General features: G+C 64.2%; 57 protein-coding genes (1 of these 57 only partly in view). 39 read left to right on the top strand and 18 right to left on the bottom strand.

The features are described from left to right. On the top strand, nt 1–283 hold the 3' end of the coding sequence (locus tag AAFN55_RS00285; RefSeq protein ID WP_347796890.1) for a ParA family protein. 515 nt of this gene lie to the left of the window's left edge; the window shows 283 of its 798 coding nt (coding positions 516–798); its start codon lies off the left edge, out of view; it ends in the stop codon at nt 281–283. Nucleotides 284–317: 34 nt separating this feature from the next. Next, nucleotides 318–1,205 (top strand): ParB/RepB/Spo0J family partition protein, encoded by an 888-nt coding sequence (locus tag AAFN55_RS00280; RefSeq protein ID WP_347796889.1) that lies wholly within the window; start codon nt 318–320, stop codon nt 1,203–1,205. 102 nt (nt 1,206–1,307) lie between these two features. Here AAFN55_RS00280 and holA read toward each other — a convergent pair whose 3' ends face one another. Further along, nucleotides 1,308–2,348 carry a DNA polymerase III subunit delta gene (holA, locus tag AAFN55_RS00275; protein WP_347796888.1) on the bottom strand — a complete coding sequence of 347 codons (1,041 nt, stop codon included), beginning with the start codon at nt 2,346–2,348 and terminating at the stop codon, nt 1,308–1,310. Nucleotides 2,349–2,573: 225 nt separating this feature from the next. On the opposite strand from holA, the gene AAFN55_RS00270 reads away from it, so the two are divergent. Beyond that, nucleotides 2,574–2,948, top strand: a complete 375-nt coding sequence (locus AAFN55_RS00270; RefSeq protein ID WP_347796887.1) for a hypothetical protein — start codon at nt 2,574–2,576, stop codon at nt 2,946–2,948. 75 nt (nt 2,949–3,023) lie between these two features. On the opposite strand, the gene AAFN55_RS00265 is transcribed toward AAFN55_RS00270, so the two are convergent. Together AAFN55_RS00265 and AAFN55_RS00260 are read right to left on the bottom strand one after the other, a co-directional pair. Then, the gene (locus AAFN55_RS00265; protein ID WP_347796886.1) at nt 3,024–4,094 is read right to left on the bottom strand and encodes a TraB/GumN family protein; all 1,071 of its coding nucleotides are present in this window, start codon (nt 4,092–4,094) and stop codon (nt 3,024–3,026) included. Nucleotides 4,095–4,163: 69 nt separating this feature from the next. Next, nucleotides 4,164–5,102, bottom strand: a complete 939-nt coding sequence (locus AAFN55_RS00260; RefSeq protein ID WP_347796885.1) for a tyrosine recombinase XerC — start codon at nt 5,100–5,102, stop codon at nt 4,164–4,166. Nucleotides 5,103–5,228: 126 nt separating this feature from the next. Between AAFN55_RS00260 and rimM the strand changes: the two genes are divergently transcribed. The 13 genes from rimM to AAFN55_RS00195 all read left to right on the top strand — a co-directional run bounded on the left by rimM (nt 5,229) and on the right by AAFN55_RS00195 (nt 17,637). Next, on the top strand, nt 5,229–5,825 hold the full coding sequence (gene rimM, locus AAFN55_RS00255; RefSeq protein ID WP_347796884.1) for a ribosome maturation factor RimM: 597 nt from the start codon (nt 5,229–5,231) through the stop codon (nt 5,823–5,825). Beyond that, the gene (trmD, locus tag AAFN55_RS00250) at nt 5,822–6,547 is read left to right on the top strand and encodes a tRNA (guanosine(37)-N1)-methyltransferase TrmD (RefSeq protein ID WP_347796883.1); all 726 of its coding nucleotides are present in this window, start codon (nt 5,822–5,824) and stop codon (nt 6,545–6,547) included. Before rimM ends, trmD begins: the two co-directional genes overlap by 4 nt. A 186-nt stretch (nt 6,548–6,733) precedes the next feature. Then, nucleotides 6,734–7,267, top strand: coding sequence for a 50S ribosomal protein L19 (rplS, locus tag AAFN55_RS00245; protein WP_347796882.1), 534 nt, complete (start codon nt 6,734–6,736; stop codon nt 7,265–7,267). A 96-nt stretch (nt 7,268–7,363) separates the two neighbouring features. Next, nucleotides 7,364–8,182, top strand: a complete 819-nt coding sequence (locus AAFN55_RS00240) for a class I SAM-dependent methyltransferase (RefSeq protein ID WP_347796881.1) — start codon at nt 7,364–7,366, stop codon at nt 8,180–8,182. A gap of 2 nt (nt 8,183–8,184) precedes the next feature. Further along, entirely contained in the window at nt 8,185–8,706 is a 522-nt protein-coding gene (locus tag AAFN55_RS00235; RefSeq protein ID WP_347796880.1) for a GNAT family N-acetyltransferase, read from the top strand. Nucleotides 8,707–8,850: 144 nt separating this feature from the next. Next, on the top strand, nt 8,851–10,215 hold the full coding sequence (locus AAFN55_RS00230; RefSeq protein ID WP_347796879.1) for a dicarboxylate/amino acid:cation symporter: 1,365 nt from the start codon (nt 8,851–8,853) through the stop codon (nt 10,213–10,215). A 92-nt stretch (nt 10,216–10,307) separates the two neighbouring features. Continuing rightward, complete coding sequence (locus AAFN55_RS00225; RefSeq protein WP_347796878.1) at nt 10,308–11,099, top strand: transporter substrate-binding domain-containing protein; 792 nt, start codon at nt 10,308–10,310, stop codon at nt 11,097–11,099. After that, on the top strand, nt 11,096–11,908 hold the full coding sequence (locus AAFN55_RS00220; RefSeq protein ID WP_347796877.1) for an amino acid ABC transporter permease: 813 nt from the start codon (nt 11,096–11,098) through the stop codon (nt 11,906–11,908). Before AAFN55_RS00225 ends, AAFN55_RS00220 begins: the two co-directional genes overlap by 4 nt. Further along, nucleotides 11,901–12,104 carry a hypothetical protein gene (locus AAFN55_RS00215; RefSeq protein ID WP_347796876.1) on the top strand — a complete coding sequence of 68 codons (204 nt, stop codon included), beginning with the start codon at nt 11,901–11,903 and terminating at the stop codon, nt 12,102–12,104. The genes AAFN55_RS00220 and AAFN55_RS00215 overlap by 8 nt, the downstream gene beginning before the upstream one ends. 761 nt (nt 12,105–12,865) lie before the next feature. Continuing rightward, the gene (locus AAFN55_RS00210; RefSeq protein ID WP_347796875.1) at nt 12,866–13,390 is read left to right on the top strand and encodes an MgtC/SapB family protein; all 525 of its coding nucleotides are present in this window, start codon (nt 12,866–12,868) and stop codon (nt 13,388–13,390) included. Between the two features lie 235 nt (nt 13,391–13,625). Continuing rightward, nucleotides 13,626–15,035, top strand: a complete 1,410-nt coding sequence (gene leuC / locus AAFN55_RS00205; RefSeq protein WP_347796874.1) for a 3-isopropylmalate dehydratase large subunit — start codon at nt 13,626–13,628, stop codon at nt 15,033–15,035. 110 nt (nt 15,036–15,145) lie between these two features. Beyond that, nucleotides 15,146–16,354, top strand: coding sequence for a GGDEF domain-containing protein (locus AAFN55_RS00200; RefSeq protein ID WP_347796873.1), 1,209 nt, complete (start codon nt 15,146–15,148; stop codon nt 16,352–16,354). Between the two features lie 89 nt (nt 16,355–16,443). After that, nucleotides 16,444–17,637 carry a GGDEF domain-containing protein gene (locus AAFN55_RS00195; protein ID WP_347796872.1) on the top strand — a complete coding sequence of 398 codons (1,194 nt, stop codon included), beginning with the start codon at nt 16,444–16,446 and terminating at the stop codon, nt 17,635–17,637. Between the two features lie 2 nt (nt 17,638–17,639). Here AAFN55_RS00195 and AAFN55_RS00190 read toward each other — a convergent pair whose 3' ends face one another. The 3 genes from AAFN55_RS00190 to AAFN55_RS00180 form a co-directional block, all read right to left on the bottom strand. After that, the gene (locus AAFN55_RS00190) at nt 17,640–18,470 is read right to left on the bottom strand and encodes a hypothetical protein (RefSeq protein ID WP_347796871.1); all 831 of its coding nucleotides are present in this window, start codon (nt 18,468–18,470) and stop codon (nt 17,640–17,642) included. Then, complete coding sequence (locus AAFN55_RS00185) at nt 18,467–19,807, bottom strand: hypothetical protein (protein WP_347796870.1); 1,341 nt, start codon at nt 19,805–19,807, stop codon at nt 18,467–18,469. The genes AAFN55_RS00190 and AAFN55_RS00185 overlap by 4 nt, the downstream gene beginning before the upstream one ends. Before the next feature lie 97 nt (nt 19,808–19,904). Beyond that, nucleotides 19,905–20,255, bottom strand: a complete 351-nt coding sequence (locus tag AAFN55_RS00180) for a hypothetical protein (protein ID WP_347796869.1) — start codon at nt 20,253–20,255, stop codon at nt 19,905–19,907. 199 nt (nt 20,256–20,454) lie between these two features. Between AAFN55_RS00180 and AAFN55_RS00175 the strand changes: the two genes are divergently transcribed. The 7 genes from AAFN55_RS00175 (at nt 20,455) to AAFN55_RS00145 (ending at nt 26,108) form a co-directional block, all read left to right on the top strand. After that, a complete protein-coding gene (locus AAFN55_RS00175) occupies nt 20,455–20,916 on the top strand; it encodes a GNAT family N-acetyltransferase (RefSeq protein ID WP_347796868.1) in 462 nt (153 codons plus the stop codon). 78 nt (nt 20,917–20,994) lie between these two features. Next, nucleotides 20,995–21,357, top strand: a complete 363-nt coding sequence (locus tag AAFN55_RS00170; RefSeq protein WP_347796867.1) for a hypothetical protein — start codon at nt 20,995–20,997, stop codon at nt 21,355–21,357. Nucleotides 21,358–21,616: 259 nt separating this feature from the next. Beyond that, nucleotides 21,617–22,021 carry a succinate dehydrogenase, cytochrome b556 subunit gene (gene sdhC, locus AAFN55_RS00165; RefSeq protein WP_347796866.1) on the top strand — a complete coding sequence of 135 codons (405 nt, stop codon included), beginning with the start codon at nt 21,617–21,619 and terminating at the stop codon, nt 22,019–22,021. Between the two features lie 2 nt (nt 22,022–22,023). Beyond that, entirely contained in the window at nt 22,024–22,407 is a 384-nt protein-coding gene (sdhD, locus tag AAFN55_RS00160; protein ID WP_347796865.1) for a succinate dehydrogenase, hydrophobic membrane anchor protein, read from the top strand. 3 nt (nt 22,408–22,410) lie between these two features. Next, nucleotides 22,411–24,255 (top strand): succinate dehydrogenase flavoprotein subunit, encoded by a 1,845-nt coding sequence (gene sdhA / locus AAFN55_RS00155; RefSeq protein ID WP_347796864.1) that lies wholly within the window; start codon nt 22,411–22,413, stop codon nt 24,253–24,255. A gap of 15 nt (nt 24,256–24,270) precedes the next feature. Beyond that, nucleotides 24,271–25,050: a succinate dehydrogenase iron-sulfur subunit gene (locus AAFN55_RS00150; RefSeq protein ID WP_347796863.1), complete on the top strand. Its 780-nt coding sequence runs from the start codon at nt 24,271–24,273 to the stop codon at nt 25,048–25,050. An 11-nt stretch (nt 25,051–25,061) separates the two neighbouring features. Next, nucleotides 25,062–26,108 carry a DUF2332 family protein gene (locus AAFN55_RS00145; RefSeq protein WP_347796862.1) on the top strand — a complete coding sequence of 349 codons (1,047 nt, stop codon included), beginning with the start codon at nt 25,062–25,064 and terminating at the stop codon, nt 26,106–26,108. 27 nt (nt 26,109–26,135) lie between these two features. Here the strand turns inward: AAFN55_RS00145 and AAFN55_RS00140 are convergent, their stop codons facing one another. Continuing rightward, entirely contained in the window at nt 26,136–27,152 is a 1,017-nt protein-coding gene (locus tag AAFN55_RS00140; RefSeq protein ID WP_347796861.1) for a Gfo/Idh/MocA family oxidoreductase, read from the bottom strand. Continuing rightward, a complete protein-coding gene (locus tag AAFN55_RS00135) occupies nt 27,149–28,186 on the bottom strand; it encodes a Gfo/Idh/MocA family oxidoreductase (RefSeq protein ID WP_347796860.1) in 1,038 nt (345 codons plus the stop codon). The genes AAFN55_RS00140 and AAFN55_RS00135 overlap by 4 nt, the downstream gene beginning before the upstream one ends. 145 nt (nt 28,187–28,331) lie before the next feature. Between AAFN55_RS00135 and uxuA the strand changes: the two genes are divergently transcribed. Then, a complete protein-coding gene (uxuA, locus tag AAFN55_RS00130; RefSeq protein ID WP_347796859.1) occupies nt 28,332–29,525 on the top strand; it encodes a mannonate dehydratase in 1,194 nt (397 codons plus the stop codon). A gap of 20 nt (nt 29,526–29,545) precedes the next feature. Here the strand turns inward: uxuA and AAFN55_RS00125 are convergent, their stop codons facing one another. From AAFN55_RS00125 to AAFN55_RS00115, 3 genes are all read right to left on the bottom strand, one after another. Next, nucleotides 29,546–31,078 carry a tripartite tricarboxylate transporter permease gene (locus tag AAFN55_RS00125; protein ID WP_347796858.1) on the bottom strand — a complete coding sequence of 511 codons (1,533 nt, stop codon included), beginning with the start codon at nt 31,076–31,078 and terminating at the stop codon, nt 29,546–29,548. A 9-nt stretch (nt 31,079–31,087) separates the two neighbouring features. Continuing rightward, nucleotides 31,088–31,609: a tripartite tricarboxylate transporter TctB family protein gene (locus AAFN55_RS00120; protein WP_347796857.1), complete on the bottom strand. Its 522-nt coding sequence runs from the start codon at nt 31,607–31,609 to the stop codon at nt 31,088–31,090. A gap of 76 nt (nt 31,610–31,685) precedes the next feature. Next, nucleotides 31,686–32,723, bottom strand: a complete 1,038-nt coding sequence (locus tag AAFN55_RS00115; protein WP_347796856.1) for a tripartite tricarboxylate transporter substrate binding protein — start codon at nt 32,721–32,723, stop codon at nt 31,686–31,688. A gap of 210 nt (nt 32,724–32,933) precedes the next feature. On the opposite strand from AAFN55_RS00115, the gene AAFN55_RS00110 reads away from it, so the two are divergent. The 3 genes from AAFN55_RS00110 to AAFN55_RS00100 all read left to right on the top strand — a co-directional run bounded on the left by AAFN55_RS00110 (nt 32,934) and on the right by AAFN55_RS00100 (nt 34,999). Continuing rightward, entirely contained in the window at nt 32,934–33,662 is a 729-nt protein-coding gene (locus AAFN55_RS00110; RefSeq protein WP_347796855.1) for a GntR family transcriptional regulator, read from the top strand. A 270-nt stretch (nt 33,663–33,932) separates the two neighbouring features. Beyond that, a complete protein-coding gene (locus AAFN55_RS00105; protein WP_347796854.1) occupies nt 33,933–34,106 on the top strand; it encodes a hypothetical protein in 174 nt (57 codons plus the stop codon). Beyond that, the gene (locus AAFN55_RS00100; protein ID WP_347796853.1) at nt 34,103–34,999 is read left to right on the top strand and encodes a bifunctional 5,10-methylenetetrahydrofolate dehydrogenase/5,10-methenyltetrahydrofolate cyclohydrolase; all 897 of its coding nucleotides are present in this window, start codon (nt 34,103–34,105) and stop codon (nt 34,997–34,999) included. The genes AAFN55_RS00105 and AAFN55_RS00100 overlap by 4 nt, the downstream gene beginning before the upstream one ends. Before the next feature lie 92 nt (nt 35,000–35,091). Here the strand turns inward: AAFN55_RS00100 and AAFN55_RS00095 are convergent, their stop codons facing one another. Then, nucleotides 35,092–35,769 (bottom strand): GntR family transcriptional regulator, encoded by a 678-nt coding sequence (locus tag AAFN55_RS00095; RefSeq protein ID WP_347796852.1) that lies wholly within the window; start codon nt 35,767–35,769, stop codon nt 35,092–35,094. Nucleotides 35,770–35,961: 192 nt separating this feature from the next. Between AAFN55_RS00095 and AAFN55_RS00090 the strand changes: the two genes are divergently transcribed. From AAFN55_RS00090 to AAFN55_RS00055, 8 genes are all read left to right on the top strand, one after another. Then, a complete protein-coding gene (locus tag AAFN55_RS00090; RefSeq protein WP_347796851.1) occupies nt 35,962–37,215 on the top strand; it encodes an aminotransferase class III-fold pyridoxal phosphate-dependent enzyme in 1,254 nt (417 codons plus the stop codon). 45 nt (nt 37,216–37,260) lie between these two features. Beyond that, the gene (locus tag AAFN55_RS00085; protein ID WP_347796850.1) at nt 37,261–38,136 is read left to right on the top strand and encodes a transketolase; all 876 of its coding nucleotides are present in this window, start codon (nt 37,261–37,263) and stop codon (nt 38,134–38,136) included. Further along, nucleotides 38,133–39,176, top strand: a complete 1,044-nt coding sequence (locus AAFN55_RS00080; RefSeq protein ID WP_347796849.1) for a transketolase C-terminal domain-containing protein — start codon at nt 38,133–38,135, stop codon at nt 39,174–39,176. Before AAFN55_RS00085 ends, AAFN55_RS00080 begins: the two co-directional genes overlap by 4 nt. Before the next feature lie 135 nt (nt 39,177–39,311). Then, nucleotides 39,312–40,907 carry an ABC transporter substrate-binding protein gene (locus AAFN55_RS00075; protein ID WP_347796848.1) on the top strand — a complete coding sequence of 532 codons (1,596 nt, stop codon included), beginning with the start codon at nt 39,312–39,314 and terminating at the stop codon, nt 40,905–40,907. A gap of 34 nt (nt 40,908–40,941) precedes the next feature. Beyond that, nucleotides 40,942–41,970 (top strand): ABC transporter permease, encoded by a 1,029-nt coding sequence (locus tag AAFN55_RS00070; protein WP_347796847.1) that lies wholly within the window; start codon nt 40,942–40,944, stop codon nt 41,968–41,970. Further along, complete coding sequence (locus tag AAFN55_RS00065; protein WP_347796846.1) at nt 41,967–42,809, top strand: ABC transporter permease; 843 nt, start codon at nt 41,967–41,969, stop codon at nt 42,807–42,809. The genes AAFN55_RS00070 and AAFN55_RS00065 overlap by 4 nt, the downstream gene beginning before the upstream one ends. After that, on the top strand, nt 42,806–43,825 hold the full coding sequence (locus AAFN55_RS00060) for an ABC transporter ATP-binding protein (protein WP_347796845.1): 1,020 nt from the start codon (nt 42,806–42,808) through the stop codon (nt 43,823–43,825). Before AAFN55_RS00065 ends, AAFN55_RS00060 begins: the two co-directional genes overlap by 4 nt. Continuing rightward, nucleotides 43,812–44,846 (top strand): ABC transporter ATP-binding protein, encoded by a 1,035-nt coding sequence (locus tag AAFN55_RS00055; protein ID WP_347796844.1) that lies wholly within the window; start codon nt 43,812–43,814, stop codon nt 44,844–44,846. The genes AAFN55_RS00060 and AAFN55_RS00055 overlap by 14 nt, the downstream gene beginning before the upstream one ends. 18 nt (nt 44,847–44,864) lie before the next feature. On the opposite strand, the gene AAFN55_RS00050 is transcribed toward AAFN55_RS00055, so the two are convergent. Further along, nucleotides 44,865–45,587, bottom strand: a complete 723-nt coding sequence (locus AAFN55_RS00050) for a TetR/AcrR family transcriptional regulator (protein WP_347796843.1) — start codon at nt 45,585–45,587, stop codon at nt 44,865–44,867. Nucleotides 45,588–45,641: 54 nt separating this feature from the next. Next, a complete protein-coding gene (locus AAFN55_RS00045; RefSeq protein ID WP_347796842.1) occupies nt 45,642–46,898 on the bottom strand; it encodes a four-carbon acid sugar kinase family protein in 1,257 nt (418 codons plus the stop codon). A gap of 144 nt (nt 46,899–47,042) precedes the next feature. Here AAFN55_RS00045 and AAFN55_RS00040 point away from each other — a divergent pair, with 144 nt between their 5' ends. Beyond that, nucleotides 47,043–47,690 (top strand): class II aldolase/adducin family protein, encoded by a 648-nt coding sequence (locus tag AAFN55_RS00040; RefSeq protein WP_347796841.1) that lies wholly within the window; start codon nt 47,043–47,045, stop codon nt 47,688–47,690. Between the two features lie 3 nt (nt 47,691–47,693). Then, nucleotides 47,694–48,506 carry a shikimate dehydrogenase gene (locus AAFN55_RS00035; RefSeq protein ID WP_347796840.1) on the top strand — a complete coding sequence of 271 codons (813 nt, stop codon included), beginning with the start codon at nt 47,694–47,696 and terminating at the stop codon, nt 48,504–48,506. 70 nt (nt 48,507–48,576) lie between these two features. Here the strand turns inward: AAFN55_RS00035 and AAFN55_RS00030 are convergent, their stop codons facing one another. From AAFN55_RS00030 to AAFN55_RS00015, 4 genes are read right to left on the bottom strand one after another with little or no spacing between them, the layout of a single operon-like run. Continuing rightward, a complete protein-coding gene (locus AAFN55_RS00030; RefSeq protein ID WP_347796839.1) occupies nt 48,577–49,626 on the bottom strand; it encodes an extracellular solute-binding protein in 1,050 nt (349 codons plus the stop codon). Between the two features lie 36 nt (nt 49,627–49,662). Beyond that, on the bottom strand, nt 49,663–50,466 hold the full coding sequence (locus AAFN55_RS00025) for an ABC transporter permease (protein WP_347796838.1): 804 nt from the start codon (nt 50,464–50,466) through the stop codon (nt 49,663–49,665). Further along, nucleotides 50,463–51,332 (bottom strand): ABC transporter permease, encoded by an 870-nt coding sequence (locus AAFN55_RS00020; protein WP_347796837.1) that lies wholly within the window; start codon nt 51,330–51,332, stop codon nt 50,463–50,465. Before AAFN55_RS00020 ends, AAFN55_RS00025 begins: the two co-directional genes overlap by 4 nt. Continuing rightward, nucleotides 51,329–52,408: an ABC transporter ATP-binding protein gene (locus AAFN55_RS00015; protein WP_347796836.1), complete on the bottom strand. Its 1,080-nt coding sequence runs from the start codon at nt 52,406–52,408 to the stop codon at nt 51,329–51,331. Before AAFN55_RS00015 ends, AAFN55_RS00020 begins: the two co-directional genes overlap by 4 nt. 350 nt (nt 52,409–52,758) lie before the next feature. On the opposite strand from AAFN55_RS00015, the gene AAFN55_RS00010 reads away from it, so the two are divergent. Beyond that, on the top strand, nt 52,759–53,499 hold the full coding sequence (locus tag AAFN55_RS00010; protein ID WP_347796835.1) for a GntR family transcriptional regulator: 741 nt from the start codon (nt 52,759–52,761) through the stop codon (nt 53,497–53,499). Nucleotides 53,500–53,515: 16 nt separating this feature from the next. Then, nucleotides 53,516–55,180: a N,N-dimethylformamidase beta subunit family domain-containing protein gene (locus AAFN55_RS00005; RefSeq protein WP_347796834.1), complete on the top strand. Its 1,665-nt coding sequence runs from the start codon at nt 53,516–53,518 to the stop codon at nt 55,178–55,180. The last annotated feature ends 389 nt before the right edge of the window (nt 55,181–55,569 follow it).

Genomic DNA, 55,569 nt, shown 5'->3' with positions numbered 1-55,569 from the left:
ACAGATCCGGAATTCGATCAATCCGGAACTGACGATCCAGGGCATCGTGCTGACGATGTTCGATGGTCGTAACAATCTTGCCAATCAGGTGGTCGAGGACGTGCGCGCCCATATGGGCGACAAGGTCTATGAAACCGTGATCCCGCGCAATGTCCGGGTTTCCGAAGCGCCGTCCTACGGCAAGCCGGCCATCCTCTACGATTTGAAATGCAGCGGCAGCCAGGCCTATTTGCAGCTTGCTTCGGAAGTCATTCGACGCGAGCGCAGGCTGCGTGCTGCCTGATCCTCTGTCCGATGCTGAACGATACGGTTTCGATATGAACGACGATCCTTCCCGCAAACGCCTCGGCCGGGGCCTCGCGGCTCTCATTGGCGAGATGGACAAGCCCGTGCAGCCGGCCGCCGCCGTTCCGGCAAGCGTGGGGGCGGATGGTCGCGTGCCGATCGAATTCGTGTCCCCGAACCCGCGCAACCCGCGACGTACGTTTGGCGAGATGGAGCTGACCGACCTCGCGCAGTCCATCCGTGAGCATGGCATCGTGCAACCGGTGGTGGTGCGCCCCTCCCCGCATTCCGCCGATCGATATGAGATCATTGCGGGCGAGCGGCGCTGGCGGGCGGCGCAGCGCGCCGGACTGAATGAGTTGCCGGTTATCATCCGCGATGTCGACGACCGGGTAGCGCTCGAACTTGCCATTATCGAGAATGTGCAGCGCGCCGATCTCAATCCGGTCGAGGAAGCGCTCGGCTACCAGCAGTTGATCGACGACCACAATTATACGCAAGCCGATCTCGGCCAGGTCATCGGCAAGAGCCGCAGCCATGTAGCGAACACGCTGCGGTTGCTGAAACTCCCGGATGTCATTCGTGAGATGCTCGTCGCTGGAGAGTTGTCCGCCGGCCACGCGCGGACATTGGTCACCTCGGACGACCCGGCCGGGCTGGCTCATCGCATCGTGGATGAAGGCCTTTCGGTTCGTCAGGCCGAAGCGCTGGCGCAACAGCCGACTCAGCCAACACCTGCCGCGCGCACGCCTTCCACGCCGGTCGAAAAGGATGCCGATACGCTTGCGCTCGAAAAGGCCCTTTCGGACGTGACGGGGCTCAAGGTCACCGTCGCGCACGGCAAAAAGGGCGGCGAACTCAAGATCGCCTACAAGACGCTCGAGCAGTTGGACGAACTCTGCCGTAAACTCCAGGGCTGATGGGCAGTCGCGCCTTCGCGCCGCTGTCTTACAATCTAGATCGCCCTCGGTTTGAGCATCGGAATCATCCGAAAACCGGATTCCACTTTTCGGTCCGATGCTCTAACGGCGGGCGCGCGCGGATTCGACCAGCAGCGCGATGAGCGCCTGTCGCGCGGTCGCGGTTGCGAGGTCAGGCCTCTGGCGGGTCAGCAGGATCGCGGCCTGGAGCCGTTCAAGTGCCCGCCCTAAAGCCGGCGCCTGCCATCGCTGAAGTGCTCCTTCAACCAGTTTCTTGCGCGCGAAGAAAACCGGAGGCCGCGCCGAAGCCACGACGGCTCCGGCGGGCTTGCCGGCTCCGTCCATTTCCCCGCGCATCAGGTTGAGTAGCTGGAACTGCCGAAGCGCGGCAGCCAGAAGCAGGAACGGATTCGTGCCCGAGGACACGAGGCGGGTGAAGGCGGTGTCGAACTCTACCGGTTGCCCGGTGAGCACGGCATCGATCGCGTCATCGACGCCGGAGCCCGACACGTCGCCGACGGTGGCGCGAACGTCGGCCAGCGTGATCTCGCCTGTGCCGAGGCAATAGAGCGCAAGCTTGTCGATCTCGCTGCGGGTCGCCAGCCGGTCGCCGCCGAGATTGGCGCGCAAGGCATGACGCGCATCGAGCGCGATCGTCAGATTTTCGCGCGCGAGAACCTCGTCTATGACGCCGTCGATGGTCCGACCCTCGTCGGCATAGCAGGGCAGCGCCATCGCGCCGAACGCCGCCTCGATGGCGCTGCGCAGAGCCGCGCCCTTCTTCAGATCACCGGCCTCGATCACGATCAGCGCATCCGGCGGCGGGGCGGCGGCGAGCGCCTTGACCTCGTCGGCAAGCTGCTTCTGGGCACCTGCGCCCCGTACCCAGACAAGACGTCGCGCCGCAAACATCGGCATCGTGCCGGCCTCGTCGGTCAGCCTGCCAGGTGAGGCTTCGACCTCGGACGCATCGAGACGAACCGAGGAAAACGGATCGTCCGCATCGAGACCCGACTGCTTGACCAAGGCTTTCGCGCGTTCGGAAACAAGGCCGCGATCCGGTCCATAAAAGAGCACCACGCGGATCGCCGGATCGGGACGCCGCAACCAGGATTCGACCTCATGAGCCTTCTTCTGAGCCATTGGGACTGGCTATCACAGTCGCGGACGAAGGGAAGGGGAATTCTGGGTACAAAAGCCTGCGCATTTCTCAACTATTTGATTATCTTAAGTTTTCCGGCGTTTTGTGGGATGTTCGCGTCGTCGGGCCGCGCCCTGGTCTTCATGGCAAAAGCCGGCTTTGGAACTCTGGGAGGGCGATCACGTTGATAGGCACTGACCGAGCAACACAAAATGTGGAGAATGATCATGGCCGACCCTAGAATTCCTGATCCGCACCATACCGATCCCGCAGCGCCTCGTTCGCCTTACAGCGATCCGGCCGCTGATCCCCGGATCGCGAACCAGACTGTCGTTCAGCCGAGTGGCGGACGCGGTGGACTTATCGCTGCCGGCGTCATTGCGGCACTTCTGGTGATCGCGCTGATTGCATTCAGCACCGGCCCATCGACTGATCCGGGTACGACGGCTGTCATTCCCGAGCAGACGACGCCTGAGCCCGCTGCACCGTCGGCTGCGCCTCCGGTCGATACGGCCCCGGCTCCGGACGCTACCGCGCCGGCCCCGACGGAGCAGGCTCCGACCACGCCTCCGGCTGGTGATGCGCCTGCGGCCAACCAGTAAGCTGGACTTGGCATGCCGAACAAAAAGGGCGAGCCGCGTGGCTCGCCCTTTTTGTTCGAGACTATGCGTCGGTGGTCAGCGCTCAGGCGTGAGGCGATAGCCGTCGGCGCGCAGGAGAGCGACGAGCCCGTCATCGCCGGGAAGGTGCAAGGCGCCCACCGCGACGAAGGCGCCGCCCTCGTTCAGGATCGGCTCGGCACGTTCAGCCATCGTCTTGTTTCGCGCGGTGATCATCGCTTCCTCGAAGGCAGCGAAGCCCTCCTCGGTGTTGCCGTCAGACGGCAGGGCGGCGCGAAAGAACGGCCAGAACGTGCCGGTTTCTCCCTCCAGATAGAGCACGATCATCGTTTCGATGACGTCATCCATGCGGTCGCCGAGTTTCAGCGTGTCGACCAGCCCCTGAATGTGAAACTCCATGGGAAGAGACGCCATCGCGCCGAGCTGGTCCGTCACGGTCTCCAGCCCCTTCAGCGCTTTCCCTGCGTCCTTTGCATCGGCTGCCAGCTTGGTGTCGAGCACGGGTGCGCCGGCGGCCTTACGGGCGAGTTCGCAGGCCGGCAGCGACACCATGGCCCCCAGCATCCAGGGCTTCATCTTGGCGACGCTCGCCGGCGGAATGCCGCGCTTCGAAAGCGCATCTTCCACGGTCTCACGGTCGTCTTGGGAGAACAGAGACATGAGCGTCGTGTCGTCCGTGAACATCATGAGTTCCGGCTGGGCCATCATCGCGGCCATCATTTTCGATTGATCGAGAACGTCGGTCGTCTCGATCACCACCGTGCTCGACGCGTCGAACGCGGCCTGGGCGCCTGCGCCGAGCGTGAGGACGCGCGGATCTGACATGTGCATCGTGCCGAACAGCCACGAGGCGGCGATGCCATCCTTTTCGACTTTCCAGAGCACCGCTTCGCCGTTCAGAATGTTCGATGCCTCGGCCCTGATGAGGGCCAGACGATCCGGATCGTCCCGCTCCATTTCCGCCAGCATGTCGCTGCCGGTACACTGGACGGTATCCTGCGCGTACGCCTGTCCGCTGCCAAACATCAGCGTCGCCATAAAGGCTAATAAAAACAATATGTTGATCGCTGCGAGCACCCCCAGGGCAAGGCTGGAGGCGCGATCCGCCATGGTGGATTGCTGTGTCATGGCAACTTTTCTAGCGTCGATTGGCAGCAAAACGGTTAAACCGGTCGTGAAAAGTCGCGGCACGCGCGATCAGGCCCTCGGGTGCGCGGCATCGTAGACTTCCAGCAAGCGCGCGGTGTCCACCCCGGTATAGACCTGTGTCGTCGAGAGGCTGGCGTGGCCCAGCAATTCCTGGATCGTGCGCAAATCCCCGCCCTTGGCCAGCAGATGGGTGGCGAAGGAGTGGCGCAGCGCGTGCGGCGTCGCGGTGTCGGGCAAATTGAGCGCCGATCGCAGCTTCTGCATCTCGCGCTGGATGATCGCCGGCTGAAGCGGCCCGCCACGCGCGCCGCGAAAGAATGGCGATCCGTCCGCGAGGTGGTAGGGACACAGCCGCCGGTACTCGGCGGCAGCGGACACGACGATGGGCAGAACGGGAACGATGCGCGTCTTGTCGCCCTTTCCGGTGATGCGCAAAGCGGATTGCGAGGCGTCCTTCAGCGCTTCGCCCGTCAGGCCCAGCGCTTCGGAAATGCGCAGTCCCGAGCCGTACAGCAGCGTCAGCACGGCCGCGTTGCGGGCAGCGATCCACGGTTCCTCGGAAAGTTGCTCGCCAGCGGCGACGACGCGCCGGGCATCGGCGGCCGTCAGCGGCTTGGGCAGCGATTTCGGCTGACGGGGCGCGCGCATTGCCGCCGCGCCTGCGGAGTTGGCGAGGCCGCGCTTTTCGAGAAAGCGCAGCAGCGAGCGGATTCCGGCCAGACCTCGTCCGAGCGATCGCGGGCCGGCCCCGCCGGTCCGCCGGTGTGACAGGAAGGCGCGAAGATCGATCGGCTTCAGGTCGGCGATGTCTGCAAGGCCGGGCGCGCCACCGCCATGCGCCGTGAGAAACTGCAGGAACTGGCGCGTGTCGCGCTCATAGGCTTCGACCGTTAGCGCAGACAGGCGCCGCTCGCGCGACAGCGAGCCGAGCCATTCGGTGCGTGCCGCGTGCAGGTCCGGCCGTGCGGAGATCAGAAATTCGTCCATCTGGGCATCACTTCGCTGACGTTGGAGGCATCCTGCGGGGTTTGGGTTAGCGACAGATGAAGGCAACGCAATTGAAACCGCGCCCGCGCGGGGCTAAAGCGCGTAGATCAAGCTTGAGAGACAAGAATGGCAAAGCCGCAAAATCCAGTCCTGATGGCCATCATCGGCGCGCCGCATGGCATCAAGGGCGAGGTCAGGGTCAAGACCTTCACCGGAGACCCGATGGCGCTCGGCGACTACGGCCCGCTCTACGCCGCCGATGGGCGGAAACTCACGCTCGGCCAGTTGCGCCCGGCGAAGACCGTCGTCGTCGCGCGCTTCAAGGAGATTGCCGATCGCAACGCGGCGGAGGCTGCGACCGGGCTCGAGCTCTTCGTGGATCGCGCCGCCCTGCCCGACGACCTCGATGACGACGAATTCTACCAGACCGATCTCGTCGGCCTGTCGGTTCGCGACGAAAACGACCAGCCGATCGGCACGGTCAATGCCGTGCACAATTTCGGCGGCGGCGACATCGTCGAGGTAACGCTCGGAGGCAGGCGCTCGGTGCTGATCCCGTTCACCCTTGCCGCCATCCCCAAAGTGTCGATCGCCGATGGGCTGATCCAGATCGACAGCGCGGCTGCCGGTCTGCTGGATGACGACGACGAGGACGCAGACGCCGGCGAGGGCGCGCCCGACGATCGCCCGCGCGGCCCGACATCGGCGGGAGGCAACCGGTGACGTTTCGCGCCACCGTGCTGACGCTTTATCCCGAGATGTTTCCAGGCGCGCTCGGCGTGTCGCTCGCGGGCCGCGCGCTGGAGGCCGGCACATGGTCGCTCGATGCCGTGCAGATCCGCGACTTTGCCTCGGACAAGCATCGGACGGTGGACGACACGCCGGCGGGCGGCGGCGCGGGCATGGTGATGCGCGCGGACATCGTCGCCAAGGCGGTGGATGCCGCCTCGCCCGCTGACGACGATCGCCCGCGCCTGTTGATGAGCCCGCGCGGCAAGCCGCTGACCCAGGCGCGCGTGCGCGATCTGGCGGCCGGTCCCGGCGTCGTGATCCTGTGCGGCCGCTTCGAAGGCGTCGACCAGCGCGTGATCGATGCGCGCGGTCTCGAGGAGGTCTCGATCGGCGACTATATCCTGTCGGGCGGCGAGCCGGCAGCGCTCGTTCTGCTCGATGCGGTCGTGCGGCTGCTGCCCGGCGTCATGGGCAACGAAGCATCCGGGACCGAGGAGAGTTTCGAGGGCGGGCTGCTGGAGCACCCGCATTACACACGCCCGCAGGATTTTGAGGGCCGCGCGATCCCTGAGGTGCTTCTATCGGGCAACCACAGGAAGATCGCCGAGTGGCGCCGTGCGCAGGCTGAGGGTCTGACGATGGAGCGCCGGCCGGATTTGGCGAGCGCGTGTCTTGAACCGCCACCTACCAAAAAACGCAGTGGAGACGCGTGACAAGCGGCTTGAAACGCTGTATTAGCCCGCCACCGATCCGGGATGGTCCCGGCCCGTCAACAATTACGGTGAATTCGCTCCTGTCGTTCGGCCTTTGTGGTCGGGAGACATAGCCAGGCGGCCAAAGCTGCTGCATGGCGAGGGTCGAGCGCTCTGGCTGTTCGAAGAACAAGAAGAGGTAAGGCGATGGACATCATCCGTCAGCTCGAGGCCGAACAGGCCGCGAAGATCGAAGAAAAGCGCAAGCTCCCCGAATTCCAGCCCGGCGATACGATCCGCGTTCAGGTGCGCGTCACCGAAGGCACGCGTACGCGTGTGCAGGCCTATGAAGGCGTGTGCATCGCGCGTTCGGGCGCGGGCTTCCAGGAAAGCTTCACGGTTCGCAAGATTTCCTACGGCGAAGGCGTCGAGCGCGTATTCCCCGTCTATTCCCCGATGGTCGAGGCCGTCGAGATGGTTCGCCGCGGCAAGGTTCGTCGCGCCAAGCTCTATTATCTGCGCGATCGTCGCGGCAAGTCGGCTCGTATCGTCGAGAACACCGGCGTTCGCGCCCGCAAGCTCAACGATGGCGAGCGCGATGCGCTGAACGCCGAGAAGGCCCGCATCGAAGCCGAGAAGGTTGCCGCCGCGCAGGCTCTGGCAGCCGAGAAGGCTGCAGCGGAAGCCGCCGAGAAGGCCGCATCTGCCGAGGCGGAAAAGGAAGCCGCTGCTTCGGAATAGTCTTCCGCACAGATCGGTTTCGAACATGGCGGCCGTTGGCCGCCATTTTCATATGTGCCGCTGCGACCGACGGCACCAACGGGAGGAGAGCGACGGATGGATCATTTCACGGAAGCGAACCTGGCGAACTGGAACGACCGCGCCGACCTGCATGCGACCGACACGACCGGGCTCTACCGGATCGCCAGCGTCCTCGAAGGTGGCTCCGCGCTGCACGACCTCGAGGCGGGCGAGATCGGAGACCTGTCCGGCAAAAACATCGTGCATCTGCAATGCCACATCGGTCTCGACACGCTGAGCCTGAAGCATCTCGGCGCGGCAAGCGTGACGGGTCTCGACTTTTCGCCGCGCGCCATTGCTGCTGCCCGCGATTTCGCCAGACAGGCCGGCACCGAGGCGCGCTTCGTCGAGGCTTCGATCTACGATGCGCCCAAGGCGCTCGGCGCGACCTACGACATGGCATTCGTCACCTGGGGCGCGATCAACTGGCTTTCGGATATCCGGGCCTGGGCGCAGGTGGTGGCGGACGTGTTGAAGCCGGGCGGCACGCTTTATCTGCTCGAAGGCCATCCGCAGCTCTATCAATACGAACTGCGCGACGGGAAACTCGAACTGACGGCCGACTGGCGCACGCCATCCGCCAAGCCGCTGACCTATGACGATACGCAGACTTACACCGGCGACGAGCGGCCGCTGACCAACACGCGCAATTACGAATGGATTCATCCGATCAGCGACGTCATCGGCGCGCTGATCGGGGCCGGATTGGCGATCGATTTCCTGCGCGAGCACGAAATCATCGTCTGGCGCGCCTTTCCGGGGATGATCGAGACCGGTTTGGATCAGTTCGAATTGCCGCCAGGCCTGCCGCGCATTCCGATGTCGTATTCGATCGGCGCGACCAAGAAAGGCTGAGTATGACAGGTTCCGCAAAGCGCAGCGTGTCCATCCGCGCCCTCTCGCTCACCGATCTCGACGCCTATCGGGCGTTGCGGCTGACCGCGCTTCGCTCGAACCCCGACGCCTTCGGCGCGAGCGAGCAGGAAGATGCGCTGATGTCGGACGCGGAGATGGCGCGCCGCGTGGTGCCCGAGACGCCCGAACTCAGCCTTGGCGCCTTCGCCAGCGATACGCTCGTCGGCATGGCCGCCTATGTGCCCAATCCGCGCCTGAAGATGCGCCACAAGGCGATGATGGTCGCCGTCTTCGTAGCGCCGGAAATGCGCGGTGCCCGTGTCGGGCGTGCGCTGGTCGAGGCTATCATCGCCCATGCACGTATGCAGAGGGTCATCCTCCAGTGCACCGTGGCCGCGCATAACGAGGCCGCCCGAATGCTTTACCACGCACTCGGCTTCGAGCCGTACGGGCTGGAGAAGAATGCACTCCAAGTGGATGGACATTTCATCGACGAAGAGCTTCTGGCGATCGATCTGCGGTGATTCCGCCGCTAGAAATTTCTGCCAAATCGCCGGCCGCTGGAATTTCATTTCTCCCTGCTCGGCGTTTTCAGGCCTATATGGAAACAAAATGCGGCCTCCACCGTTGATGGTCGGTTGCCGTTCCCTGTTTCAAGGCTAACTGCGATGCCCCTTTCTTCCCAGACCACCGCGGCCGCTCCCCGGCCGTTCTACTATTCGTTCGGATTCCAGGTGCTTGCGGCCATGGTGATCGGCCTCGCCCTCGGTTTCGTCGCCCGGTCGATGGGACCCGACGCGGCCGGTGATCCCAACTGGCTGGCCACCACGCTCTCCACCGTCGGCTCGATCTTCGTCCAGCTCCTGCGCGCGCTGGTGCCGCCGCTGATCTTCACGGCGATCGTCGCGTCGATCGGCAATCTGAAGGACCTGTCCAACGCGGCTGCGCTGGTCTGGCAGACGCTCCTGTGGTTCGCGATCACGGCGCTGATCGCCGTCATGATCGGCATCGCGCTCGGCCTGATCATCCAGCCGGGCGTCCACACGCAGGTTCTGGCGGACGCCGCCCGCGAGCCCTCGACCACCGGCTCCTGGCTCGACTTCCTCAAGGGGCTGATCCCGGCCAATATCCTCGGTTTGCAGGCCTCGACCCGGCTCGCCGATGAAGGAGCCACCACGGCGCTCAACTTCAATGTGCTGCAGATCCTGGTGATCTCGATCGTCATCGGCGCGTCGGCGCTGCGCGTCGGGGCGGCGGCCGAGCCGTTCCTGGAGTTCAACCGTTCGCTGCTGGCGATCGTGCGCAAGGTGCTGTGGTGGGTGATCCGGCTGACGCCGATCGGCACGATCGGCCTGCTCGGAAACGCCGTGGCGCAATATGGCTGGAATACGCTCGCGCAGCTCGGCTGGTACGCGATCGCGATCTATATCGGCCTCGCCCTCGTCGTCTTCGGCGTCTATCCGATCCTGCTCATCCTGCACGGCCTCAATCCCGTGCGCTTCTTCGCGGGTGCCTGGCCGGCGATCCAGCTCGGTTTCGTGTCGCGCTCATCGGTGGGCACGATGCCGGTGACGGAAGCGGTCACGGAACGGGCGCTTGGCGTGCCGCGCGAATACGCGGCATTCGCCGTGCCGCTCGGCGCGACCACCAAGATGGATGGTTGCGCGGCGATCTATCCGGCGATTTCCGCGATCTTCGTCGCCCAGTTCTTCCAGCTTCAGCTCGGCATCGAAGACTATATCCTGATCGTCTTCGTCTCGGTCATCGGCTCGGCGGCGACGGCCGGCCTCACCGGGGCGACCGTGATGCTGACGCTGACGCTGTCGACGCTCGGCCTGCCGCTCGCCGGCGTGGGCCTGCTGCTCGCCATCGACCCGATCCTCGATATGGGCCGTACCGCGGTCAACGTCGCGGGGCAGGCACTGGTGCCGACGATCGTCGCCAAGCGCCAGGGCATCCTCGACCAGGACCGCTACGACGGCGCGGGTACGATCGACATTCTCGACGTCGGCGCGCAGCCGAGCGCTGCCTGAACTGTCCGGCAAGAACCGACCCGCCCGACGGTGCTTGGCAAAAGCATCGTCGGGCGGCTAGTTTCCCGCAGACACCAGTTGAGGAACCCCCGATGATCCGCCTTTTCGCTTCGATTGCGGCGCTTGCAACACTCTTCACGGCACCGGCGCTCGCTCAGGATTTGCCGGACCTCGGCGGCAAGTCGATCGTGATCGTGACGGAGAATGCCTATCCGCCGCTGCAATTCATCGATCCCAAGACAGGCGACCCGATCGGCTGGGAGTATGATGCGCTGGCCGAAATCTCGAAGCGGCTCAATCTCAAGGTCGAGTACCAGAACACGAGCTGGGACGCGATGATCCAGTCGGTGTCCGGCGGCCAGTACGACATGGGCATGACCGGCATCACGATCCGCGATGACCGCAAGGACAAGGTCGATTTCTCCGACCCCTACATGCATTCCGAGATGCGCATGCTGGTGCGTGCAGGCGAAGATCGCTTCAACGATGAGAAGGAGTTCGCCGGGCTCGAGAGCGGGCTGATCGCGGCCCAGCCCGGCACCACGCCGTTCTACGTCTCGGTCTACGACATTCTCGACGGCAACGAGCAGAACCCGCGCATCAAGCTCTTCGAGACGTTCGGCGCGACCGTACAGGCGCTGCTGACGGGCGATGTCGATCTGGTGCTGACCGATGGCGTCGCGGCCAACGGCTATGTCGAATCGTCCGGGGGCAAGCTGAAGGTGATCGGCGGGCCGCTCGGGTCCGAGGATTTCGGCTTCATCTTTCCCAAGGGTTCGGACCTCGTCGCACCGATGAATGCCGCGATCGCATCGCTGCGGGCGGACGGCACGCTCGACGCGCTGAACAAGAAGTGGTTCCTCGACTACACGTTGGGCGAGTGAAGCCGTCCTCATCGTCTCAGGAGGATTTCCCCTACTGGCTGGTCGCGGCTGTCGCGCTTGCGGTCGCTACGGCTCTGGCGATCGCGAACAGCGCTCTCTATTCGCAGGTCTTCACGATCGTCTCGCGCGGCATCGGCATCACGATCTTCGTGACGATCGTCGGGTTCGCGCTCGCCACAATGCTTGGGCTGGGCATCGCGCTGATGGCGCTGTCGGGCTCGAAACCGCTTCGCCAGACCGCGCGCTTCTATGTCGAGATCATCCGGGGCGTGCCGATCCTCGTTCTCCTGTTCTGGATCGCTTTTGCCGGCGTCCCGGCCTTCGTCGCGGGCTGGAACTGGGCGACCGGCCCTCTCCGGGAGGCGGGGATCGTCGGGGAGCTTCTGGTTCGCGATATCTCGCTGTTGTGGCGCGCGATCCTGGCGTTGACGATCGGCTATTCAGCCTTCATCTCGGAGGTGTTTCGGGCGGGAATCCAGTCTGTCGACGGCGGTCAGGTCGAGGCTGCCAAGGCGCTGGGCCTGTCGCGGTTCCAACGGTTTCGGCTGATCGTGATGCCGCAGGCGCTGCGCACCATCCTGCCGCCGCTGGGCAACGACTTCATCGCGATGGTGAAGGATTCGTCGCTCGTTTCCGTGCTCGGCGTCGCCGACATCACCCAGATGGGTAAGGTCTACGCGTCCGGTTCCTTCCGCTTCTTCGAGACCTACTCCATCGTCGCCTATATCTACCTCCTGCTGACCGTCAGCCTGTCGCTGGCATTGCGCGGGCTGGAACGGCGCATGCGAAAGGGAGCGAAGAATGCGTGACGAGCCCATAGCGGCCCTCGATGCGGTCTATGCCGCGCAGACGCCGGAAGAGCTTGGCCGCGCCTATGCGGGATGGGCGGCCGACTATGATCGCGAGACAAAGAGAGAAGCCCGCCGACGAGTGACGGGCTCCCTGCTATTAGGCCGCGCGATCACCGTAACGCTGGCGAGCTACATCATAACTGCCAACGTGTAACGTACCGTGCTTAACCTCTGAAATACGGCCGGGGTTCACGTCGAAATTGGCTGCGATTCGGTTCTGAAACCAGCCTTCCCACAACATGCGGTGAACCTCGACTGCATCGTCAAATGTGAGTGTATAGCTCGGATAATCCGGAAGATTGGCCATAGCCATTGTCTCCTAATGTGAAGACGATGGGCTTGACCACGGCCGGTTTTTGACTCAAAACCAGCATGCAACATAGCCGTGTCCCGCGCCCATCGACCAGATTGAGCGGGATGTGAACTTGGAGAACCGTCGCTTACTGGGGGAGTTAGTGGCGGTTTCTTCGTTCGTAGACACGAATGTTATGAGCGACTGCCGAACTTTGAGTCAATGCCGTAACGTTACAGTTTGGAACGTATCCCGAACTGATTCAGAATATTCAGAATATTCAGAATATTCAGATATTTCAGTTGCTTACAGCTCCTCCCGTAAGCCCTTGCCGCGTAGTGGTGTAGTGAACTGATAATCAAATTACTCTAATTCCAGTCCCGTCGTCCAGTTTGTGCGGTGCACAAGAGCGAATCGATCTTGTGTGCGCGTAAGATCATGAGATCATTATCTAATTTACATATGCACATGTTGACATACGATGTGCCGAGCCGGAGGTTCTCGTGAAGGCGTTCGTCTTCGAGATTCTTTAGCCGCGCAATCGTTCATACCGGTGAATCGACAGCGGAACCTGCGTCACGCCACGGCGTTTGATGGCATCGACGTCCGAGGGGGGAACGCGTGTGCAAGAGATTCTCGACGATATCGGCCATCCGACCTGGCTGCCGTTCTCTGTCATCGCGGCCCGGCTGGCGATCGCGGCTCTTCTTGGCGCGGTGATCGGTTTTGAGCGTGAATGGCGCAATCACCCGGCGGGCCTGCGCACGCATATATTGGTGGCGCTGGCCGCCGCTGCCTTTGCTATCCTCGGCATCGAGATCGTCCACAGCGCGCAGTTCGACGCCGACGCCTCGCGCCTCGATCCATTGCGCCTGATCGAAGCCGTGACGGCCGGCGTGGCATTTCTCGCCGCAGGCACGATCATCTTCGCGCGTGGCGAGATCAAGGGCCTGACGACCGGCGCCGGCCTGTGGCTCGCCGGCGCGATCGGTCTCGCCGCCGGTCTCGGTTTCTGGCAGATCGCGGGCTATGCGACCCTGCTCGCCATCGTCATCCTCGGGCTTATGCATCCGCTTGAGAAGGCCGTTACAGCGCACAAAGCCCGCGACGAAGCCCAGAAGGACGATGACGCGCCGACCGGGCGGTAGCCGAGTACGAACGGCGGAAGATTGCCGCCCGCCCGAAAGGCTGGTATGAGCGGCGTCATGGAAGAACTCTTCGGACATCCGGCTTACAAGAGCTTCGTGCTGCAGGACCATAAGCGCCTGCCGTCGCGGTTCTTTGCGTGGGTGTCCGGCGCGCTTCTCGCCCGCGCGGGCTGAGCTGCGCCTGCCGGCTGATGCCGGCCATTTCCCCAGTTTCGCCATCGACGGATTTACGCATATGACCGCACCGCGCACGCTTTACGACAAGATTTTCGACGACCACGTCGTCGACCGCCAGGACGACGGCACCTGCCTGCTCTATATCGACCGCCATCTCGTCCATGAGGTCACCAGCCCGCAGGCCTTCGAGGGCCTGCGCATGACCGGACGCACGGTTCGCCAGCCGGAACGCACGCTGGCCGTCGTCGACCACAACGTTCCGACCTCGCCGGACCGCAAGAACGGCATCAAGAACGAGGAGAGCCGCATCCAGGTCGAGGCGCTGGCGAAGAACGCCGCCGACTTCGGTGTCGAGTATTATTCCGAGAACGACGTCCGCCAGGGCATCGTGCATATCGTCGGCCCCGAACAGGGCTTCACCCTGCCCGGCATGACGATCGTCTGCGGCGACAGCCATACCTCGACGCATGGCGCCTTCGGCGCGCTCGCCCATGGCATCGGCACGTCGGAGGTCGAGCATGTGCTCGCGACCCAGACGCTGATCCAGAAGAAGGCCAAGAACATGCTGGTGCGCGTCGATGGGCAGTTGCCCCAGGGCGTGACCGCCAAGGACATCGTCCTGGCGATCATCGGCGAGATCGGCACGGCCGGCGGCACTGGCTACGTCATCGAATATGCCGGCGAGGCGATCCGCGCACTGTCGATGGAAGGCCGCATGACGATCTGCAACATGTCGATCGAAGGCGGCGCGCGCGCCGGACTGATCGCGCCGGACGAGACGACCTTCGCCTACGTCAAGGGCAAGCCGCGCGCGCCGAAGGGCGCGGCGTGGGACATGGCGCTCGACTATTGGCGTACCCTGAATACCGACGAGGGCGCCCATTTCGACAAGGTCATCGTGCTCGATGCGGCCAAGCTGCCGCCCATCGTCACCTGGGGCTCGTCGCCCGAGGACGTCGTGTCGATCACCGGCGTCGTGCCGAACCCGGACGAGATCACAGACGAAAACAAGCGCAACTCCAAGAAGCGCGCGCTCGACTATATGGGGCTGGCCGCCGGTACCAAGATGACCGACATTGCGATCGACCGCGTGTTCATCGGCTCGTGCACCAATGGCCGCATCGAGGATCTGCGCGCCGTCGCCAAGGTCGTCGAAGGCAAGACCGTCGCCTCGACGGTCGATGCGATGATCGTGCCCGGATCGGGCCTCGTGAAGGCGCAGGCCGAAGAAGAAGGCCTCGACAAGATCTTCATCGCGGCGGGTTTCGACTGGCGCGAACCGGGTTGCTCGATGTGCCTGGCCATGAACGACGATCGCCTCAAGCCGCACGAACGCTGCGCATCGACCTCGAACCGCAATTTCGAGGGACGCCAGGGCTTCAAGGGCCGCACGCATCTCGTGTCGCCGGCCATGGCCGCAGCAGCCGCGATCGCCGGCAAGTTCGTCGACATCCGCGACTGGCAGTAGTCTGATGAAGACCGGTACCCGCCTCGCATTCGCGGAGCGGGTACGAATTCTTAACGAGTTGTTGGTGCCTGCGCGATAGCCTTCCTGCCTTGCGGCAATGGGTAGGTGGCTTGAGCAGGGATCTTTTCATCGCGCTCATCAATCCGGGAATGGCGCTGATCCTGTCGGCGGCATTCTTCCTGCTTTGGCTGCACCAGCGCAACCGCCGCTATATTCTCGCGCTGGGCTTCGCCTATGTCGCCTTCGGGGGCGGCTTTCTCTTCCAGTATTTTCTTCCGTTCGGCCTGCCGATCTCGAAGCTGATTTCCAACGTGCTGGTGATCGGCGGCGGGATTTCCCTGACGCTGGGCGCGCTGTCGCGCTACGGCAGGACCGTTCCGCTAAAACCGCTCATCGCCATAGCGTGTGCGGGGTTGACGGCCTATGGCTGGTTCGAGATCGTCCAGCCGAGTCTTACCTGGCGGGTTTATGCGATCAACTTCACCTTCGGCGCGATCTCGCTGGTGCTGGCCGCGGAACTTCACCATGTGGCGCGGCGCAGGATGGTCGACAACGTGCTGCTGTGGACGGCCTGCATATGGGGATTGAGCCTGTTCCTTCGGCCCATCGTGGTTCTTTCGATCGACCCCCTGTCGGAGAATCACGTCAATTTATATGAATCGCTCTACTGGATCACGCTCATATTCCTGGCGGCGATCTTCCTGCTGATATTCGCTCTGATCCTGATCAGCGCCGTCGCACTCGACGTAATGGACGATCTGAAGCGTGAATCGAATACGGACGTTCTGTCCGGTCTGCTCAATCGCCGGGGGTTCGAGGAAGACGCGGACATGTTGCTTCGGTCCGCACGCCGCATGGGCATGCCGGTCGCGCTGATCGTCTGCGACCTCGATCGCTTCAAGGCGATCAACGACACCTATGGCCATGCGTGTGGCGACAGCGTCATCGCGACCTTCGCGCAGTGCCTCAGCACATGCATCGGAACACGGCATGCGGCTGGCCGCATCGGGGGCGAGGAGTTCGCCGTTCTCCTGCCCGGAGCCAATCTCGGCACCGGCCGGCTTTTCGCGGAGGGCGTCCGGACGTCCTTCAGCACCCTGGCTATCCCGGGCCTGCCCGAATCGACGCGTTTCACGGCGAGCTTCGGCGTGGCCGAGTGGGTCGAAGGTGAAGGCGTGACGGAACTCGTCGCCCGCGCGGACCTCGCGCTCTACGATGCCAAGAAGGCAGGCCGCGATTGCGTGCGTGTGGCGTCTGCGCCCTCGGTCACGCCGCGCCGCAAAAAGCGTTTCCTGGCGGATATCACGGGCGGCATCTGAGTGGCTGCCCGGTATTTCCGATGTCAGCCTCACCGTTAACGGGATATTCGGCGACTGCTCCGACAATGCCGTCATAATCGGATTCAGATATGAGCGGCGCTTCCTTTATCCTCGCGATAAACCTTCTGATAGCAGGGCTTTTCTGCACGTCCTTCGTCGTGATCGCGATCTACGACAGCAAGTACCGATCTGCACGCTGGTTTGCGGCCGCTTATGCGACAGGAATGCTCTATGCCGTGCTCGAAGTGTCGATCTCGACGTTTTCGAATGTCGGACTGGCGGTGTTTCTCGGGCATACCGCGTTTCTGCTGACGCTTCTGCTCCTCAACATCGGCATCGCGCGGCGCTTCGGCGTGCCCGTGCCACGCGCGCTTCTGACGGCAGCGTTCGCGCTCTCCATGGCGGCGATTACCTTGACCCTGGACATGCCTCGCGATTCGCTCCTGCGCATGTATCTCTACCAGACGCCGTTCAGCATGATGCAGGCCATCGGCGCGTGGATCGTCTTCCGTGTGCATACCCGCCGCGTGATCGACAATCTTCTCGGCGGGTTTCTTATCGTCAGCTCCCTGCACTTCCTGTCGAAGCCGCTTCTGGCGGGTTTGGTCGGCGGGTCGGGCGCAAGTCCTCAGGACTATCTCGGTACGACCTACGCCATGCTGTCCCAGTCGCTGGGCGCGGTGCTCATCGTCGCGACGGGTCTTCTTCTCCTGCTCGCGCTCATGATGGACATCATGAAGGACATGACCGCCAAGTCGGAAACCGACCTTCTGTCCGGGCTCCTGAACCGGCGCGGCTTCGAGGAGCGGATGGAAGGCCTCGTCCGGCGATACCCGCTCAACGGCCTTCCTCTATCGCTCGTCATCTGCGATCTCGATCACTTCAAGGACGTCAACGACACTTACGGCCATGGCGTCGGCGACAGGCTGATCACGCTGTTTGCGCGGACATTGCGCGACAGTTGCGCGTCGCATCACGTGCTGGGCCGTGTCGGTGGCGAGGAGTTCGCCGTCGTGCTGCCGGGGAGCAATCTCGCGGCGGCACGGCTTCTGGCCGAGAGCGTGCGCGGGAATTTTTCGGGCATTGCGCTCGAAGACATTCCGGAAGCGCGGTTCACGGCAAGCTTCGGCGTCGCGGAACTGTCGCTGAACGAAACGCCCGCGTCCTTCATGGCGCGCGCAGATGCGGCACTCTACCAGGCGAAGCGGACCGGCCGTGATTGCGTGCGCGTCTCGCGCATGGAGCACATCATCGAAGGCGGAAGGACATTCGCGACGAAGTGAGGCTATCGGCTGGCGACAGGCGTACCGCTGGTCACAAGCCGGTATTTGGCAAGTTCGTCCGGCGAGAGATAGTAGAGCGACTGGGGCGGCGTATCGAGCGCATGCAGCCACAGTGTGGGATCGACGTCCATTTCCATGAGATAGCGCGAGATGCGCGCCGCCGTCGCCTGCGCATCGGACATCGCCTGCGCCGGGGCGCTGACGGCGTTCGTCGCCGCGTAAAACTGGTGCAGGCCGATCGCCGCCTTCTCGCCGGCTGTACGAACCACGCCACCCGCCATGACGAGCGGGCATGACGAGGCGCAGAGCGCACCGTCCGGAACCTGCGTCGACAATCCCTTGTCGCGCGCCAGCCGCGCGATCGCCATCGCATCCTCGAGTGAACCGCCGGGCGAGTTCAGCGACAGCGTCCTGACGTATTCGCCGCGCGCTTCGATCTCGCTCGCGAACCGGTCCGCGGCGCCGAGATCGATGCTGCCTTCGGCGGCCAGCACGCCGCCGGGCCGAAGCTCGAATGTCATCGGCGTGCGCAGCGCGTCTCCATCGAGCGTGACGTTCTCGCGCGGATCGACGCTCGGCGCCTGCGTGGTTCCGGTCCGGACGGCGGGAGGCAGCACAGGCTCGACATAGACGGTGCCGCCGGTCGGCAGCGGGTCGAGCGCGGCGCGCTCGTCGTAGAGCGCCTTGATATCAAGGCCGATCACCATCGCCGCGCCGATCAACAGGCCGTAGAACGCGCACCGCATGATCTCGCCGTCGTCGAAGCGGGTGACGTAGCGCTTGAAGAGACCGGGCTGCGTCGCGCTGCCGAAAAGTGCCTGCTGATTGCTCATGGTTCGTGTCGCTTCCTTTCGGCCATCGACAGTTTGGTGACGTTTTCCGTCGAGGAAGGTGGCGCTGCCGGGTCGTCGGGCTCCGCCTTGGCCGGCGTCCCGATCGCGTCGTCGCGCAACGCCTTCTCGCGGAGCGCGGCCGCCTGCCGACGCGCTATGAGGGTCTCGTGAATCTCGAGCGAGCGCAGCATGTCGGCCGCGCTGATGCGCTCGGCGTCGGACATGTTCTCCTCGCTGCGGCGCATGGCTCCGTGGGCGACGGCAAGAATGCCGACCAGCACGCCCGGCAGCAGATCGATCGAAATCGCGCCGGCCCAGCTCGGCATGAAACTCGACCAGTAGAGCAGAACCGCCTCGGCGGACGAAAGCGGCACGAAACGGCGCTCGGCGACCTTTGGCTGGGCCATGATTTCGGCCGCGGCGTTCGACAGGGCTTCCGACTGCGCGGCCACGGATGTGCGGATCGTGTCCATGACCTGGGTCTGGCGCCCGGCGAGGTCGTTCGTGCCGCCGCCTGCGACAGGGGCGATGAAACCGACCGACAGGTCCGAGGCCGCGCGCGCCACCGACGGCGCGATCGAGGTCTGTTCCAGCGATGCGATCACGCCTGCGAGCGCGACCGTTTCCTGCGCGAATGCATCAGACCTCGGCCCGACCGAGCCCGGAGCGGAGACGAGGCCGCGCATCGTCGCGAGATGGGCCTGCCCTTGCTCGAACGCCGTCGTTACCGTCCCGCGCGACGCTTCGATCGTCCTTTCGAGCTCGCGCATCTGGGCCGACATCTGGGTCAGGAGCTGGACGACCGAACCGGAGCCGGAGGTGCCGGTGAGCGCGCCGGATTGGCGTTCGTCGTCCGCCAGTCTCGCGAAGCGCTCCGCGGCGCGCTGGATGTCCGGCAGCAGCGACAGCGCCCCGATCGCATTGGAATGGGCCTGGTCGAGATCGGCCGTGTAGCCTTCCTGGGTGACGGCGAGATGCTGCTCGACGGCGGCCGAGCCAGCCAGCGCGGCCGCGTTCAGCCATGACGACATGGCGATGATCATCAGCGAGCCGATGGCCATGATGCCGACGAGCGCCATGCGTGAAGCGCCGTCGCGGAGCTCGGGCAGGAAGCGGATCAGGTAGACCCAGAAGCCGTAGATGCCGACCGAAACGGCGACCGAATAGACGATCGCCGCGAAAAAGACGAGCGCGGCGTCGCCGTCGAGCAGGCTGCGCACGCCCAGATAGGTGTAGACGCCGCTCGCCAGTGCCAGCGTGGCGAGAACGAACCGCGTCATCGTTTCGAGCGAGGCGATGTGCTGCCTCAGGCGGGTTGCGGTCTGGACCTGGCTCATCGACGCTCCTTTTTGCGCCATTGGAGCAGGAAAGGTGACGAAATGACGGCCCGTCCGGGTCGATGCCCGGCGCGGCGATCACAATCGCGTGGCGATATCACTCGCAGACGATCGGGGCTTGCGGAACGACATGATCCGGCAGGCCGTACATGTAACTGCGGCCTTTCCAGAGATAGGGCGGCCGGCTGCACCGGCGCACGTCACGAACCGCGCGCGGCTCGTCGAGGTAGACCACTTCCGGTTCGTAATACGAGCCGGTGAGGTTGTAGGATTCGGCCGCATAGCCCTGGCCGACGATGATGCGCTTGTACCCGGCAGGGCTCTGGATCACCAGATTGCCGAAGGAATCCGCGTGGACGCTCTCCTGATAAAGCCCACCGGCCGCAGCCGGGGCGATCGTCAATGCACCGAAAACCGAGGCTAGTGCTGCAAGCTTGCTGATGTTCATGGCATCGCTCCCGACCCTGAGGAATCGAAGCCTCCTCAGCCTGAAACTTAACGCTTTCTTAATCATTGTTAAGACCCCGCCCCGTCGTGATTCTGCCTCTCCATCAAACATGGTTAATTCGCGAGGCGAAATTCCGCGCCGGGCGGGCCGATTGACAGGCTCGCGGGAAATTCGGACATGGAGACACGGAGGATGCGCCATGACGTTGAACCACCAGATCGACATATCGTTGCTGCGGCTCAACGATGCGCATGATCTCGCGCCCCTGCTTGCGGCATACACGCAGGCACTGAAGCGCGGAGCGCCGCGCCGCCCCGACGCGTTCTATGCCGAAATGCTGCTGCAGGATCGCACGGCCGAAGTGATGGGCGCGCGAATCGATGGAACGCTCGTCGGTTTTTCCATCTTCACCGATCTGCCCGATCCGATTTCGGGCCTGCGCTGTGGACAGGTCGATCACCTTTACGTGCATCACGAGCATCGCAAGAAGGGCATCGCCAAGGCGCTGATCGACCTTCTCGCCGATCAGGCCGAGGAGCGGGGATGGTCCAGACTGGTGCTCAATGCGCCGCGCCAGCCGGAAGACGGCCGCAAACTCTACGAGCGCATCGCCTCTCCTGCCGACTGGACCGCGCACGTCATCCGTTTCGAGGATCAGTAGCTGTCCGTCGCGCATACGCGCCACGCCTGTCAGCGCGGCGTTGATCTTTCGCCACGATTGGCGATAAGTCTCCGCCCGATGAAAACCAAAAACAAAAGCGGGCAGACAGCCCTTCGCGTTGGGCTGGCCTGCCTGGTGACGATCATTCTCACCGCCTGCGTGGCCGATCCGCAGCAGTCGCAAGGCCAGGACATGTCGTCCACGTCGTCGGTTCAGCCAAGGCGGGCCGTCTACAATTGCGGGAGCGACGGCAGCATCACCGTCGAAAATGCCCGCACGGCCGTGCGACTCACCGATACGCATGGCGAAAGCTACGACCTGCCTGCCTCGCCGCCGACTCAGGCGAGCCGATACGGCGAAGGCGGACTTGCGCTCGTCGTCGAGGGACGTGAGGCGCTCTGGATGAAGGCCGGCAGCGAACCCCAGACCTGCATGCGCTGATTCGCTTACCGGCAAATTCCAGGTTTACGCAGGGGCACCTCTGATGCGACGCGGCGGGTTCAATCGATTGAACCCGCGTTCCGTTTCCAGACTGTTCATGGATGGCTGCTAAATCAGCGGCCACGCATGGTTTTCCGGCTTTGACGCAGTGCAAAAACCGCACTAGAAGACCGGCAGCCAAGGGTCGCAAAACGGACCGGGCATTGCCGCATCACGCTTCAAGGCAAGGCTCCCGCGCGACCGCCAGATTGGGGGAGCCATGAGCAAATCCGCAGCCACCCGCGCAAGACCACTGTCTCCGCATCTGCAAATCTATAAGCCCATACCGACGATGGTGATGTCTATCGTGCACCGCATCACGGGTGTGGGGCTGTATTTCGGCATCCTCCTCGTCGCCGCGTGGCTGCTCGCCGCCGCGACATCCGAAGACTGGTTCAACACGGTGAGCGCGATCTACGGATCGTGGATCGGCAGGCTGATCCTGTTCGCCTACACCTGGGCGCTGATCCATCACATGCTGGGCGGCATCCGGCACCTTGTCATGGATACCGGCAAGGCGCTCGGAAAGCAGTCCTCGACAACAGTCGCAACGGCGATGCCGTTCGTCTCGATCGGCCTGACGCTTCTGCTGTGGGTCGTCGGCTACTTCGCGCGGGGAGCTTGAGCATGAGCGATTTCCGTACGCCCCTCTCCCGCGTTCGTGGCCTGGGCGCGGCCCGCGAAGGCACCGGCCATTTCTGGTATCAGCGCGTCACCGCCGTCGCCAATATTCCGCTGACGCTGTTCTTCATCGGCCTGATCATCGCGCTGAGCGATGCGTCCTACGTGGATGTGCGCGCGACGCTCGCCAATCCATTCGTGGCGGTCACGCTGACGCTGGCGCTGCTGTCGGTGCTCTATCACATGAAGCTCGGCATGCAGATGGTCATCGAGGACTACGTCACCGATGAGCTGAGCAAGCTCATTTCGCTGATGCTCAACATCTTCTTCACACTCATCGTCGGCGCGGTCTCGATCTTCGCGCTGCTCAGAATAGCTTTCGGAGGCTGACGCGTGGCCGATACGAGAAACAACGCCAGCAGGCCTGCGTCCTCGGGCGCTTACCAGTATGTCGACCACAAGTTCGACGTCGTCGTCGTCGGCGCCGGTGGCGCGGGTCTTCGTGCTACGCTGGGCATGGCCGAACAGGGTCTCAAGACCGCCTGCATCACCAAGGTGTTCCCCACCCGCTCACACACCGTCGCGGCACAGGGCGGCATCGCCGCCTCGCTGCAGAACATGGGTCCGGATAGCTGGCAGTGGCACCTCTACGACACCGTCAAGGGCTCGGACTGGCTCGGCGACGTCGATGCGATGGAATATCTGGCGCGTGAAGCGCCCGCAGCCGTCTATGAGCTCGAGCATTACGGCGTGCCGTTCTCGCGCACCGAGGATGGTCGCATCTACCAGCGCCCGTTCGGCGGCCACATGCAGAATTTCGGCGACGGTCCGCCGGTTCAACGTACTTGTGCCGCAGCCGATCGCACCGGCCACGCCATCCTGCACACGCTCTACGGCCAGTCGGTCAAGCACAACGCGCAGTTCTTCATCGAGTATTTCGCGCTCGACCTGATCATGACCGACGGTGTCTGCACCGGCGTCGTGGCCTGGAACCTCGATGACGGCACCATCCACCGCTTTTCGGCCAAGATGGTCGTTCTCGCGACCGGCGGTTATGGACGCTCCTACTTCTCGGCCACCTCGGCCCATACCTGCACCGGCGACGGCAACGGCATGGTCGCACGCGCCGGCCTGCCCTTGCAGGATATGGAGTTCGTGCAGTTCCATCCGACCGGCATCTACGGCGCGGGCTGCCTCATCACCGAGGGTGCGCGCGGCGAAGGCGGCTATCTCGTCAACTCCGAAGGCGAGCGCTTCATGGAACGCTACGCCCCGTCCGCCAAGGACCTTGCAAGCCGAGACGTGGTCTCGCGCTGCATGACGATGGAAATCCGCGAAGGCCGCGGCGTCGGCAAGGGGAAGGACCACATCTTCCTTCACCTCGACCATCTCGACCCGGCCGTTCTGCATGAGCGCCTGCCGGGCATTTCCGAGAGCGCGAAGATTTTTGCGGGCGTCGACGTCACCCGCGAGCCGATCCCGGTTTTGCCGACCGTGCACTACAATATGGGCGGCATCCCGACCAATTACTGGGGCGAGGTGCTGAACGCCGACGCCGCCAACCCGGAGCGTATCCAGCCGGGCCTGATGGCTGTCGGCGAAGCCGGCTGCGCATCGGTACACGGTGCCAACCGTCTCGGCTCCAACTCGCTGATCGATCTCGTGGTGTTCGGCCGCGCCGCCGCCATCCGTGCCGGTCAGGTGATCGACCGCGAAGCCGCGATCCCGTCGATCAACGAAGCCGCCTGCGACAAGATCATGGAGCGCTTCGACCGCATCCGCCACGCCAACGGCTCGAAGCCGACCGCGGAACTGCGCGAGAAGATGCAGAAGGCCATGCAGGAAGACGCCGCCGTGTTCCGCACGCAGGAAACGCTGGAACAGGGTTGCAAGCGCATCTCGGAAATCTGGAGCGAACTGCCGGACGTGAAGGTCTACGACCGCTCGATGATCTGGAACTCGGATCTGGTCGAGACGCTCGAGCTGGACAATCTGATGGCCTGCGCCATCACGACGGTCTACGGCGCGGAAGCGCGCAAGGAGAGCCGCGGCGCGCATGCCCGCGAGGACTTCGACAAGCGCGACGACGTCAACTGGCGCAAGCACACGCTGTCGTGGGTGGATGAGGCGGGCAAGGTGACGCTCGACTACCGCGCCGTCCACACCGAGACGATGCTGCCGGAAGCCCAGGGTGGCATCAACCTGGACAAGATCGCGCCCAAGGCGCGCGTCTACTGATCGCGGGGACAGACAATGGTTGAAATCACGCTTCCCAAGAACTCGCGTGTCCAGCAGGGCAAGGTCTGGCCGAAGCCGGACGGCGCCACCAATCTGCGCGAGTACAAGATTTATCGCTGGTCACCCGACGACGACGAGAACCCGCGCACCGACACCTACTATGTCGACATGGACGATTGCGGGCCGATGGTCCTCGACGCGCTCCTGTGGATCAAGAACAAGGTCGATCCGACACTGACGCTGCGCCGCTCCTGCCGCGAAGGCATCTGCGGCTCCTGCGCGATGAACATCGACGGCACCAACACGCTTGCCTGCACCAAGGGCGCGGACGAGGTCTCAGGGGTCGTCAAGGTCTACCCGCTTCCGCACATGCCGGTGGTCAAGGACCTCGTGCCCGACCTGACCGTGCCCTACGCACAGCTTTCCTCGATCCAGCCCTGGTTGCAGACCGTGTCGCCGGAACCGGCCAAGGAGTGGAAGCAGAGCCATGAGGACCGCGCCAAGCTCGACGGTCTCTACGAGTGCATCCTGTGCTTCTGCTGCCAGACCTCGTGCCCGAGCTACTGGTGGAACGGCGAACGCTATCTCGGCCCCGCCGTGCTGCTTCAGGCCTATCGCTGGCTGATCGATAGCAGAGACGAAGCGACCGGCGACCGTCTCGACAATCTGGAAGACCCCTTCCGGCTCTATCGCTGCCACACCATCATGAACTGCACGCAGGCCTGCCCCAAGGGGCTCAACCCGGCCAAGGCGATTGCGGAAATCAAGAAGATGATGGTGGAGCGTCGGGTCTAGGCCCGGCTCCTATGGCGCTCGGCGGAGACATCGCTGCGCATTTCGAACACCAGGCTGTTGCCTGCGCGAAGCTAGGCTCGCCGTTCACCGCCAGACTGTGCCGGCTTCTCGTCGGCATCGTCGAAAACACCACGCAGACCGGCCGCCGGATCAGCGAATGGCCCGGCAATCCGAGGGCCGATGCGCTTGCGCTGCGCATTTGCGGCGGTCTGCATCGTCTGGTGATCGAAAAGGCGGACGCGGCTCTGGTTGCCGCTTACCCGCCCCGCAACTCCGACGACGCCACATTATCCACGGCCGTGGCCGACGCGTTTCGCCGGCACGATGCCGTACTCTTCGCGGGACTCGATTCGGCCCCTCAGACGAACGAGATCGCCCGGTCGGCGATGCTGCTGCCGGGCTTCCTGGCGATCGCGCGCGAAACCGGATTGCCATTGGCGCTGTGCGAAATCGGTTCAAGCGGTGGGCTGAACCTGCTCTTCAACCGCTTTTTCTATCGCTATGGCGACGCGAGCTGGGGCGACGCCGCGTCACCGGTGAAGATCACGTCCGAGTTGCGATCCAGCACCCTGCCGCTCGCCGGCGGTCTCGACATCGTGTCGCGACATGGCTGCGATATCGCGCCGGTCGACGTCGCACAGCGCGACGGGCAGTTGCGCCTGCGTTCCTATATCTGGCCGGACCAGCCCGCGCGGCTCGAACGGCTCGACGGTGCAATCGCGCTGGCCGGGCAGAACCCGTACCGGCTGGAAAAGGCCGACGCGGCCGATTTCGTGAAAGCGCAGATCGCCAACCGGCCCAAGGCTTCAGCCTTCGTGCTGTTCCATTCGATCATGTGGCAGTACATGCCGGCGGAAACGAAGGCATCCATCCTCGCCACGCTCGACGAGGCAGGGTCCTCCGCGACGCGGGACGCGCCGATCGCACGATTGCGCATGGAACCGCGCGACCCGAAGGGCGGCTGGGCGACGCTGAGCCTGACCACATGGCCTGGGGGCGAAACCCGGCGCCTCGCAAAATGCGATTTCCACGGCCGCTGGATCGAATGGACGGCGTGACACGCCTTAGGCCGCGAGATACGCCGCCTATCGCTGACCGTCGGCCATCATCTGCGCCTCGAGTGCCAGCCGCGTGACTTCCGCCGCATGGTCGAATGTCATGGCGGTCTGCGTCCGGTTCGCGACGTCGGCGGCGAGGTCGCGGAAATAGGTGAGCGGGATATTTGCGCAGTCGATGTAGCGGGACTCGGCGTTGTTGACGAGAAAGAGGTGATCGGATCCCGCTCGCCCCTCGATATCGACATACTTCCTGAGCTCGATATAGCCCTCCGTGCCGAGCACGGTCAGCCGCCCGTCGCCCCATGCTGGCAGGGCGTCCGGCGTGAACCAGTCGAGCCGCGCATAGCCGCGCGCCGTCTCGCTTTCGAGCATGATCTCGCCGAAATCCTGAAAGGCCGGATCACGGGGATTGCCGACATTGCGCGCCGTCGCGGTGACGATGCGGGCGGTCTTCGATCCCGTGAAGGTGAGGAACTGGTCGATCTGGTGCGTGCCGATGTCGCCCAGGATTCCGCCATAGAGGCTCTTGTCGAAGAACCAGGCGGGCCGGGTCGCCCGGTTGAGGCGGTGCGGTCCCATCGACAAGGTCTGCACGACCGTGCCGATCGCGCCACCGCGCACCAGTTCCAGCGCCTTCAGCGCGGACGGAACCTCGAAGCGCTCCGAAAAGTCCAACGACCAGATGCGCCCCGTTCTGTCCACCGCTTTCTTGACCCGGTCGAGCTCATCGAGCGAGATGCAGCCCGGCTTGTCGAGCATCACGTCCTTGCCGCTTTCCATGGCCTCGATGGCGTGATTGGCGCGGTGATGGGGCGCGGATGCGATGAGCACGAGGTCGATATCGGGATCGTCGAGCAGTGTCCGCCGATCCGCGACGCGCGGCACCTCGGGAAAGCGCTTGACGAAACCGGCGATCGTCTGCAGCTCCCCTTCCGTCCACCAGCCCTTGCAGGTCGCCCCGGCATCGACCATGCCCTGGAGCATGCCATAGATGTGCCGATGGTCGATACCGACCACGGCGACGACGACGTCAGGTCGGCTCATCGTGCTCTTTCCTGTACTTCGCTGACCGAAACCGGGCGGCGTTCCCTGGAGGACAGGCTCATTGCGTCGATCAGCGCGTGCACCTTGAGCGCCTCCTCGCCGGTGACCGCGGGCGGGCGCCCGTCGCGCAGCGCCTCGATGAAATCGCGCTGCGCCGCAGCGTGCCAGTCATGGGTGAATGCCATCGGGTCGGCGCCGCCGCCCGTGGCCGAAACCTCGCCGAAGGTTTCGATCCTGCCGTCACGCCAGGAGACCGTGAGCGTACCCGCCCGCAGCAGCGTCGAGGCGCGCTCGAAGTGTAGCTCGATCGATTCCGGGCTTCCCGGATAGGACGCCGTTGTCGCGACGATCGCTCCGACTGCGCCCGCGCCGAAGGTGACGCCGGCTGTCGCGAAATCCTCGGCCTCCATCCGGTGCAGGCGCGTTGTCGCGGTCATGGCCGTTACCTCGGCGACGGGTCCCGTATAGGTTAGCAGAAGGTCGAGCGTGTGGATGGCCTGATTGATGAGGACGCCGCCGCCGTCGCGCTCATAGGTGCCGCGCCCCGGCTCGTCATAATAGCTCTGCGGACGCCACCATGGCACATTGACCTGCGCGAAGCCGAGCGCGCCGAACGTGCCTGAGCCCACCAGTTCGGCCAGCTTGATCGAGACGTCGCGAAAACGGTGCTGGAAGACCACGCCCATGACCACGCCGGCGTCCCGGGCGATATCCACCAGCGCCGATGCGGCAGCCAGGGTTCGCTCCACGGGCTTTTCGAGAAGGATATGCTTGCCGGCGGCGGCCGCTTTTTTGACGATGTCGAGCCGGGCGTTGGGCGGGGTGAGGATGATCAGCACATCGACAGCCGGATTTGCCAAGAGATCGTCGATGTCTCTGGCGGGCGGGACGGACCATTCCTCGCAAAACCGGGCAAGCCGGTCGCCGTTGCGGCTGTAGACGCCTTCGACCTTCGCGATGTCGCGGAGATCCTGCAGCGCGCGCACATGGGTTCCGGCGACCATCCCTGCGCCCACTATTCCGACACCGATCACGTCTCTCTCCCTTGCCCACTGCATGCCGGTCGGCTTGCCAGTCGTCAACTTATAGCATATGTATTCTAGTATCCTAGAAAGCTGCGCATGACAAGTTTTGGACGCGCGGTGTGGCGGTCATGCGGAGGTTCGGGTGAAGCGGTTGATGCGGGAAACGTGGCGCTGGTTCGGCCCCGGCGACAAGGTAAGCGTCAACGACGCGCGTCAGGCGGGTGCGCAAGGCATCGTGTGTTCGCTCTATCACGTCCCGCCGGGCGAGGTCTGGTCGCGCGACGAGATCGCGAAACGACAGGCGGAAGTCGGGACCGGTCCCGACAGCCGGTCCACGGGCCTTGTGTGGGATGTCATCGAAAGCCTGCCCGTCTCGGAGGCGATCAAGACGCAGAGCGGCGACTGGTCCGGCCACGTCGCCAACTGGAAGGCCAGTCTCGACAACATCGCGGCCTGCGGGCTTGAAGTCGTTTGTTATAACTTTATGCCGATCCTTGACTGGACGCGGACCGATCATCGCCATGTGCTGCCGCATGGCGGCACGGCGATGGTGTTCGATCTCGTCAATTTTGCCGTGTTCGACATCCACATCCTGCGGCGGGCCGGAGCCGGCGCGGCATTTCCAGCCGAGATCGTCGAAGAGGCCAACCGGCGGGCGGCTGCCATGTCCGATGCGGAGAAGAGCGCGCTGGCCGACGCGATCGTGGCGGGACTTGCCGGCGCGGTGGAAAGCTGGACGGTGGAGACGCTGCGGGCGCAGCTCGAACGCTATGCATCCATCGACACCGAGATGCTGCGGCGGCACCATTACGACTTTCTGGAGGAGGTCGTTCCTCATGCCGAAAAGCTCGGCCTGCGCCTTTGCTGCCATCCCGACGACCCGCCGTTTTCGCTGATGGGCCTGCCGAAGGTCATGTCGACGGAGGATGACTACCGGCGCATGGTCGAGGCGGTTGACAGTCCCGCCAACGGCATCACCTTCTGCACCGGCTCGCTCGGGTCGCGCGACGATGTCGACCTGCCCGGCTTCGTGGATCGTCTGGGCCCGAAGATCGCCTTCGCGCATCTGCGCAACGTCACCCTGCACCATAGGGGCGTTCCCACCGGCTTCCTCGAGGACGACCATCTGGGCGGCGACGTGGACATGGTGGCCGTCGTCGGCGCGCTCTTGCGCGAGCAGGAGAGGCGGGTGGCGTCCGGCCGTTCGGACTGGCAAATCCCCTTCCGCCCGGATCATGGCCAGGACTTGCTCGACGATCTGCATCGTGGCGCCCGCGCCGGCTATCCGGCGATCGGCAGGCTCAAGGGGCTGGCGGAAATCCGCGGCGTCATGCACGCGCTGGCGTAACCATGTCGTCGTGATCCTGCCTACGGCTTCACGACGCTCCGGGTAAAGCCCGTCAGCTTCCTGAATGCCGCCGTCACGCGATTGCCGATCGCCGGGATGCTCATCAGGATGGTGATCACGACGATCATGCAGAGCACCGCGCTGATCGGCCGGGTGAGGAAGGGCATGACGTCGCCATTGCTCAGCGACAGGCCGCGCCGCAAATTGATGTCGAGCAGGTCGCCGAGCACGATGCCCAGCACCAGCGGGGCCATCGGATACTTCATTTCCCGCAGCAGGAAGCCGACGATGCCGAAGCCGAGCATGACATAGACGTCGAACATGCGCTGGGTCACGGCGAAGGAGCCGACCACGCACAGGACGGCGATCACCGCCATCAGGCGCTCGCGCGGCACCGACAGGATCTTGATGAACAGCTTGGTCAGCGACAGGCCGAAGATCAAATTGGCAAAGGTCGCCAGCAGCAGCATGGCGATGACCTTGTAGAGAAACGCCGGGTTCTCGATCATCAGCATCGGTCCCGGCCGGATGCCGTGGAGATACATCGCCGCGATCAGCACGGCGGCGGCGGCCGAGCCGGGCAGTGCGAGCGTGAGCGTCGGGATCATCGCCGCCGAAACGACCGCGTTGTCGCCCGTCTCGGCGGCGATCAGCCCTTCCTGGCTGCCATGTCCGAACGCCTCGGGGTTTTTCGAGAACCGTTTCGCGGCCGCATAGGAGGTCCACGAGCCGACGTCTTCGCCAACGCCGGGGATGATCCCGACGAAGGTCCCGATCAGGCCGGACCGGATGATCGTGCGCCAGTGCTGGAAGATTTCCTTGAGACGCGGGATCACGCGGTCGTTGACCGAGACGATGCGGGCGTCGTTGCGGCGCTTCATCGTGCTCAGGATTTCCGCCAGCCCGAACGCGCCGACCATCGCCGGGATCAGGTCGATGCCCGCGCCCAATTGCGGGATGCCGAAGGTGAAGCGCTGGTAGGCGTGGAGGCTCTCCATGCCGACCATGGCCGCGAGCAGGCCGAGAATACCGGCGATGTATCCCTTGATGGGCGTGTCGCTGCCGGTCATCTGGCCCGAGATGATGACCCCGAACAACGCCAGCCAGAAGAACTCGTAGGAGCCGAAGCGCATCGCCGCCTCGGCCAGCACCGGCGCGATCACCGCGAGGAAAAAGATGCCCACCAGCGTGCCGAGGGTGGACGATGTCGTCGACAGGCCCATCGCCAGCCCGGCCTTGCCCTGCCGGGCGAGCGGATAGCCGTCGAGCGTGGTCGCGGCGGCGGCCGGTGTTCCGGGGATGTTGAGCAGGATGGCCGTGCGGCTGCCGCCATAGATCGCGCCGAGATAGACACAGACGAGCGTCAGGATCGCCTGTTCGGGGGCCATCTTGTAGGTGACGGTCACCATCAGCGCGACGCCCATGGTCGCCGTCAGGCCGGGCAGCAGCCCGATCGCCAGGCCCAGCAGCGTGGCCCAGACCACGTTGAACAGCGATTCGGGATTGAGGAAGAAGCCAATGCCTTGGCCGAGCATCAACAGGCCGTCAAACATCGTAGCTCCTCACGGCAGACGAACGAGGAAGACGGTGGCGAAGAGATAGTAGATGCCGCCGCCGCACACGAGCGCCGTCGCGGCCGCCCAGAACAGCGACGTCGCAGCCGGCACGGGCGCGTCCGTCAGCACCATCTCGAAGGTGAGGATGAACGCCGCGATGAAGAGCATCGAAGCGGCCCAGAACGGCAGCCATCCGATCAGCCCCAGCGTGAAGACGAAGAACAGAAACATGCCGGCCATGACGCGCACGGCGGTCATGGAACCGAACAGTGCGCCAAACGCGCGCCAGCCTCCATCCGCCTCCATGCGCCACGACCGGGAGGCGAGAAGCGCGCCCAGGAACGCAAGCCCGGCACCGAGCATCATGGGCACAAGGCCGGGGATCGTCGCGGGGTGGATGCGCCGTGCCTCGAGGCGCGACATCGTGTAGGCCTCGTAGAACACGAACAGGCCCAGCAAAGCCAGGACGATGCCCGTCAGAAGATCGGCCTTTACCCGCAGGGCGCGATCCTGTTCGTCGGTCTGCATGGCGATGTCCCTGCCCCGTCATCTGGAAAAGCGGCGGAGACAAAGTCCCCGCCGCCTGAACGATATGCGTCGATGCCTATTGCACCGGCGTTTCGGTGCGCGCTTCGCAGTCGACGCCGATGGTCGAGGGGTCGTTGACGGCATTGCCGCGCTCGACGGCCGCGCAGGCCTGGGCGACGACGGTGGCCGAGACCATGCTGCGTGCCTCGTCACCCCATGCCGGCGAATAGACCGCGCCGGCTGTTTCGGCGTAGTTGCGCAGCGACGGTGCGGTCGCGACGTTCTCCTGCCAGACCGTGTCGAGCCGGTTCACGACCTCGGCGGGGAGTCCTTTCGGGGCGAGCACGCCGAAATAGTTGTATGCGATCTTGAGATCGGGCAGCCATTTCAGAACCGACGGGATCGGTTCGACGCCGTCGATGATCAACGGCTCTTCGGCGAGAACGGCGAGCGGCTTGAGGCGCTTGCCCCGGATCAGCTCGGACTGTTCGCCGGCAAGCTGGGTCGTGACCATGGCCTCTCCCGACGCGGTCGCGATCGTGGCCGGGCCGCCGCCTTCATAGGAGACGAGGTTGTAGTTGAAGCCGCCGATTTCGGCGAGATTGGCGATCGCGGTGCCGCCGGCCGAGCTGATACCCGCCGTCGCGACGGTGATCTTGCTGCCTTCGTCGGACCGAAGCGCTTCGAGCAACGCGCCGAAATCGTCGTAGGGACTGTCGGCCGGGACGCTGACCAGCGCCACGTTGGCGACGCTGAGATAGAGATGCCAGTCGTCGATCGTCGTGCCTTCGATGAGACCCGTGACGCCGTAGGTCGCCGCGTCGGCGATACCGGTGGCCAGAAGCGTGTAGCCGTCACGCGCCGAATTGAGCACTTCCTGCGTGCCGATGGCGCCCGATGCGCCGGGCTGGTTGACCACCACGACCTCGACGCCAAGCGCCTCCGCCAGGAGCGGCGCGGTCACGCGGGTCACCTGGTCGGTGGCGCCGCCCGCGCCCCACGGGACGATGATGTTGATCGGACGGTCGGGCGTCCACTCCTGGGCCATTGCTGCGGCCGGAAACAATGCCGTCGCGAAGACAGCGGCACGCATGCAGTTAGGCAAATGTTTCATGATTTCCTCCCACTCAAGAAACTCTCCCGCCTGATCCGGCTGGAATAGCCCTCCAAGCTAGAATACTAGCATACATAAGTTTGAAGCCGGCGCAACCCTGAGGGAAGCGGGGCAATTTCAGTCATCGACGCCAGTTTGCGGCGCATACCAATCTGGTATACTAGGTTTGTGAAGTCGAATATGAGTCAGGACGACAACAGGGACGGGATCATGGACGCTGTCATAAGCAAGAAGGCCGGCGTCGAGGACATCTACCGGCAAGCCGTGAGCGGCGTGAAGATCGAGTTCTCGGAGCAGATGTCGCCGCAGATCTACATGGCTCTGCGTCAGGCGATCATCCAGAACAGGATCCCGTCGGGCACGCCGATCTACGAATCCAAATTCGCCGAAGTGCTCGGTGTGAGCCGCACCCCGTTCCGCGCCGCCTTGCAGCAACTCGCGAAGGAGGAGCTGGTCGAAACCCGGCCGCAGGTCGGGTCCGTCGTCACCTCGATCGACAGGCAGAAGATCTTTTCGGCCATTTTCTGCCGCAGCGCGATCGAGACTGCCATCGTGCGTCGGCTGGCGACGCTCGACGCATCCGAGATGGATCGCCTGTCGCGGGTTCTGGCGATCCAGGCGGACTGCACCTCGCGCGACGACTATATCAGCTTCTTCGAGGTCGATGAGGCGTTCCATGCCCTGCTGGCCGAGATCGCGGGCGTTCCCGAGGCATGGCGGCTGATCATTTCAAGCAAGACCCACGTCGATCGCGCCCGGCTGCAACTGCAAAGCGCTATCCCCGGCCGCGCGGCCAAGGCCTATCGCGAGCACCTGCTGATCGTCGAGGCGATCAAGGCCGGCGACGCCGAACGCGCAGCGGAACTGATGCATGCGCATGTCAATTCCGTCATGGACATTCTGAACGGCGATCCGGATCAAGCGGTTCCGGCCCGGTAAGGGTCGCAATCAGATCGACCGTCACGGCATGGAGTCCGACGCGGCTCGGTTGCCCGATGATGCTGCGCAATTGTCATGGCGGCCTTGCAGGAGTGAACGTAGTGGTGCTAGATCGCCGTGCATCCTCAAGGATGCGCAAAGGCGATCTATCTCCTTGTTCGAGCACCGGAATAATCCGAAAATCGGATTCCACGTTTCGGTCCGATGCTCCAGGCCGGTCCAACATCCTGGAAAACGGATGGCTCAATTGCTGTTCGGGGGAGTTGTACAGTGACGGTTGCACATAGTCGGACACAGGGTCTGCCCGGTATCGTCCGCCAGACCGAAATCGTCGTTGCAGCGATGGGACGTGCCGGGATGGTCAAGGGCAACCGGATCAATCTGGGCACGACCGTCATCGATCGCGCCAACGGGCTTGCCGAACCGGAAGGCTTCACCCAATGATCACGACGCCGCGCGATCATCGCCTTATCGACGGCCGCGCGGTGCAGTCCCGCATTCTTGCCGAGGTGCGCGCCGCAGTCGACGTGGCGCAAGCGACCCGCCCGCTGGGGCGTCTGGTTTCGATCGTCATCGGCGGTTCGCCTGAGATTGGGGTCTATATCCGCAATCAGGAGCGCGGCGCGGGCAAGGCCGGGATACCGTTCGAACAGCAGGACTGGCCGGCGGATATCTCGCAAGAGGAATGCAAGCGCAGAATCGTGGCGCTCAATGACGATGCCGGCGTGCTCGGCATCATTCTTCAGCGCCCGGTCCCCCCGCATATCCACGTCCGATCGCTTCAATCCGCGATCCATCCGCTCAAGGATGTGGAGGGCATGAACCCGGCCTCCATCGGCAATATCGTCTACAGCGATGTCGCGCTGGCGCCATGTACCGCCGCAGCCTCGGTCGAACTGATCCGGGAAACCGGTCTGGAGCTGAAGGGGCTGGAGGTGGTCATGATCGGCCACTCCGAGATCGTGGGCAAGCCCGCGGCCTTTCTCCTCATGGCCGAAGGCGCGACGGTGACCGTCTGTCATCATATGACCCGTTCGGTTGCGATGCATTCGCGCCGCGCCGATGTGGTGGTCGTCGCGGTGGGCAAACCGCATCTCATCGGCCCGGACATGATCAAGCCCGGAGCGGCCGTTATCGACATCGGAATCAACCAGGTGACCGACGCCGACGGAACCGTGCGGATCGTCGGCGACGTGGATACGGATGCGGTTCGCGAGGTGGCGGGCTGGATCACCCCGGTTCCAGGTGGCGTGGGTCCGGTGACGGTGGCAATCCTGATGCGCAACGCCCTCGTCGCACATCAGCGCCAGACCGCGGCCGGCTGGCTGGGAGGCTAAAGCGCCGCGCTTTTCAAGGATTCCGCCAACAGCGCGGCCGGCGCAGCCAACCGCCGATACGCTGGAAATTCAAGACTTGCAGCCGCCTGCGGTTACGCGTTTTCCGCCTCGACGGTTTCGAGATACTTCACAAAGCTCCGACCGCCCTCCAGCAGGTCGTCCTTGAAGGCCTGGCCGAGGGCTTCGGGGTTCTTGTCGCGAAGTGCCTGGAGAACATGCATGTGCTGGTGCAGGCCGTCATAGGTGGGATGGCCGTAGGGGTAGAGCAGGTTCAGCAGCGGACCGATCTGGACCCAGAGCTTTTCCAGCATCTCGATCAGTTGCGGCATGTCGGATCGGCGATAGACGGAGAAATGAAAGTCGTAGTTCGCCAACAGAGCTGCGGGATAATCCTTTTCGCGCTCCGCGGTGACGAGGGTTTCATGCAACTGCTCGAGTTCGGCGATGAATGCATCGTCCACATTCGCCAGCGCCTTGGTGGCCGCGTAGGGTTCGAGCAGAAGCCTGATCTCGCGTAGCTCCATATATTCGCGCAGCGTCAGCCGCCTGACACGAATGTAGTAACCCGGCTTCATCTCGAGGGCGCGATCCTGCACGAGCTGGAGCAGCGCCTCGCGAACCGGCGTTTCGCTCGTTCCGAGGCTTTGAGCCAATTCACGGATCTTGAGGCGGTCGCCGGGCCGCAGCCGGGCGGCCATGAGTTGATGCTTCAACCTCATATAGATCTGGGCGGACAGGCTTTGGGACTGGATGTCGATCGGTCCTTTCATCGGGTCTCTCTGCTCCCATCCCTGCCTTGCTTGAGCCTAAAGCTCGGTTCCGCTCGTCACGCTTCCTACCATTGCCTTTCCGAGCCGGTCCAGCAGGTTCATCCCGGCGCGCCAGGAACGCATCCCGCGATGTTGCACTCGTCGGATACATGATATATCATGATGGCGTTGTTTCGGACAGGGATGCGGAAGATGGATCGCCAGCAGGACGATTTGGACACACGGCTTCGCCAGCGAGCCCAGGCGGTCATACCAGGCGGAATGTGGGGCCATCAGCACGCCCAGCGCCTGCCGGAGGGCTATCCTCAGTATTTCACGCGGGGCGAGGGTTGCAGGACCTGGGACGCGAACGGCCGCGCCTATATCGACTATCTCTGCGCCTGGGGGCCGATGATCCTCGGCTACAACGATCCTGATGTCGAAGCCGCCGCCGCACGGCAGCGCGCGATGGGCGACGGCCTGAACGGCCCCACGCCGCTGCTGGTCGATCTGGCCGAACTCGTCGTCGACACGGTGCCGCACGCCGATTGGGCGCTGTTTTCGAAGAACGGCACGGATGCGACCACGGCCTGCGTCACCATTGCCCGTGCCGGCACCGGCCGGCGGAAGGTTCTCGTCGCGCGCGGCGCCTATCACGGTGCGATTCCATGGTGCAGCCCGTCCGTTGCAGGCGTGACGGAAGAGGACCGCGCGCATCTGATCATCTACGACTTCAACGACATCCAGAGCCTCGAGGCTGCCGTCGAGCAGGCGAAGGGCGATCTCGCCGCCATCCTCGTATCGGCGTTCAAGCACGATCTGGGCAAGGAGCATCGGCTGCCCACGCGGGAATTCGCCAAGCGGGCGCGCGAGCTTGCAAGTGCTGCCGACGCCGCACTCATCGTGGACGACGTGCGGGCCGGGTTCCGGCTCGACATGGGCGGCAGTTGGGAACTCGTCGGCGTGCAGCCCGATCTCTCGGCCTGGAGCAAGGCGATTGCCAATGGCCGCGCGCTTGCCGCCGTCACGGGCAATGACCGCTTTCGGCAGGCCGCGACGCAGATTTTCACGACCGGCTCGTTCTGGACCGCAGGCGTATCGATGGCGGCTTCCATTGCGACGATCACCAAGCTGCGCGACACGAACGCCGTCGAGACGATGCGCGTATCGGGCGAGCGCCTGCGGGCTGGGCTTCAGGCGCAGGCGGATAAATACGGACTCAAGCTGCAGCAGAGCGGACCGGTCCAGATGCCTGTGATGCTGTTCGAGAATGACGACGACAGGCGGATCGGCAACCGCTTCTGCCTGGAGGCGCTGGCTCGCGGCGTCTACTTCCATCCGACCCATACGATGTTCCTTTCGGCGGCACACACGCTGCCGATCATCGAGGAAACGCTGCAGATCACGGACGAGGTCTTCCGGGCAGTGGCCGGCAAGGTCGGCGCGCCGGCTGCGGCCGATGCTTGACCTCATCGATCCACAATATATCATGTATCGAACCGGAGGTGCCTCGTGACAGACAAGTTGGACGACCGTCGCAACATGTCGCAATCCTACCTGGCCGACCGCGCCAAGTTCGTGCGTCTGGAAACCTTGCGTCTCACCCGCATTGCCGGGGCCGGGCACTATTCGAGCACGTTTTCCTGTGCCGAACTCCTCGCCGTTCTCTACTATGCGCATCTGCGGATCGACCCGGCCAACCCGCAATGGCCCGACCGCGACCGGTTCGTGCTGTCCAAGGGACATGCCGCGATAGGGCTCTATCCGGTTCTGGCTGATCTCGGCTTCTACCCCCCATCCAAGCTCGACGATTTCACGCGGCTCGGCAGCGCGTTCGGCGATCATCCGGACATGAAGAAAATCCCCGGCATCGACTTCTCGTCGGGCTCACTCGGGCACGGCCTGTCGGTGGCGCTCGGTATGGCGCTGGCCGGCCGCGTCGCCAAGCGCGACTACCGCGTCTACTGCATGCTGGGCGACGGCGAGCTCAACGAAGGCCAGGTCTGGGAAGCCGCGATGGCCGCCGGCCACTATAAGCTGCAGGGGCTCGTCGGCATCGTCGACCGCAACCAGTTGTCCATCGATGGCCCGACCGAGAAGGTCATGTCCGTCGAGCCTTTGGAAGACCGCTTTCGCGCCTTCGGCTGGGAGGTCCATCGCATCGACGGACACGATCTGGCGGCTGTCATGGAGACGTTCTCGGGCTTGAAGCCGGCCGGCGAAGGCAAGCCGCAGATGATCATCGCCGACACGATCAAGGGCAAGGGCGTCAAATATATGGAGCTGTCGCTCGACTGGCATGTCGGCAACCTCGTCGGTGCGGACTACGACGATGCGTGGTCCGAGATCGAGGCCGGGTTGCAGCCGCGTGTCGAGGAGAACGCATGATGGGTGCCGTCGACAACATCGGACAGGACCAGAGCACGCTCTTCCGGGGCAACGAGACCGAGCTTCGCCTGAAGGACGAAAAGTCCGTACGCGGCACGCCGGCCAAGTCGATGCCGGCTTTCATCCTCGGCGAAGAACTCGCCGACCTCGCGGAAAGCGACCCGCGCATCGTCGTGGCGACGGCCGATCTCGCCAATTCGAGCCGAACCCGCGATTTCGCCAACCGCCATCCCGACCGCTTCATCGATTTCGGCATCGCCGAGCGCAACATGATCACGGCTGCCGCCGGCATGGCATCCTGCGGCCTCGTTCCCTATGTCGCGACCTTTGCCTCCTTCGCCGGCATTCTGGCGGCGGAGGCGATCAAGACGGACTGCGCCTATCCGCGCATGAAGGTGCGGGTGCTCGGGCACCATTCCGGCATCTCGATGGGTTTTTACGGCACCAGCCATCACTCGACCGAAGACATCGGCATGATGCGCACGATCGCTGACCTGACGATCGTCTGTGCCGCCGACGCAAACCAGTTGCGCGCGATCCTGCGCGCTTCTGTCGACCATCCCGGTGCGATGTATATCCGTCTCGGCCGCGGGCGCGACGCGGAGGTCTACAGCGAGGTGCCGTCGGACTTCGCGTTGGGCAAGGCATCGACGCTTCGCGAGGGCACGGACCTGACCATCATCGCGACGGGCTCGCAGGTTCATGCCTCGCTTGCCGCCGCCGATCGGCTGGCCGGCGAGGGGATCACGGTGCGCGTCATCGACATGCACACGATCAAGCCGCTCGATGTCGATGTGATCCGTACCGCCGCGCGTGAAACCAAAGCGATCCTCACGGTCGAGGAACACAACATCATCGGCGGCCTCGGCTCGGCCGTGGCCGAAGTGCTGGTCGAGGAGGCGCGCATTCCGTTCAGGCGCCATGGCGTCATGGACGAATTTTCGCTGATCGGTCCGCCGGCCGCGCTTTATGCACACTATCGGCTCGATGCCGACGGGGTGACGGCGGTCGCACGCGAACTTCTCGACGTAAGGAGCTGACGGCAGGTCCTTTCAGACGAAAGGGGTCGTCTTTGCGCTTCCGGAAGGAGGCGGGGCGATCGGGGCTTCGGAACGATAAAAAACGGAACTGCACCGAAGCCTTTTCACTCTTGCAACTATCAATGGGAGATTGAGATGAAATCGCATTGGCCATCATTCGTCGCGGGGCTTTCGGGCGCGGCCGTCTTTCTGGGCGGCGCGTTCATGGCACCGGCGCAGGCGCAGGACCAGCCGTTGGTCATCGCGCGCAACCTCGAAATCAACTCGCTCGATCCGCACCGCGCGTTTTGCGACACATGCCAGATTTATCTGAGCTCGACCTATCAGGGGCTCGTGAAGCTCGGGCCCGACGAGAAGTCCGTCGTGCCGTCGCTGGCCACCGAATGGACGGCGAACGAAAACCAGACCCAGTTCACCTTCAAGCTCGCGCCTGACGCCGTGTTCTCGGACGGCAGCCCGGTCGAGGCCAAGGACGTCAAATGGACGTTCGAGCGGCTGAAGAATATCCAGGCCGATCCGTCCTTCATGATGAACGGCCTCACCTCCATCGAGACGCCCGACGACAAGACCGTCATCGTCAACATGGAAAGCCCGAATTCCGAGTTCATCGGCATCCTGGCCGCGCCCTATGTCGGGATCATCAACAGCGACGTCGCCATGGAAAACGGTGCGTCCGCAGCCGAGGACGCCGCGAGCGCGGATCAGGCGGAGACGTGGTTCCTGGCCAATTCCGCCGGCAGCGGTCCCTACATCCTCGATACCTATCGGCCCGACGACGAACTGCGCTTCAAGCGCAACGAAAACTACTGGGGCGAGGCGGCCCCGATCGGCGAGATCGTGATCGACCAGACCGCCGATGCCGTATCGCAGGCGCAGGCCTTGCAGAGCGGGTCGGCCGACATCGCGATGCAGATCGACCCGGACACGGCCGAGACGGTCAGTTCGCCCGACATCACCATCAAGACGGTGCCGTCCTACAACTTCATCTATGTGATGTTCTCGCCGGGTGCGGAAGGCAATCAGGTGCCGCTCGACCTGGAGGTGAGGCAGGCGCTGGCCTATGCGATCGACTATCGGGGCGCCATCGACTTCACCGTCGGCGGCGAAGGCGCGATGCAGGCGTCGCCGATCCCGAACGGCTTCCCCGGCACCGACGATCTTCCGATGCCGGAAGAAAACCTCGACAAGGCGCGTGAACTTCTCGCCGCGAAGGGGCTCGAAGGCGGCTTTGCGATCGACGTCACGGTCGCGTCGATGAACGTTTATGGCGTCGACCTGACGCTGCTCATGCAGAAGATCCAGCAGGATCTCGCCCGCATCAACGTCACGCTCAACATCCAGCCGGTGGCGTCCGCCGTGTGGCGCGAGCAGATCACGAGCCCGGGCATTCCGTTCTCCGCCCGCTTCTACGCGCCGGATTATTACGGGTCGGCGCAGTACGTGCAGTTCTTCGGCATGCTCCAGGATACATGGTGGGAGCGCAATGCGAGCCAGAAGGGCAAGGTCGATCTCGTCAATCCGAAGGAAGCCGAGTTGCTCCAGCAGGCGCTTGCCGCCTCCGGCGACGAGATGAATCGTCTCTACCGCGAAATCGCGCTCGAGATGATCAAAGACCGCATCATCGTGCCCGTGGTCAGCCCCAATCTCGTTCTTGCCTATCGCAACGAGATCGAGGGTGTACGCTACAGCGCATGCTGCAATCTTCCGCTGGCGGAACTGAGCCGCAAATAGGCGGCGTGGGTAACCCAGAGCAGAAGGCATCGCGATGCTGATCTATATCGCCAGACGATTGATCGCGATGCCGCTGCTGCTTCTGGGCGTCATCACGGTCGCGTTCCTGCTGTCGCATTTCACGTCGGCCGATCCGCTCACCTCGATCATCGGCGAGCGGCAGATGAACAATCCGGCCGTCGTGGAGGCCGCCCGCGCCCGCTGGGGTCTCGACCGCTCGCTGCCCGAGCAATATGTCGTCTATCTCAAGAACCTTTTGACCGGCGATTTCGGCACCTCGTTCCGCACGCGCCAGCCGGTCGCCCAGGACCTTCTCGTGCGGCTTCCCGCGACGCTCGAACTCGTCATCGCGGCGATGATCCTCGGCACCGTGTTCGGTATCGCGCTCGGCGTCGTCGCCGCGCGTTTCCAGAATGGCATTCCGGACAATCTGGCCCGGCTCTTCGCGCTGTTCGGGGCCTCCGTGCCCGTCTTCTGGTCGGGGCTCGTCGTGCTGTTCATCTTCTCGGTCCAGCTCGGCTGGCTGCCGGGACCGGGCCGGATCGGATCGCGGGCGACCGCGCCCGAATTCATCACGGGCTTCTACACGATCGACACGCTCGTGGCGGGCGACTTCACCGGTTTCCGAAGCGTTCTCGCCCATATGATCCTGCCGGCAAGCGTGCTCGGCTGGACCGTCACGGGCATCGTCTCGCGCATGGTGCGTGCCTCGATGCTCGACGTGCTCAACCAGGAATACATCCTCGCCGCGCGTGCCAAGGGGGCGAGCCAGATGCGCATCCTGCTCAACCACGCCCTGCGCAATGCGATGCTGCCGACGCTGACGATCCTCGGCTTTTCCTTCGCCTATCTGATCACCGGCGCGATCCTCACCGAGACGATCTTCTCGTGGCCCGGCATCGGTTCCTACGCCGTTGCCGCCGCGCGTGGCCTCGACCATCCGGCGATCATCGGCGTGACGATCGTCGGCGGCGCGGCCTTCCTCATCACCAACCTCCTGACCGACATCGCCTACGCACTGGTCGATCCGCGCATGAAAATCGGCGCCAAGGCATCGTCATGAGCGATCTGGCCGGCACGCAACGCCATTTTTCGCTGCCGCACTGGGCGACCTTGCCGGTGATCGTCGGCGGCGTCATCGTTCTCGCCTGGATCGTCATCGGCTTCACGGTTCCGCTGTGGGCGCCCTACGATCCGACCATGCTCGCCGGCATGCGCTTCCTGCCGCCCGGCGCGGAGCATTGGCTGGGCACGGATGCGCTCGGCCGCGACGTCTTCACCCGCACACTCTACGGCGTGCGTCATTCGCTCCCCATCGCCGCCTCCGTCATCGCCGCCGCGGTGATCATCGGCTGCACGCTCGGCGCGATAGCGGGCTTCGTGGGCGGGCTCCTCGACGAGGCGATCATGCGTCTCGTCGACGTCACCTTGTCCTTCCCGCCGATCCTGCTTGCGATGGCGGTCACTGCCGCATTGGGCCCCGGTCTCGGCAATGCAGCGATCGCGATGGTCATCGTCTGGTGGCCGATCTATGCGCGGCTGATGCGCGCGCAGGTGCTTGCGGTGCGCGAGCGCGAGCATGTCGAGGCGGCGGTCGCATCGGGTGCGCGGCCGGGGAGGGTGCTTTTCAAGCATATCCTCCCGCTGTGCTGGAGCCCGATCATCGTCAACGCGACGATGGATTTCGGGCAGGTGATCCTGCTCGCCGCGAGCCTGTCGTTCATCGGTCTGGGAGCGGTTCCGCCGACGCCCGAATGGGGCCAGATGATTTCCGACGGCGCGCTGCATTTCTATCGCTGGTGGATCGCGGCCGGTCCCGGCCTCGCGATCCTCTCGATCGTTCTCGGCTTCAACTTCCTCGGAGACGGCCTGCGCGATCTCCTCGATCCGAGGACCAAATGAGCGCGCCGCTTCTTGAGGTCCGCGACCTGGCCGTCACGTTTTCGGCGCGCCATCGCGCCGAGCTTCAGGCTGTTTGCGGCGTCGATCTCGTGGTCGAGGCCGGACAGCTTCACGGCATCGTCGGCGAAAGCGGGTCGGGCAAGAGCGTCACCATGATGGCCGTGATGGGTCTGCTCTCCTCCGGCGCGCGGGTTACCGGTTCGGTGAAACTGCAGGGCGAAGAACTGATCGGCCGCTCGCAGCGCTTCATGCGCCGGGTGCGCGGTGCGCGCATCGGCTACATCTTCCAGGATCCGATGACCGCGCTGAACCCGCTGCTCACCGTCGGCAACCAGATTTCCGAAGCGATCCGCATCCATGACCGCAAGATCACGCGGCGCAGCGCCGATGCGCGCGCGGTCGATCTGCTGCGCCTCGTCTCGATCCCGATCCCCGAGCGCCGCGCCACGCAATATCCGCACGAATTCTCAGGCGGCATGCGTCAGCGCGCGGTGATCGCGATGGCAATGGCCAACGAGCCCGCTCTGCTGATCGCCGACGAACCGACGACGGCCCTCGACGTGACGATCCAGGCGCAGATCATGGACCTGCTCGAACGATTGCGTGCGGAAAAGGGCGTCGGTCTCGTGCTCGTGACGCATGACCTGGGCGTCGTCGCAGGTGCCGCAAGCGCCGTCTCGATCATGTATTCGGGGCGCGTGGTCGAGCGCGGTCATGTCGACGAGGTGTTCGCGTGGCCTCGCCATCCCTATACGCGCGGTCTCCTGGCCAGCCTGCCGCAACTCGAGAGGCGCCTTGCGCGGCTCACCGCAATTCCGGGGTCTCCGCCGCCGATCGGCAATCGGCCCGCAGGTTGCAGCTTTCATCCGCGCTGCACGTTCGCGGTCGACCGCTGCCGGACGGAGATGCCGGCGCTGCGCCGCATCGGGGCCACGGAAGCAGCGTGCCACCGCGCCGAGGAATTCGGCCCGCTCGCCACTGCTCTTCCCAGCGAGGCGCCGCATGCTCAGCCCTGACCGCATCACAGCCACGGACAGTCTTGGCGGAAACGCCGCGCCGCTTCTCTCGGTGCAGGGACTGGTCAAGGAGTTTCCGGTCGGTAACGGTCTCTTCGGCCGCGCTGCGGGCAGCGTCCGGGCGGTGTCCGGCGTCTCGTTCGACGTGGCGCGGGGAGAGACGCTGGGGCTCGTCGGCGAATCCGGCTGCGGAAAATCGACGCTGGCGCGCTGCGTCGCGCGGCTGATGCGGCCGACCGGCGGCCGCGTTCTGTTCGACGGAACCGATCTCGCGACGCTCGACCAGAGCGCGATGCGGCCGGTACGCCGCCGCCTGCAATTCGTCTTCCAAGATCCGCATGCCTCGCTTCACCCGCGCATGACGACGCGGGACATCATCGCCGAGCCGCTGCGGCTCACCGCCATGTCGAAGGCCGAGCGAAACGACCGCGTCGATGAACTTCTGAAGCTGGTCAGCCTCGATCCGCAGCACGCGTCGCGCTATCCGCACGAGTTTTCAGGCGGTCAGCGCCAGCGCATCGGCATTGCGCGCGCTCTTGCGGTCAAGCCCGACCTCATCATCCTCGATGAACCCGTTTCCGCACTCGACGTCTCGATCCAGGCCGGGGTGCTCAATCTCCTCAAGGATTTGCAGGAGATGTTCGGCCTGTCCTACCTGTTCATCGCGCATGACCTGTCGGTGATCCATCATCTGTGCGACCGGGTCGCGGTGATGTATCTCGGCAAGATCGTGGAACTCGCGGATCGTGAACAGCTCTACGCCAATCCGCGCCATCCCTATACCGAGGCGCTTTTGTCGGCCGTGCCGCTGCCCGACCCTGTCAAGGAGCGCCGGCGTCGGCGCATTCTTCTCACCGGAGATGTGCCGAGCCCGGCCAACCCGCCCTCGGGCTGCCGGTTTCGCACGCGCTGCCCGCGTGCGCAGGCCAGATGCGCGGAGGTCGAACCCGTCCTGCGTGACGGGCTGCCGGGGCAGAGCTATGCGTGCCACTTCCCGCTCGGGGCCGATCATATCGCCTGACGCGCACTGACCGGCGGGTCACTCGGTGGCGAAGGGATTGTCGCTCAACTCGTCCAGCGGGATGTAGATCCGGTCGAGCGCCCGTTGCGTGACCTGCTTGCGCGGCAGGAATTCAGGCAGGAAACGGCGCAGATAGTCGATGGCCGAGGCGGTCGCCTCGCGCCTGTATTCGTCGGTGATACGCCCGTGCCGACCGTATGACAGGGCCCAGATGCCATCCATGCTCGCGCCCGCGATTTCCAGCCGTTCGATGAATTCCGGGATATAGGGCATGTGGAAATAGGCGTCGAACAGTCGCTCGCGGCTGCGCGCGATGCGCGTATTTCCAGAGAGATCGGCATTCCTCACGGCAACGCTCACGCCCGCTCCCAGGAACAGGCGCAGCGCGGCCGGCCTGCTGTTCTGGAACGCGGCCGCGCGGGTATGCTTCATGTCCAGCAGCTCCTGCCATGTCTGCGGTACGGGGTCGGTCAGCGGCGTGATCGACAGCCGATAGATTTCCTCGTTGAAGCGCATCGCAAGCGCGACGAAGGCGGCATTCCGATTGGGGAAGAAATGGTAGACGGACGCCAGCGGGACGTCTGCGGCCTCGGCGATCTGCGCCAGGCTGACATCCTCGTTGCTGTTTTCGGACAGGAGCCGTTCGGTCGCATCGAGCAGGAGATTGTGCCGTTCCACGCCGCGCCGCCGCATCGGCCGGCTTGCGGCGATTTCCAGTCTCGATAGCGGGTCTCCCGACATGGCTCACTCCTTGGTCAGGTCGGCAAACTAGGCGATGGACCGTGGCGCTGCAATTCAGCTCCGCATCGCGTCGATCGCGCGCAGCAGGATGTCGTCGGCGCCGAGCTTTCCCGGTTTCAGGTAGAGCGACATGCGGTGCGGAACGTCGGTGACGCAAAAGCCCGTGCCGAGCTCGGATTCGGGAAGCGCGCGCACGCGCTTGATGCCGAGCGTCTCGACGATCGAGCCCGAGGTCTCGCCGCCCGCGACGGCCAGCCTGCGGATGCCGCGATCGACGATCCCCTTGGCGATGCCGGCCAGAATGCGCTCCGCCTTGCGCGCCGCCTGCAACGCACCATGCGCACGCTGGGCGCGTTCGACATCCTCGGCGCTGGCGGCGGTCGTGATGGCGAAGGGCTGGCTGCCGATATGTCCTTCGGCCCAGACCAGCGCCTCCTCGACGATCGCCGCGTCGGTTCGCTGATCGAGAAGGTCGATCGTGCGCACGGGATACGCCTGCCCGAAACTCTCCAGTTGCGCCGTCGCGACGGGGCCGACGCTGCCGACGAGAACCGCAGCCGGCCCGTCGCCATGCACGACCGGTTCACGGCGCTGAGCGCCTTCCCCGCCCGCGCGCACCTTCGCCAGCGCGATGATGTGCGCATCGCTGCCGATCGTTGCTCGGGTCGACGCGGCGAGCGCGGCCCCGGCGTCGGCATCGCCCTCGTCGGAGCAATCCATCATGATATAGCGAGTGCCCGAGGCCACCAGCGTATCGATGGCGGACCGCGAAGCCTCCGCGCCGGCGCGCAACACGGCATGCGGCAGAAGGCCGACGTTCGCCTTCGTCTGCCGGGACAGCGCGCGCACCATGTCGGGATCGGTCATCGGCGTCAGCGGGTCGAAGCGCTTGATCGATTCCGAAACGAGCCTGCCGCGATAGAAGAGGTAGCCCTGATGCATGGTCGTGCCGAAGCGCGGAAAGCCTGCGCTCAGCAAGAGCGGCGTCTGGCCATAGCGCTCCGCGAGCAGGTCGGCGACAGGTCCGATATTGCCCTCGTCGGTGGAATCGAAGCTCGCGCAGACCTTGTAGGCGAGCTGTTCGAAGCCGGCCGCATCGAAGCGATCTGCGAGCTCCGAGACATGCCGTGTCGCCTCGTCGGCGGGAATCAGCCGGGTTCGCGTGGCGACGACGACCACGGGTGCTTTCTCGGCCGTGTCCAGCTCGGCCCCGTCGAACAGGACAGGGCAGGCGATGCCGGCACCCTCGATGTAGCCGGCGATCATCAGCCCGCCGGTGAAATCGTCCGCAACGATACCAAGCTTGGTCACAGCATCTCCGCAATAACGATAAACCACTCGATTATTTAAGGACTATAATCAGCGCATCAGGGCCAGATCCAGCCCTTTATGGCGTTGTGGGTGATGAAAATTTCGAATATCTTTGGCCTCGATAGCCGAAAAGGGAGAGGCAAAGTGGACGAAACAGCCGCGCGCCAGTCGATCGTGAATGCCGTCGGATTCCTAGAGGAAAAAGGGCTCAACCACGGATCGTCCGGCAATGTCAGCGTCCGCCATGGCGACGGGCTTCTGATCACGCCGACAGGCGGACGTTCGAGCTGGCTGACGCCGGAGACGATCGTCGATCTCTCGCTTGATGGGAAGGTGCGCGGAGCCGGAACGCCGTCCAGCGAATGGCGCTTTCACACCGACATTCTGCGGAGCCGCCCGGAGGCCAATGCGGTCGTCCATACGCATGCGGACGCCTGTGTGGCGCTGAGCTGCCTTCGCAAGCCCATTCCCGCTTTCCACTATATGATCGCAAGTTTCGGCGGCAACGAAATCCCCTGTTCGCGCTATGAGCCGTTCGGATCGAACGCGCTTGCAGAGGCTGCGCTGGACGCGATCGAGGGCCATTTCGCCTGCCTGCTCGCCAATCACGGCATGATCGTCATGGGCCGCGATCTGCGTCATGCGCTCGACCTTGCGTTCAAGCTCGAAACGCTCGCCCGGCAGTACATCCTTGCGTGTCAGGCCGGGACGCCCGTCCTGCTCGACGGGGCGGAAATGACGGTGGTTCATGGGCGCTACAAAACCTATGGAACCGCGGCGTTGCCGGGCTGAGGTATGGCGATGCGCATCACCGGCAAGACCCGGATCATGTTCATCCTGGCCGATTCGGTCGACCACATCGTGGGATCGGACGTGCTCAACCAGACATTCGAACGCATGGGGCTCGATGTCGCCGTCTCGCCGCTGTCGATTGCGCCCGACGATCTCGAAACCGCGCTCGCCACGATCCGGCGGCTCCAGAATGTCGTCGGGTTCGGCGTCACGATCCCGCACAAGATCGCCGCACTGTCTCTGATGGACGATGTGACCGATGCGGCCGGACGTGTCGGCGCCGTGAACTTCGTCAAGCGCGAAGCCGATGGCCGGCTGGTCGGTCACAACATCGACGGGGAAGGGTTCCTGCAGGGCCTCGTGCAGAACGGCGTCGACGTGACGGGCGCGCGTGTTCTGCAGATCGGAGCCGGCGGCGTGGGCAAGGCGATCGCCTTCGCGCTGGCGCAATCCGGCGTCCGGTCCATCGATCTCGTCAACCGTGATGCGGCGCGCGCAACGGCGCTTTGCGATGCGATCAGCCGGGCCGCGCCGGACGTGACGGTTCGGGTGAGGAGCAACGCGGAGGATGTCGATGGCGGCGCGTTCGACATCGTGGTCAACGCGACCTCGCTCGGAATGCACGGCACAGACCCTTTGCCGGTGCCGCTTCGTTTCCTGGTCCCGTCCGCGACGGTCGCCGAAGTGATCATGAGCCCGGCGGTCACGCCTTTGCTGCGCGAGGCGGAAGATCGCGGTTGCCGCGTGGTTGCGGGCGCGGCCATGATGCGGCCCCAGCCGCTTCTCGTCGCCCAGTTCCTCGGTCTCTCCGGCTGAACGGAGCCTCGATTACGCGCAAAAGAAAGGCCGGACCCGAAGGTCCGGCCGATCGATGTGGCGGGGTGGTTTACTGGGCGAGCCAGCTCGTCCAGCGTTCACGCAGCATGTCGCGATTGGCGCCGATCCACTCGAAATCCGGATCGACCAGGCCTGCGTAGTTTTCCGGGTAGGTCGCGAACAGGCGCTGTTCTTCCTCGGGAAGCTGGGCGAGGCCCGCTTTCGACGACGTCGCATAGCCGACGGCGCGCATGAAGGCCGGGTGGCCCTCGGCATTGCCGTAGAAGTAGTCGATGAACGACAGCGCGCCCTCGGGGTTCGGCGAGTCCTTCAGGATGGCGAAATAGCCGGTGTCGCGCAGCGCCCCGTCCCATGCCATCGCATAGGGCGAGCCGTCATTGATCACCGCAAGCGAGCGTCCCGAATAGGACATCGTCATGACGACTTCATTGTCGCGCATGATCTGCTGCACCTGGTTGCCGGTCTTCCACCACACCGCGACATGCGGGCGGATCTCGTCGAGCTTCGCATAGGCGCGGTCGAGATCCAGCGGGAAGAGGTCTTCCTTGGCGACGCCATCCGCCAGAAGGGCGACGGCCGGCAGCCACCAGTCGCGGTCTCCGGTGTCGGGAAGGCCGCGTGGTCCGGGGAAGCGCTCGAGATCCCAGAAGTCGGCCCAGTTCTGCGGCGCCGCGTCGGCGAAGACCTCGCTGTTGTAGGTGAGGATCATGCCGCCGGTGGTGCGTGCCACGCCCTTTGTCGTGCATGCGCCGTCGAGGCCCTGCTCGGTGATATTCGCCAGATCGGCGCAGGGAATGTCGAGCAGCATGTCCGCCTTGTCGACGAGGTCCGGCCCGGTCGCCGTCACGATGTCGAATTCGACATTGCCGCTGCGGACCATGCCTTCGGCGCGCGCCCACTGGTCCGGCACTTCGATGTCGAAGGGAATGATCTCCGTTCCGGTCGCTTCCTGGAACGGCAGGTACATATGTTCTTCAAGCGTGTTGCGCATCAGGCCGCCGGTCGTCGCGATCACGACTTCGTCGGCCATCGCCGGCAGGCAGGAGCCGAGCACGAGCGTGGCGCCTATCAAAGCCGGAATATGCTGTCGTCTCTTCATATCAGCCTCCTTTTTGCTGAGTTCCCCTGTTTCTTGTCAGGTTTCCTTGGGTGCGGCGGCGTTTCTCTCCGACATGCGCCTGAGAAGTGCTGCACCGATAAGCACCGCGATCGACAGAACCGTGAGAAGCACCGCAATCGCCGGAATGATGGGCGTGAGGTTCTGCTCGATGTCGTCGAACATCATGCGCGGCAGGGTCTTGTCGCGAATGCCGGCGAGGAAGAACGCCACGACGGGTTCGTCGAACGAGATGATGAACGCGAACAGCGCACCCGCGATCACGTTCGGCAGGATGATGGGCAGCGTGATCAGGCGGAAGGCGGTGAAGCGCGACGCACCGCAACTCATCGCCGCGTCCTCGAGCGCCGGGTCGACGCTGGAGAGGGCGGCGGCGACTGTGAACACCGTGAACGGCATCGCGATCACGCAATGGGCGAGCACGTAGCCCGTGACCGTGCCGGACAGGCCGGTCGTCTGGAAGAACAGGTAGAGCGCGACCGCCAGCGCGATGTGCGGCACCACGATCGGTCCGATCAGCAGTGCCTGGAACACCGTTCCGAGCGAACCCGCGCCGCGCACCAGCGCATAGGTTGCCATGGTGCCGATGATTGCGGTGGTGATGGCGGTCAGCGTCGCGATCTTCACACTGAACCACATGGCATCCATCCAGCGCCGGTCGGCGAAGAAGTCCGCGAACCAGCGCAGCGTGAAACCCTGTGGCGGAAAGGCTAGATATTGCGTCTCGCTGAACGCCATCGGCAGGATGATCAGGATCGGCACCAGGATGAAGGCGAGAACGGCATAGACGTAGGCGTTCAGCAGGAGCGTGCGCGGGTTCATGTGCGGCCTCCCATCATCCGGTCGAACCGGAACACTTTCGAGAAGGCGATCGTAATGATGGTGACGAAGAGCGTGAGCACCCCGACGAGCGCGGCGGCGAAGGGCCAGTCCAGATTCTCGCGCATCTGCTGCGAAATCAGCGTGGCGATCATCATCTCCTGCGGCGAGCCCAGAAGGGCCGGCGTGATGAAGTAGCCGAGCGCGCTCAGGAAGACGAGGATGACGCCACCGATCACGCCCGGCATGGCGAGCGGCAGCGTGACTTCCCAGAAGGTGCGCACGGGGCCGGCACCGGAGATGGCCGCGGCGCGCGCATAGTCGGACGGAATGTTGCGCAAGGCGCCATAGATCGGCAGGACCATGAAGGGCATCAGGACATGGGTCATCGCGACCACGACCGCCCCTTGCGTGTAGAGCAGCGTCACGGGTTCGCTGGTGAGGCCCACGGCCTGCAGCGTCTGGTTGACGAGGCCGTTGCGCTGGAGAAGCACGGCCCACGCGGCCGTCCGCACCAGCACCGACGACCAGAAGGGCAGGAGCACGCACGCGGTCAGGAACACCGCCTTCGGTCCCGTCGAATTGGCCATCAGAAGAGCGACCGGAAACGACAGCAGAAGGGACAGGAGGCTGACCAGCAGCGCGATCCGCAACGTCCTGAACAGGACGCGCGCATAGACGGGATTGTCGAAGACCCGCTCGTAATTGGCCAGCGTCGGCGCAGGCTCGAGAACCGAAATCGAGAGCAGGTTCACCAGCGGATAGAGGAACGCGAAGGCGATGAGCACGAAGAACGGCGCCATCAGCAGCACGATGCCCGCGCGCGAAAGCTGCCGCCCATCCGCCTCGAAGAAGCCGGACAGCGTCATGCCGCGGCACCGGGATAGATCAGCATCGCCTCGGGCGGGCAATGCAGGCCGATCATGTCGCCCGCGTTCACGGGCGCATGGGTGGCGCTGGGAACCCGGATGCGGATTTCCGTGCCGTCCGTCATATGGGCGATGACCAGCGTGCCCGCGCCGGCATAGACCACGTCGCGCACCTTTGCGGGCCAGCTTCCGGGTTCGCCGGCCGGGCCGAATGTCAGCCGTTCAGGCCGCATTCCCAAAACGGCATTGCCGGGTGCTATCGCCTCGACCAGCGCCGTCGCCGGCGGGACGACTTCGCTTCCGTCGGGCAGCCGGCCGCGCGACCCGTCCCATGCGATCGGGAGCATGTTCATCTCGCCGATGAAGCTCGCGGCGAACTGGTTCGACGGCCGCTCGTAGAGTTCGCGGGCAGGCGAAACCTGTTGCAGGCGCCCCGATTCCAGGATCGCGATGCGATCGGCCATGGTCAGGGCCTCGCTCTGGTCGTGCGTCACGAAGACGACCGTCAGACCGAGCTCGGAATGCAGCCGCTTGATCTCAAGCTGCATTTCCTCGCGCAGATTCTTGTCCAGCGCCGAAAGCGGCTCGTCCATCAGCAGCACGCGGGGCCGGTAGACGATGGCGCGTGCCAGTGCCACGCGCTGCTGCTGCCCGCCCGACAGTTGCTTGGGCATGCGCGCGCCGTAACCGCCGAGCCTGACCGTTTCGAGCGCGGCCTCGGCCTGCTTGCGGCGCTCGGCCTTCGCGATTCCGCGCATCTTCAGCGGAAAGGCGACGTTGTCGATGACGCTCAAATGCGGAAAGAGCGTGTAGTGCTGGAAGACCATGCCGATGTTGCGCTTGTGCGGCGGCAGCCGCGTGCAGTCCTCGCCGCCGATGTGGATGGTGCCGGAAGACGGGCGCTCGAAGCCGGCCAGGCTCATGAGAACGGTGGATTTGCCCGATCCGCTCGGGCCGAGCAGCGCGATGAATTCGCCTGCCTCGATCGTCAGGGACACGTCGTCAACGGCGCGCACATTGCCGAATTGCTTCTCGAGCGCGCGTATCTCGATCGAGGCGCCCCTGGATTCAGGCATTGCCGCATCCGCCATTCGCATACTCCGTGCAATCGTCATCGCGCGACGCTACACGATATATCAGAAAGCTCAAGTAATTTGACTAATCGGATTGGCGCTGGGTATTTTCCGGCCGATATGCCGTGGCATCCTGTTTCGACGATCGACCGAAGTCACCCATGCGATCCCCGCCAATGCCCGAGATTCATCGCTGTGGCGCGACCCTTCCGTTTTTCTGCGGAGAATTAGTTGATCGAATTTCGTATCATTAATTTTCACCGCAAGTGCTTGACAGGCTCCTGCGCATGACCTCCTGATATAACAGCTTGATGCCATCGGTCGGGATTTCGCCGACAGGTTGCATACCCTCGATGCGCCGCATCCGGCGCAGCACGCAACTGGAGGATTTGTGGATCGTGCTCGCTGATTCCGTTTACGGCCGGCTGAGACTGTCCATGATGAGGGCCGAACTCGTGCCGCATCAGCGCCTCAAGGTGCGCGACCTCGCCAAGCAGATGGGAACGTCGGAGACGCCTGTTCGCGAAGCGCTGCTGCAGCTCGCGCGCGAAGGCGCGGTCGAGGTCCGGCCGCGATTCTTCATTCGCGTCCCGCGCCTGACGCTGGCGGACTACAAGGACATTCGCGATATTCGCCTCGAGCTCGAACCCATGGCGGCCGAACGCGCCATGTCCCGCTTGGCGCCGGCCGATATCGAGCGGCTCCACGCCGTTCATCTGCGATTGATCGACGCCGAGCGCCGCCGCGACTGGCGAACCGCGCTGGAGGCGAACCGGGACTTTCATTTCGGCATGTTCGACCGCGCCGGCATGCCGGCTCTGGTGCATGTGCTGGAAGGGCTATGGACGCGCGTCGGGCCCATGCTCTCGCAACTCTATCCGGCGGCGCCACCCACCTACGGCGATGGTCACCAGCACCTCGCGATTCTCGATGCGCTGCGGCGCCGCGATCCCTACGGGCTGCGCATGGCCATCCGCCTCGACCTGATCGAGGGCGGTCGCGGCCTGTTGCGCCGTATCGCGGAACAGGAAGCGCAAGACGCCACCGACGCCTTGAGCGCCCCGATGTCCCACGGCGCTCTTTCCATCAACTAGGAGCCACGAGAAAACAATGGCGAACGATCCCTTCCGCTTCCCCGAAACAGGTCCGCACGCCGTCAAGCCGTGGGCGGTGCGCAAGGGATATGCCGACGAACATTTCCTCTCGGACTACCGGTTCCAGTTTCCGCGCGAGGACAGGGAACTCGCGGAGGTGTTCGTCTACACCGATCGCATGTCCTACGATCCGGGCGAGACGGTCGAATTCCACGGATCCACGACCGCCGACGAATGGTCGATCCAGATTTACCGCGACGGCCATCGCCCCGTCATGGTGCACGAGACCTTCGGGCTTCCCGGCAGTTTCACCAGGACATCCGAGACGGCCTACAGCGACGGCTGCGATTGGCCTGTCCTGCATCGCTGGGACATTCCGAAGGATATGCGCTCAGGCTTCTACCGGGTCGTATCGACCTGCCAGCGCAAGGATGGCGAGCGGTTCGTCCAGCATCATTTCGTCGTGGTGCGGCCGACGGCCGAAACCCGGCAGGGGCGCATCCTCTTCATGCTCGCGACGGGAACCTGGACGGCTTACAACGACTGGGGCGGGGCCAACCATTATTTCGGAACCTGGGGCCCCAACAAGAATGAGGGCTCGCCGATCCTCAGCCTGAAGCGTCCATGGACGCGCGGCATGATCTGGTTGCCGAAGGGTGCCGCGCGCATCACCGTCGCGCCGTTGCCGGACATGAACGACGCGCCGCGCTTCCCGTCGAAGGAGTGGGGATATTCGGGCGGCTGGGGCCAGTATTATGCCGCGGCCGGCTGGGCGCAGTTCGATCGGCATTTCGCGGTCTGGGCCGAGCGCGAGGGCTATGCGATCGACATCATCACGCAGACCGATCTGCATCTGCGCCCCGAAATCCTGGACGACTACTCCTGTCTCGTCACGGTCGGACATGACGAATACTGGTCGTGGGAGATGCGCAAGAGCGTCGAAGCCTTTGTCGAGCGCGGCGGCGGATTCTCGCGTTTCGGCGGCAACTTCCTCTGGCAGATCCGGCTCGAGGACGAGGGGCGCCAGCAGCATTGCTGGAAGTTCAAGGCTCCGACGATGGACCCGGTTCGAGACGACCCGGACAAGCGCCATCTGTTGACCGCATCGTGGGAAAGCGCCGGCGTGAACTGGCCGGGCGCATCGACCGTGGGCGTCAATGGCTGCCACGGCATGTATGCGAGCTGGGGCGGCTTCGCCCCGCGCGGCTCGCGCGGGTTCACGGTCTACCGTCCCGAACACTGGGCCTTCGAGGGGACCGACCTGCGCTACGCGGATGTCTTCGGCGCCGAGGCCGGGATTTTCGGCTACGAGGTCGACGGCCTCGACTACACCTTCAATCAGGGACTGCCCTACCCGGTCGAGGCATCCGGCGTGCCGGACACCATCGACATCTTGGCGATGAGCCCCGCCGTGCTGTTCGAATACGAACATGAGGGGGAGGGCGTACGCTACTATGTCCGCGACGGCGATCTCAACGGCCTGGCGGAACTCGCGCCCGAAGAAACACCCGTCGCACGGCGCAAGTTCCAGTATGGGTCGGGCATGGTCGTGGGCATGAAGCGCGGAAAGGGCGAGGTCCTGACGGCAGGTTCGTGCGAGTGGATCATGGGGCTGACGCGCAGTGACCCGTTCACCGAACAGATCACGCGCAACGCGCTCGACCGCTTCACCCGCGCCTGAGCGGTCTCTCCATGCGAAGATGATTCGCAGGCCGGCCCCGCCCCCGGGGTCGGCGCAGGCCGCGGTTCCATGCCCATTATATCTGCCGCCTGCAGCGATGGCCGGTTGTGCACGGTGTTCAAGGCGGGCCAACTGACGATCTGTGCCCCGGAACGCACCGCATCCGGCCTCCTTCTTATAGAGAGGGGGCGATCAGGCCTTCCCCGGGCCGTAATCCACACGCGGAACGCTACCTGACGTATGGTCGTCATGAAGATATGCGTTTCAGTTCAAAAATCGTCATAGTTGTTGTTGACAGGTTGTGATGTTGGGGCCTATATACGCCTCAACAACGAGGGCGGTGCGCCGCTGGCGGGCAGAGAGTTTGTCTCTGCGAAAGCCTACCTCGG

The organism is Mesorhizobium sp. CAU 1732 (genome assembly GCF_039888675.1).
Lineage (GTDB): Bacteria > Pseudomonadota > Alphaproteobacteria > Rhizobiales > Rhizobiaceae > Aerobium.
This window is presented reverse-complemented; position numbering and strand designations above follow the sequence as displayed.

Excerpts from the sequence above, each read along its gene's own strand:
- AAFN55_RS00175 (WP_347796868.1), top strand. The coding sequence starts at position 20,455 with ATGACGTTGAACCACCAGATCGACATATCGTTGCTGCGGCTCAACGAT.
- AAFN55_RS00125 (WP_347796858.1), bottom strand. The coding sequence starts at position 31,078 with ATGTTTGACGGCCTGTTGATGCTCGGCCAAGGCATTGGCTTCTTCCTC.
- AAFN55_RS00090 (WP_347796851.1), top strand. The coding sequence starts at position 35,962 with ATGGATCGCCAGCAGGACGATTTGGACACACGGCTTCGCCAGCGAGCC.
- leuC (WP_347796874.1), top strand. The coding sequence starts at position 13,626 with ATGACCGCACCGCGCACGCTTTACGACAAGATTTTCGACGACCACGTC.
- AAFN55_RS00145 (WP_347796862.1), top strand. The coding sequence starts at position 25,062 with ATGGCGCTCGGCGGAGACATCGCTGCGCATTTCGAACACCAGGCTGTT.
- AAFN55_RS00190 (WP_347796871.1), bottom strand. The coding sequence starts at position 18,470 with ATGAGCAATCAGCAGGCACTTTTCGGCAGCGCGACGCAGCCCGGTCTC.
- uxuA (WP_347796859.1), top strand. The coding sequence starts at position 28,332 with ATGCGGGAAACGTGGCGCTGGTTCGGCCCCGGCGACAAGGTAAGCGTC.
- rplS (WP_347796882.1), top strand. The coding sequence starts at position 6,734 with ATGGACATCATCCGTCAGCTCGAGGCCGAACAGGCCGCGAAGATCGAA.
- AAFN55_RS00055 (WP_347796844.1), top strand. The coding sequence starts at position 43,812 with ATGCTCAGCCCTGACCGCATCACAGCCACGGACAGTCTTGGCGGAAAC.
- AAFN55_RS00195 (WP_347796872.1), top strand. The coding sequence starts at position 16,444 with ATGAGCGGCGCTTCCTTTATCCTCGCGATAAACCTTCTGATAGCAGGG.
- AAFN55_RS00265 (WP_347796886.1), bottom strand. The coding sequence starts at position 4,094 with ATGACACAGCAATCCACCATGGCGGATCGCGCCTCCAGCCTTGCCCTG.
- AAFN55_RS00010 (WP_347796835.1), top strand. The coding sequence starts at position 52,759 with ATGCGCCGCATCCGGCGCAGCACGCAACTGGAGGATTTGTGGATCGTG.
- AAFN55_RS00025 (WP_347796838.1), bottom strand. The coding sequence starts at position 50,466 with ATGAACCCGCGCACGCTCCTGCTGAACGCCTACGTCTATGCCGTTCTC.
- holA (WP_347796888.1), bottom strand. The coding sequence starts at position 2,348 with ATGGCTCAGAAGAAGGCTCATGAGGTCGAATCCTGGTTGCGGCGTCCC.
- AAFN55_RS00170 (WP_347796867.1), top strand. The coding sequence starts at position 20,995 with ATGAAAACCAAAAACAAAAGCGGGCAGACAGCCCTTCGCGTTGGGCTG.
- AAFN55_RS00065 (WP_347796846.1), top strand. The coding sequence starts at position 41,967 with ATGAGCGATCTGGCCGGCACGCAACGCCATTTTTCGCTGCCGCACTGG.
- AAFN55_RS00260 (WP_347796885.1), bottom strand. The coding sequence starts at position 5,102 with ATGGACGAATTTCTGATCTCCGCACGGCCGGACCTGCACGCGGCACGC.
- sdhC (WP_347796866.1), top strand. The coding sequence starts at position 21,617 with ATGAGCAAATCCGCAGCCACCCGCGCAAGACCACTGTCTCCGCATCTG.
- AAFN55_RS00095 (WP_347796852.1), bottom strand. The coding sequence starts at position 35,769 with ATGAAAGGACCGATCGACATCCAGTCCCAAAGCCTGTCCGCCCAGATC.
- AAFN55_RS00030 (WP_347796839.1), bottom strand. The coding sequence starts at position 49,626 with ATGAAGAGACGACAGCATATTCCGGCTTTGATAGGCGCCACGCTCGTG.
- AAFN55_RS00100 (WP_347796853.1), top strand. The coding sequence starts at position 34,103 with ATGATCACGACGCCGCGCGATCATCGCCTTATCGACGGCCGCGCGGTG.
- AAFN55_RS00110 (WP_347796855.1), top strand. The coding sequence starts at position 32,934 with ATGGACGCTGTCATAAGCAAGAAGGCCGGCGTCGAGGACATCTACCGG.
- AAFN55_RS00115 (WP_347796856.1), bottom strand. The coding sequence starts at position 32,723 with ATGAAACATTTGCCTAACTGCATGCGTGCCGCTGTCTTCGCGACGGCA.
- AAFN55_RS00060 (WP_347796845.1), top strand. The coding sequence starts at position 42,806 with ATGAGCGCGCCGCTTCTTGAGGTCCGCGACCTGGCCGTCACGTTTTCG.
- AAFN55_RS00015 (WP_347796836.1), bottom strand. The coding sequence starts at position 52,408 with ATGCCTGAATCCAGGGGCGCCTCGATCGAGATACGCGCGCTCGAGAAG.
- AAFN55_RS00280 (WP_347796889.1), top strand. The coding sequence starts at position 318 with ATGAACGACGATCCTTCCCGCAAACGCCTCGGCCGGGGCCTCGCGGCT.
- rimM (WP_347796884.1), top strand. The coding sequence starts at position 5,229 with ATGGCAAAGCCGCAAAATCCAGTCCTGATGGCCATCATCGGCGCGCCG.
- AAFN55_RS00270 (WP_347796887.1), top strand. The coding sequence starts at position 2,574 with ATGGCCGACCCTAGAATTCCTGATCCGCACCATACCGATCCCGCAGCG.
- AAFN55_RS00150 (WP_347796863.1), top strand. The coding sequence starts at position 24,271 with ATGGTTGAAATCACGCTTCCCAAGAACTCGCGTGTCCAGCAGGGCAAG.
- AAFN55_RS00140 (WP_347796861.1), bottom strand. The coding sequence starts at position 27,152 with ATGAGCCGACCTGACGTCGTCGTCGCCGTGGTCGGTATCGACCATCGG.
- AAFN55_RS00005 (WP_347796834.1), top strand. The coding sequence starts at position 53,516 with ATGGCGAACGATCCCTTCCGCTTCCCCGAAACAGGTCCGCACGCCGTC.
- AAFN55_RS00080 (WP_347796849.1), top strand. The coding sequence starts at position 38,133 with ATGATGGGTGCCGTCGACAACATCGGACAGGACCAGAGCACGCTCTTC.
- AAFN55_RS00035 (WP_347796840.1), top strand. The coding sequence starts at position 47,694 with ATGGCGATGCGCATCACCGGCAAGACCCGGATCATGTTCATCCTGGCC.
- AAFN55_RS00185 (WP_347796870.1), bottom strand. The coding sequence starts at position 19,807 with ATGAGCCAGGTCCAGACCGCAACCCGCCTGAGGCAGCACATCGCCTCG.
- AAFN55_RS00235 (WP_347796880.1), top strand. The coding sequence starts at position 8,185 with ATGACAGGTTCCGCAAAGCGCAGCGTGTCCATCCGCGCCCTCTCGCTC.
- AAFN55_RS00020 (WP_347796837.1), bottom strand. The coding sequence starts at position 51,332 with ATGACGCTGTCCGGCTTCTTCGAGGCGGATGGGCGGCAGCTTTCGCGC.
- AAFN55_RS00075 (WP_347796848.1), top strand. The coding sequence starts at position 39,312 with ATGAAATCGCATTGGCCATCATTCGTCGCGGGGCTTTCGGGCGCGGCC.
- AAFN55_RS00240 (WP_347796881.1), top strand. The coding sequence starts at position 7,364 with ATGGATCATTTCACGGAAGCGAACCTGGCGAACTGGAACGACCGCGCC.
- AAFN55_RS00050 (WP_347796843.1), bottom strand. The coding sequence starts at position 45,587 with ATGTCGGGAGACCCGCTATCGAGACTGGAAATCGCCGCAAGCCGGCCG.
- AAFN55_RS00120 (WP_347796857.1), bottom strand. The coding sequence starts at position 31,609 with ATGCAGACCGACGAACAGGATCGCGCCCTGCGGGTAAAGGCCGATCTT.
- AAFN55_RS00180 (WP_347796869.1), bottom strand. The coding sequence starts at position 20,255 with ATGAACATCAGCAAGCTTGCAGCACTAGCCTCGGTTTTCGGTGCATTG.
- AAFN55_RS00215 (WP_347796876.1), top strand. The coding sequence starts at position 11,901 with ATGCGTGACGAGCCCATAGCGGCCCTCGATGCGGTCTATGCCGCGCAG.
- sdhD (WP_347796865.1), top strand. The coding sequence starts at position 22,024 with ATGAGCGATTTCCGTACGCCCCTCTCCCGCGTTCGTGGCCTGGGCGCG.
- AAFN55_RS00225 (WP_347796878.1), top strand. The coding sequence starts at position 10,308 with ATGATCCGCCTTTTCGCTTCGATTGCGGCGCTTGCAACACTCTTCACG.
- AAFN55_RS00230 (WP_347796879.1), top strand. The coding sequence starts at position 8,851 with ATGCCCCTTTCTTCCCAGACCACCGCGGCCGCTCCCCGGCCGTTCTAC.
- AAFN55_RS00070 (WP_347796847.1), top strand. The coding sequence starts at position 40,942 with ATGCTGATCTATATCGCCAGACGATTGATCGCGATGCCGCTGCTGCTT.